Annotated in this window: 40 protein-coding genes, 3 tRNA genes and 11 pseudogenes (2 of these 54 cut by a window edge); 29 read left to right on the top strand and 25 right to left on the bottom strand. The window is 73.0% G+C overall.

Features of this window, described 5'->3' with window-relative positions; all coding sequences use genetic code 11:
• Together ACEXOX_RS19070 and ACEXOX_RS19065 are read left to right on the top strand one after the other, a co-directional pair.
• Positions 1-759, top strand: partial view of a fumarylacetoacetate hydrolase family protein gene (locus ACEXOX_RS19070; protein ID WP_406522068.1) — the 3' portion only. The gene continues 99 nt to the left of window position 1, outside the view; the window shows 759 of its 858 coding nt (coding positions 100-858); its start codon lies beyond the left edge, outside the window; the stop codon is at positions 757-759.
• A gap of 291 nt (positions 760-1050) precedes the next feature.
• A complete protein-coding gene (locus ACEXOX_RS19065) occupies positions 1051-2931 on the top strand; it encodes a choice-of-anchor A family protein (protein WP_406522067.1) in 1881 nt (626 codons plus the stop codon).
• 8 nt (positions 2932-2939) lie between these two features.
• Here the strand turns inward: ACEXOX_RS19065 and ACEXOX_RS19060 are convergent, their stop codons facing one another.
• Both ACEXOX_RS19060 and ACEXOX_RS19055 read right to left on the bottom strand, forming a co-directional pair.
• Positions 2940-3485: a heme-degrading domain-containing protein gene (locus ACEXOX_RS19060; protein ID WP_406522065.1), complete on the bottom strand. Its 546-nt coding sequence runs from the start codon at positions 3483-3485 to the stop codon at positions 2940-2942.
• Entirely contained in the window at positions 3482-4579 is a 1098-nt protein-coding gene (locus ACEXOX_RS19055; protein ID WP_406522063.1) for a Gfo/Idh/MocA family oxidoreductase, read from the bottom strand. The genes ACEXOX_RS19060 and ACEXOX_RS19055 overlap by 4 nt, the downstream gene beginning before the upstream one ends.
• A gap of 261 nt (positions 4580-4840) precedes the next feature.
• Here ACEXOX_RS19055 and ACEXOX_RS19050 point away from each other — a divergent pair, with 261 nt between their 5' ends.
• From ACEXOX_RS19050 to ACEXOX_RS19040, 3 genes are all read left to right on the top strand, one after another.
• Positions 4841-5950 (top strand): ROK family protein, encoded by a 1110-nt coding sequence (locus tag ACEXOX_RS19050; protein WP_406526393.1) that lies wholly within the window; start codon positions 4841-4843, stop codon positions 5948-5950.
• 252 nt (positions 5951-6202) lie between these two features.
• Positions 6203-6511, top strand: a complete 309-nt coding sequence (locus tag ACEXOX_RS19045) for a hypothetical protein (RefSeq protein ID WP_406522061.1) — start codon at positions 6203-6205, stop codon at positions 6509-6511.
• Between the two features lie 41 nt (positions 6512-6552).
• A complete protein-coding gene (locus ACEXOX_RS19040) occupies positions 6553-7311 on the top strand; it encodes a GntR family transcriptional regulator (protein WP_406522059.1) in 759 nt (252 codons plus the stop codon).
• 142 nt (positions 7312-7453) lie between these two features.
• Here ACEXOX_RS19040 and ACEXOX_RS19035 read toward each other — a convergent pair whose 3' ends face one another.
• Positions 7454-9190 carry a DUF2079 domain-containing protein gene (locus ACEXOX_RS19035; RefSeq protein ID WP_406522057.1) on the bottom strand — a complete coding sequence of 579 codons (1737 nt, stop codon included), beginning with the start codon at positions 9188-9190 and terminating at the stop codon, positions 7454-7456.
• 366 nt (positions 9191-9556) lie between these two features.
• On the opposite strand from ACEXOX_RS19035, the gene ACEXOX_RS19030 reads away from it, so the two are divergent.
• From ACEXOX_RS19030 to ACEXOX_RS18980, 11 genes and pseudogenes are all read left to right on the top strand, one after another.
• Positions 9557-10678 carry a TIGR03364 family FAD-dependent oxidoreductase gene (locus ACEXOX_RS19030; protein WP_406522056.1) on the top strand — a complete coding sequence of 374 codons (1122 nt, stop codon included), beginning with the start codon at positions 9557-9559 and terminating at the stop codon, positions 10676-10678.
• 5 nt (positions 10679-10683) lie between these two features.
• Positions 10684-11430, top strand: coding sequence for a phosphonatase-like hydrolase (locus ACEXOX_RS19025; protein WP_406522054.1), 747 nt, complete (start codon positions 10684-10686; stop codon positions 11428-11430).
• Entirely contained in the window at positions 11427-12581 is a 1155-nt protein-coding gene (locus ACEXOX_RS19020) for an ABC transporter ATP-binding protein (RefSeq protein ID WP_406522052.1), read from the top strand. The genes ACEXOX_RS19025 and ACEXOX_RS19020 overlap by 4 nt, the downstream gene beginning before the upstream one ends.
• Positions 12582-12758: 177 nt before the next feature.
• On the top strand, positions 12759-13607 hold the full coding sequence (locus tag ACEXOX_RS19015; RefSeq protein WP_406526392.1) for a 2-aminoethylphosphonate ABC transporter permease subunit: 849 nt from the start codon (positions 12759-12761) through the stop codon (positions 13605-13607).
• Positions 13594-14391: an ABC transporter permease gene (locus ACEXOX_RS19010; RefSeq protein WP_406522050.1), complete on the top strand. Its 798-nt coding sequence runs from the start codon at positions 13594-13596 to the stop codon at positions 14389-14391. The genes ACEXOX_RS19015 and ACEXOX_RS19010 overlap by 14 nt, the downstream gene beginning before the upstream one ends.
• An 82-nt stretch (positions 14392-14473) precedes the next feature.
• Positions 14474-15531: pseudogene (locus ACEXOX_RS19005) on the top strand (2-aminoethylphosphonate ABC transporter substrate-binding protein).
• Positions 15532-15753: 222 nt separating this feature from the next.
• Positions 15754-16533, top strand: a complete 780-nt coding sequence (locus tag ACEXOX_RS19000; protein WP_406522048.1) for an HAD-IIA family hydrolase — start codon at positions 15754-15756, stop codon at positions 16531-16533.
• 200 nt (positions 16534-16733) lie between these two features.
• Complete coding sequence (locus ACEXOX_RS18995; protein ID WP_406522046.1) at positions 16734-17492, top strand: hypothetical protein; 759 nt, start codon at positions 16734-16736, stop codon at positions 17490-17492.
• Positions 17482-17772, top strand: a complete 291-nt coding sequence (locus ACEXOX_RS18990; protein ID WP_406522044.1) for a hypothetical protein — start codon at positions 17482-17484, stop codon at positions 17770-17772. Before ACEXOX_RS18995 ends, ACEXOX_RS18990 begins: the two co-directional genes overlap by 11 nt.
• Entirely contained in the window at positions 17769-18194 is a 426-nt protein-coding gene (locus ACEXOX_RS18985; RefSeq protein ID WP_406522042.1) for a sortase domain-bontaining protein, read from the top strand. Before ACEXOX_RS18990 ends, ACEXOX_RS18985 begins: the two co-directional genes overlap by 4 nt.
• A 598-nt stretch (positions 18195-18792) precedes the next feature.
• Positions 18793-19668 (top strand): glycoside hydrolase family 6 protein, encoded by an 876-nt coding sequence (locus ACEXOX_RS18980; protein ID WP_406522040.1) that lies wholly within the window; start codon positions 18793-18795, stop codon positions 19666-19668.
• A gap of 64 nt (positions 19669-19732) precedes the next feature.
• On the opposite strand, the gene ACEXOX_RS18975 is transcribed toward ACEXOX_RS18980, so the two are convergent.
• From ACEXOX_RS18975 to ACEXOX_RS18960, 4 genes and pseudogenes are all read right to left on the bottom strand, one after another.
• Positions 19733-21706 (bottom strand): galactose oxidase-like domain-containing protein, encoded by a 1974-nt coding sequence (locus tag ACEXOX_RS18975; protein ID WP_406522038.1) that lies wholly within the window; start codon positions 21704-21706, stop codon positions 19733-19735.
• Positions 21703-23758: pseudogene (locus ACEXOX_RS18970) on the bottom strand (glycosyltransferase family 2 protein). Before ACEXOX_RS18970 ends, ACEXOX_RS18975 begins: the two are co-directional and overlap by 4 nt.
• Positions 23759-24109: 351 nt before the next feature.
• Positions 24110-24789 (bottom strand): annotated as a pseudogene (locus tag ACEXOX_RS18965) (FadR/GntR family transcriptional regulator).
• A 144-nt stretch (positions 24790-24933) separates the two neighbouring features.
• Positions 24934-25007: transfer RNA gene (locus tag ACEXOX_RS18960), tRNA-Lys, on the bottom strand.
• Between the two features lie 331 nt (positions 25008-25338).
• On the opposite strand from ACEXOX_RS18960, the gene ACEXOX_RS18955 reads away from it, so the two are divergent.
• The 6 genes and pseudogenes from ACEXOX_RS18955 (at position 25339) to ACEXOX_RS18930 (ending at position 32107) form a co-directional block, all read left to right on the top strand.
• A complete protein-coding gene (locus ACEXOX_RS18955; RefSeq protein ID WP_406522036.1) occupies positions 25339-26721 on the top strand; it encodes a peptidoglycan-binding protein in 1383 nt (460 codons plus the stop codon).
• A 266-nt stretch (positions 26722-26987) separates the two neighbouring features.
• The gene (locus ACEXOX_RS18950; protein WP_406522035.1) at positions 26988-28244 is read left to right on the top strand and encodes an SPFH domain-containing protein; all 1257 of its coding nucleotides are present in this window, start codon (positions 26988-26990) and stop codon (positions 28242-28244) included.
• Positions 28245-28268: 24 nt separating this feature from the next.
• Positions 28269-29222, top strand: a complete 954-nt coding sequence (locus tag ACEXOX_RS18945) for a C40 family peptidase (RefSeq protein WP_406522033.1) — start codon at positions 28269-28271, stop codon at positions 29220-29222.
• Between the two features lie 297 nt (positions 29223-29519).
• The gene (locus ACEXOX_RS18940; RefSeq protein WP_406522031.1) at positions 29520-30551 is read left to right on the top strand and encodes a hypothetical protein; all 1032 of its coding nucleotides are present in this window, start codon (positions 29520-29522) and stop codon (positions 30549-30551) included.
• Positions 30552-30720: 169 nt separating this feature from the next.
• Positions 30721-31313 (top strand): annotated as a pseudogene (locus ACEXOX_RS18935) (lytic polysaccharide monooxygenase).
• Positions 31314-31519: 206 nt separating this feature from the next.
• Positions 31520-32107 carry a lytic polysaccharide monooxygenase gene (locus ACEXOX_RS18930; protein ID WP_406522029.1) on the top strand — a complete coding sequence of 196 codons (588 nt, stop codon included), beginning with the start codon at positions 31520-31522 and terminating at the stop codon, positions 32105-32107.
• Between the two features lie 91 nt (positions 32108-32198).
• On the opposite strand, the gene ACEXOX_RS18925 is transcribed toward ACEXOX_RS18930, so the two are convergent.
• From ACEXOX_RS18925 to ehuB, 6 genes are all read right to left on the bottom strand, one after another.
• Positions 32199-32272 (bottom strand) — tRNA-Lys (locus ACEXOX_RS18925).
• A gap of 109 nt (positions 32273-32381) precedes the next feature.
• Positions 32382-33140: an IclR family transcriptional regulator gene (locus ACEXOX_RS18920; RefSeq protein ID WP_406522027.1), complete on the bottom strand. Its 759-nt coding sequence runs from the start codon at positions 33138-33140 to the stop codon at positions 32382-32384.
• A 299-nt stretch (positions 33141-33439) separates the two neighbouring features.
• Positions 33440-34273, bottom strand: a complete 834-nt coding sequence (gene ehuA / locus ACEXOX_RS18915; RefSeq protein ID WP_406522025.1) for an ectoine/hydroxyectoine ABC transporter ATP-binding protein EhuA — start codon at positions 34271-34273, stop codon at positions 33440-33442.
• Positions 34263-34916 carry an ectoine/hydroxyectoine ABC transporter permease subunit EhuD gene (gene ehuD, locus ACEXOX_RS18910; RefSeq protein WP_406522024.1) on the bottom strand — a complete coding sequence of 218 codons (654 nt, stop codon included), beginning with the start codon at positions 34914-34916 and terminating at the stop codon, positions 34263-34265. Before ehuD ends, ehuA begins: the two co-directional genes overlap by 11 nt.
• Entirely contained in the window at positions 34913-35644 is a 732-nt protein-coding gene (gene ehuC, locus ACEXOX_RS18905) for an ectoine/hydroxyectoine ABC transporter permease subunit EhuC (protein ID WP_406522023.1), read from the bottom strand. The genes ehuD and ehuC overlap by 4 nt, the downstream gene beginning before the upstream one ends.
• Positions 35641-36570, bottom strand: a complete 930-nt coding sequence (gene ehuB, locus ACEXOX_RS18900) for an ectoine/hydroxyectoine ABC transporter substrate-binding protein EhuB (protein WP_406522021.1) — start codon at positions 36568-36570, stop codon at positions 35641-35643. Before ehuB ends, ehuC begins: the two co-directional genes overlap by 4 nt.
• Before the next feature lie 268 nt (positions 36571-36838).
• Here ehuB and ACEXOX_RS18895 point away from each other — a divergent pair, with 268 nt between their 5' ends.
• Positions 36839-37339 (top strand): DUF3830 family protein, encoded by a 501-nt coding sequence (locus ACEXOX_RS18895; RefSeq protein ID WP_406522019.1) that lies wholly within the window; start codon positions 36839-36841, stop codon positions 37337-37339.
• Here the strand turns inward: ACEXOX_RS18895 and ACEXOX_RS18890 are convergent.
• The gene (locus ACEXOX_RS18890) at positions 37320-38738 is read right to left on the bottom strand and encodes an amidase (RefSeq protein WP_406522017.1); all 1419 of its coding nucleotides are present in this window, start codon (positions 38736-38738) and stop codon (positions 37320-37322) included. The genes ACEXOX_RS18895 and ACEXOX_RS18890 overlap by 20 nt on opposite strands.
• A 44-nt stretch (positions 38739-38782) precedes the next feature.
• A pseudogene (locus ACEXOX_RS18885) lies at positions 38783-39747 on the bottom strand (D-2-hydroxyacid dehydrogenase).
• A 209-nt stretch (positions 39748-39956) separates the two neighbouring features.
• Between ACEXOX_RS18885 and ACEXOX_RS18880 the strand changes: the two are divergent.
• The 3 genes from ACEXOX_RS18880 (at position 39957) to ACEXOX_RS18870 (ending at position 43045) form a co-directional block, all read left to right on the top strand.
• Complete coding sequence (locus ACEXOX_RS18880) at positions 39957-40883, top strand: decarboxylase (protein ID WP_406522016.1); 927 nt, start codon at positions 39957-39959, stop codon at positions 40881-40883.
• A 138-nt stretch (positions 40884-41021) separates the two neighbouring features.
• Positions 41022-41762, top strand: a complete 741-nt coding sequence (locus ACEXOX_RS18875) for a decarboxylase (RefSeq protein WP_406522015.1) — start codon at positions 41022-41024, stop codon at positions 41760-41762.
• A gap of 101 nt (positions 41763-41863) precedes the next feature.
• On the top strand, positions 41864-43045 hold the full coding sequence (locus tag ACEXOX_RS18870; RefSeq protein WP_406522013.1) for an LLM class flavin-dependent oxidoreductase: 1182 nt from the start codon (positions 41864-41866) through the stop codon (positions 43043-43045).
• Positions 43046-43260: 215 nt separating this feature from the next.
• Here ACEXOX_RS18870 and ACEXOX_RS18865 read toward each other — a convergent pair whose 3' ends face one another.
• On the bottom strand, positions 43261-45276 hold the full coding sequence (locus ACEXOX_RS18865; protein ID WP_406522011.1) for an EAL domain-containing protein: 2016 nt from the start codon (positions 45274-45276) through the stop codon (positions 43261-43263).
• A 291-nt stretch (positions 45277-45567) separates the two neighbouring features.
• Between ACEXOX_RS18865 and ACEXOX_RS18860 the strand changes: the two are divergent.
• Positions 45568-46819 (top strand): annotated as a pseudogene (locus tag ACEXOX_RS18860) (M6 family metalloprotease domain-containing protein).
• Between the two features lie 84 nt (positions 46820-46903).
• Here ACEXOX_RS18860 and ACEXOX_RS18855 read toward each other — a convergent pair.
• The 8 genes and pseudogenes from ACEXOX_RS18855 to ACEXOX_RS18820 all read right to left on the bottom strand — a co-directional run bounded on the left by ACEXOX_RS18855 (position 46904) and on the right by ACEXOX_RS18820 (position 54333).
• Positions 46904-46977: transfer RNA gene (locus ACEXOX_RS18855), tRNA-Lys, on the bottom strand.
• A gap of 141 nt (positions 46978-47118) precedes the next feature.
• A pseudogene (locus ACEXOX_RS18850) lies at positions 47119-47301 on the bottom strand (hypothetical protein); the annotation flags it as partial.
• A gap of 151 nt (positions 47302-47452) precedes the next feature.
• Positions 47453-47870, bottom strand: a pseudogene (locus ACEXOX_RS18845) (hypothetical protein); the annotation flags it as partial.
• Positions 47871-48217: 347 nt separating this feature from the next.
• Positions 48218-48604: a hypothetical protein gene (locus ACEXOX_RS18840; RefSeq protein ID WP_406522009.1), complete on the bottom strand. Its 387-nt coding sequence runs from the start codon at positions 48602-48604 to the stop codon at positions 48218-48220.
• A gap of 379 nt (positions 48605-48983) precedes the next feature.
• Positions 48984-50396 (bottom strand): AAA domain-containing protein, encoded by a 1413-nt coding sequence (locus ACEXOX_RS18835; RefSeq protein ID WP_406526391.1) that lies wholly within the window; start codon positions 50394-50396, stop codon positions 48984-48986.
• Positions 50397-50422: 26 nt separating this feature from the next.
• Positions 50423-51976, bottom strand: coding sequence for a hypothetical protein (locus tag ACEXOX_RS18830; protein WP_406522007.1), 1554 nt, complete (start codon positions 51974-51976; stop codon positions 50423-50425).
• Positions 51967-53360 (bottom strand): annotated as a pseudogene (locus tag ACEXOX_RS18825) (hypothetical protein). The gene ACEXOX_RS18830 and the pseudogene ACEXOX_RS18825 overlap by 10 nt, the downstream one beginning before the upstream one ends.
• Positions 53260-54333, bottom strand: a complete 1074-nt coding sequence (locus ACEXOX_RS18820) for a phosphatase PAP2 family protein (protein ID WP_406522006.1) — start codon at positions 54331-54333, stop codon at positions 53260-53262. Before ACEXOX_RS18820 ends, ACEXOX_RS18825 begins: the two are co-directional and overlap by 101 nt.
• 317 nt (positions 54334-54650) lie before the next feature.
• On the opposite strand from ACEXOX_RS18820, the pseudogene ACEXOX_RS18815 reads away from it, so the two are divergent.
• Positions 54651-55243, top strand: a pseudogene (locus ACEXOX_RS18815) (histidine phosphatase family protein).
• Between the two features lie 184 nt (positions 55244-55427).
• Here ACEXOX_RS18815 and ACEXOX_RS18810 read toward each other — a convergent pair.
• Positions 55428-57057: pseudogene (locus ACEXOX_RS18810) on the bottom strand (tetratricopeptide repeat protein).
• A 371-nt stretch (positions 57058-57428) separates the two neighbouring features.
• On the opposite strand from ACEXOX_RS18810, the gene ACEXOX_RS18805 reads away from it, so the two are divergent.
• Positions 57429-57671 carry the 5' portion of a hypothetical protein gene (locus ACEXOX_RS18805; RefSeq protein WP_406522004.1) on the top strand. It continues 177 nt past the right edge of the window, so only the first 243 of its 420 coding nucleotides appear in the window; it begins with the start codon at positions 57429-57431; the stop codon falls past the right edge of the window.

Below are 57671 nucleotides of genomic sequence, written 5' to 3'. Positions count from 1 at the left end.
GACGGGGAACTGCTCGGGGACAGCCCGGCCCTCGCCCGGATAGGGGCGGCGGCCGCCGCCGGTGTACTGCCGCGCCTGGACCCGGCCGGTCTGCGCACCGGGCCGCCGGTCGCCCGGATCGGCAAGATCGTGTGCATCGGGCTGAACTACCACGATCACGCGCGCGAGACCGGTGCCGCCGTGCCGGCCGAGCCGATCGTCTTCATGAAGGCACCGGACACGGTCGTCGGGCCCGACGACACGGTGCTGGTGCCGCGCGGCAGCGTGAAGACGGACTGGGAGGCCGAACTGGCCGTCGTCATCGGCCGTACCGCGCGCTACCTGGAGACCGACGACGAAGCCCGCGCCGCCGTCGCCGGGTACACGATCGCGCACGACGTCTCCGAACGGGAGTTCCAGATCGAGCGCGGCGGCCAGTGGGACAAGGGCAAGAACTGCGAGACGTTCAATCCGCTGGGGCCGTGGCTGGTGACGGCGGACGAGGTGCCCGATCCGCAGGCGCTGGGCGTACGGCTGTGGGTCAACGGCACGCTACGGCAGGACGGCACGACCGCCGAACAGATCTTTCCGGTGGCCGAAGTGGTCCGTTACGTGAGCCGGTTCATGACCCTGCACCCGGGCGACGTCATCAACACCGGCACCCCGGCGGGCGTGGCGATGGGCTGCCCGGAGCCCAAGCCGTATCTGCGGGCCGGTGATGTGGTGGAGCTGGAGATCGACGGTCTGGGGCGGCAGCGGCAGGAGCTGAAGGGGGCCTGACGGCTGCTCAGGTCACCGAGGCGGGCCCTCGGGTGCACGGGATGGGCCTTCGGGTGCGCGGCTCGGGTGCGCGGGGCGGCCACTCGGGCGCGCGCTCGGGTGCTTGGGCACTCGGGCGCGCGGGCTCGTCCCGGAGGGGCGCCCGGTGGCCGGCTGTCGGCTGGACAGGGGGACTCGCCGTACGGGTGCGCGAACGGTCCCGCTGCCCGGCCACTCCACGCACATAGTTCCCATATGCCTGCAAAAAAGACAAAACGGTCCCATGTAATGGGGGCCGCCGCCCTGGGAGCCGTGGCCGCCGTGCTCCTCGGCCTGTTCGCGGCGTTCGGCTTCGCGGCCCCGCTGCCCGGCGGGCTCGGCCCGTGCCGGGGGAGCCAGTGCCCGCCCTCGTACGCCGATCCGAACAACGGACCGGTGGCCGGACGGGACGAGAACCTCAACATCTTCGTCGGCGGGGACTTCCGCGTCGGCGGCTCGGCCGCCGAGGCCGAAGGCAAGATCGTCACCCTCGGCGGCTTCCAGATGAACAAGACCGGCGGCTCCAGCGTCTACAACGTCGGCGTCGTCGGCGTCGGCTCCCGGGTGCCCCCGCCCAACGGCTCCGACTTCCTGACCGTGGGCGGTGACGTCACCATCGCCCCCGGCCAGCGGCTGCTCGCCGAGGAAGGCGGCACCCACGGCGTCGTCGCGTACGAAGGCAGGCTGACCGGCACCGTGATCCCCCAGTCGGACCAGCGGCCCGGCGCCGCCGATCCGTACCGCGCACTGGTGCCCGACCTCACGGCGAGCAGCCAGTGCTACGCCCGGACCGGCGACGGGCAGCGGCCCGCGACCGGCACCGCCGTCAACCAGGGCTACTCGACGGTCTTCACCGGCGACGGCACCTCCGCCCTCCAGGTCTTCAACGTCGACTTCGACCTGGTGGGCCGCAACGGCGGCGCCCAGGGCATCACCTTCCAGAACATCCCGGCCGGCGCGACCGTGCTGGTCAACATGGTCGGCGACGCCCGCGCCATCAACACCTACATCGGCCACGACCTCCAGCCGCCCGGCATCCGCGAGCGGCTGCTGTGGAACTTCCCGGACGCGAACACGGTGGAGTTCAAGGGCGGCGCGCAGTTCCAGGGGAGCGTGCTGGTCGGCAAGCAGGGCAGTACGACGACGGTCTCGGTGCCGGGCATGAACGGCCGCCTCTACACGGTCGGTTCGCTGGTGCACACCTCGACGTCCGGCGCGGAGTTGCACAACTACCCGTTCAACGGGGACCTGCCGGACTGCCGCGCACTGAGCCCGAGCCCGACACCGACGCAGACGCCGACACCGTCGCCGAGTCCAACGGAGCCGAGCCCGTCCCCGACGGAGCCGAGCCCGTCGCCGACCGACCCGAGCCCGTCTCCCACGGACCCGTCACCGTCGCCGACGGACGAGCCGTCACCGTCGCCGACGGACGAGCCGTCACCGTCGCCGACGGACGAGCCGTCACCGTCGCCTACGGACGAGCCGTCACCCACGGACGAGCCGTCAGCGTCTCCCACGGACGAGCCGTCGCCGTCGCCGACCGACGAGCCGTCACCCACACCGACGGACCCGAGCCCGTCGCCGACCGACCCGAGCCCGTCACCTACGGACGAGCCGTCGCCGACACCTACCGACGAGCCGTCACCCACACCGACGGGCCCGAGCCCGTCACCGACCGAGCCGACTCCGACCCCAACCCCCACCGAACCGACCCCGTCCCCGACGCCCACCCCCACCGAACCGACCCCGTCACCCACGGAGCCGACCCGCCCGCCGTCGCCGACTCCCCCGGAGCCGACCCCGGAGCCGACCGAGCCGACCGCACCTCCGTCACCGACCACCCCCACCCCGGAGCCCACCGAACCCACCCCGGAGCCCACCGAGCCGACTCCGGAGCCCACCGAACCGACCACCCCACCGTCACCGACCACCCCCACCCCGACGCCAACCCTCACCCCCACCCCTACCCCCACAAACTCCTCCTCCACCGGCCCAGTACCCGCCCCGGGACCGACGGATGACGACGACCAGCTGGCGCACAGCGGCAGCAGCACCTTCCAGGACCCGCTGTTCATCGGTGCGGCAGCGGCCGCCGTCGTCAGCGGTGCGGTGCTCGTACTGATCATCCGCACGCGCCGCCGCTCCGGCAGCTGACCTCCGGGTCAGCCCGTCGGCTGCTGCTCGATGTAGCGCCCCAGGGCGTCGACCACCAGCGCGTGGTCGTCGCCCTGGGGGAGGCCGGAGACCGCGACCGTGCCGACGACTCCGGTGCCGCGCAGCCGTACGGGGAAGGCGCCGCCGTGCGCGGCGTAGCGGTCCGGGTCGAGGCGGGACGATTCTTCGAACGTCCGGCCCTTGGCGCGGAAACGGGCGCCGACGAGGTACGAGGACTCCGCGTACCGCTCGACGACGCGCCGCTTGCGCTCGATCCACGCGTCGTTGTCGGCCGACGTGCCCGGCAGCGCGCAGTGGAACAGCTGCTGCGCACCGCGCCGGATGTCCACCGTCACGGCCGCGCCGCGCTCGCGCGCCAGGTCCGCCAGCAGGCAGCCGAGCCGCCAGGCGTCCTCGTTGCCGAAGCGCTCCAGGACCAGGCGGCGCTCCTGCTCCTCCAGTTCGCGTACCTGGTGGCGGGCCGCTTCACGCTCGTCCAGACCGTTCAGCACCCCGGTGCCACCTGTGCCGTTCACCTGCGTCGTGCTGCTCATGCCGTCTCCTCGATCCGGATCGAGCGGCCCTCGGCCGCCGATGTCTTCGCCGCTTCCAGGACGCGCAGCGCGGCCGCCGCTTCCCTGGCGCTCACCGGCGGCTCGCCCCCGGTGCGCAGTGCTTCCGCGACGGCGGCGTAGTACGCGGGGTAGTCGCCGGACAGGGTCGGTACGGGGTCGCCGCCGCCGGTGAGCGGGGACTCCCCGGCGCCGATCCGGCCCCACGCCGACTCCGGCTCCGTACCCCAGCCGTCCGGGTCGTCGCCAGGGCGACGTCCCTCGCGCAGTGCCGCTTCCTGCGGGTCCAGGCCGTACTTCACATAGCCCGCGCGGCTGCCCAGCACCCGGAAGCGCGGGCCGAGCTGGGCGGTGGTCGCGCTGACCCACAGGTGCGAGCGGACGCCGCCGGCGTGGGTGAGGGCGAGGAACGTGTCGTCGTCGGCCTCCGCGCCCGGGCGGCGTACGTCGGACTCGGCGTAGACCAGGGTGACCGGCCCGAACAGGGCGAGCGCCTGGTCGGCGACGTGGCTGCCCAGGTCGTACAGCAGCCCGCCGATCTCCGCCGGATCGCCGGACTCGCGCCAGCCGCCCTTCGGCTTCGGCCGCCAGCGTTCGAAGCGCGACTCGAAGCGCTGCACCTCGCCGAGTGCGCCCTCGGTGACCAGCTTGCGCACCGTACGGAAGTCGTTGTCCCAGCGGCGGTTCTGGAAGACGGAGAGCAGCAGGCCGCGCTCCTCGGCGAGGCCGGCCAGCCGGTCGGCCTCGGCGGCGGTCCCGGCGAGCGGCTTGTCGACGACGACGGGCAGCCCGGCGCGCAGGGCGGCTTCGGCGAGTGCCACGTGCGTCTTGTTGGGGGACGCGATGACGACGAGGTCCAGTTCGCCGGCGCGGGCCAGCACCTCGTCGGGGGTGGCGACCGTACGGACCTGCGGGTGTTCGGCGCGTGCCTGGTCCTGCCGGTCCGGGTTGCCGGTGGAGACGGTGTCCAGCACCAGGCCGTCGGTGGCGGCGATCAGCGGGGCGTGGAAGACCGAGCCGGCCAGGCCGTAGCCGATGAGGCCGACGCGGAGGGGTGTGCCGGGGGAGTCGTTCATGCCGTCCACTTAAGCAACGCTGTTGCCAAAGTGCAAGCAATGCGGACAATGGACGGGTGACCAGCAACGACCCCGAGGAACGTGTCGCCGCACCGGCCCCTGCGCCACCGGGTGTCGCCGCCCCGCCCTCCACCCCGTCCTCCGCGCAGTCCCCCGCACCCCCTTCGCGCCCGCCTCTGCATCGGCCCCTGCCCCGGCCCCCACCCCCGCCTCCACCCCGGCCCTTCCCCCTCCTCCGCGCCGCCCGGCGGCGGAGCCGGTCTGCCCGCCCTGCGCGGCCACAACACCGCTCTGGTCCTGGGCCTGCTGCGGTCGGCGGGACCGGCGGGTGTCAGCAGGCTGGAGCTGGCCGCGCACACCGGTCTGACCCCGCAGGCCGTCAGCAAGATCACCGCCCGGCTGCGGGCCGACGGTCTGGCGGCCGAGGCGGGCCGGCGCGCCTCCACCGGCGGCAAGCCGCGTACGGTGCTGTGCCTGGTGCCCGAGGCCCGGTACGCGATCGGCCTGCACCTGGACCGCGACGAGCTGACCGCCGTCCTCACCGACCTCGCGGGCCGCACCGTCGCGGAGCGCACCGCCCCGCTCGACTTCGGCGCGGGCGCGCCCGCCGTGCTCGACACGGTCGCCGCCCAGCTCGCGGCGCTGCCGGACGAGGCCCGCTCGCCCCGCGTACTGGGCGTCGGCGCCGCCTGCCCGGGGCCGCTGGACCACACGGCCGGAGTACTGCGCCGGGTCACCGGCTTCCCGGACTGGGACGGCTTCCCGCTGCGCGCCGCCCTCGCCGAACGGCTCGGCCTCCCCGTCGTCCTCGACAAGGACACCAACGCCGCCGCGCTCGGCCTCGCCCAGCGCGAACCGGGCGGCCGGGGCTCGTTCGGCTACCTCCACCTCGGTACGGGCCTGGGCGCCGGCCTGGTGCTCGGCGGCGCGCTGTACCGGGGGGCCAGGACCGGCGCGGGGGAGTTCGGCCACCAGGTGCTGCAACTGGACGGCCCGCGCTGCGGCTGCGGCAAGCGCGGCTGCGTCGAGGCCCTGTGCCTCGACAGGGCGGCGCGCGGCGTGCCCGCCGAGGCGGCGCGCATCCTGGGCACCGCCGCGGCCAACCTCGTGGAACTCCTCGACATCGACCGGGTCCTGCTCGGTGGCCGTACGGTGCTGGCGCGTCCCGATACGTACGTACGCGGCGTGGCCGAAGCCCTCGCCGAACAGGCCCGCGTGCGCGGTGACGGCCGTACGTCCGCGATCCCCGTCGCGCTGGCCGAGGGCGGCGCGCGGGCGGTCGCGGACGGCGCGGCGCACCTCGTCCTGGCCCCGCTCTTCGGCGCGCCGGGCACACCGTTCGGCGCCGGGACGGCCGCCGGACTGCGCTGAACGCGCGGCATTCGGGCGATCGGTGCGCCGCACCGGGGCGTCGGTGCCCCGGCGGCGGGCCCGCATGGCAGGGTCCGGAACCGACCGGTCATACGAGCGGCCTGGTGTGGTCCCCGTCGCCTGAGCTGATCGAGCAGGAGCGTCCGTCATGCCCGTGCGTCCGCCCCGCGCACTGCCGCGCGCCACTCTTCCACCGCCCGCGCTGCGCACCACCCTCCCGACTGCCTTGCTGCGCGCCCCCTTTCGACGGTCTTGCTGTCCGCCGTCCTCCTGACCGTGCCCCTTCCGGCCGTCAGCCCACCGGCCCACGCCACGCCACCGGCCCACGCCGTGACGGTCGCCGTCCCCGCGGCCGCCCCCGCCCCCGCAACACGGACCGACCCCCCAGCCCTCACCCCTGTCTCCGTCCCCGCCTCCGTTCCCGGCCCCGCGCCCGGCCCCCCACCCCACCTCGCCGACACCGGCTCCCCAGGAGTGACCCGCATCGGAGCCGCCGCCCTGGTGTTCCTCTCCGCCGGCGCGCTCCTCGTGGCGGCGGCCCGCCGCCTCCGCCGACGCTGAACCCGTCGATCCCCCTCCGGGAAGGGTGCGAGGATCGGCCGGTGGACTACCCGAACGGCCAGGAACCTGGCGCACCGATCCGCTCCGGCATCCCCGAGCACGGACGCATCCCCAAGTACTACGCGGCGAAGGTCCGGATCGAAGCGCTCCTCGCCGAGCTGGGCGAGGGCGAGGCGCTGCCCGCCGAACGCGACCTGGCCCTGCGCTTCGAGGTCTCCCGGGAAACCCTGCGCCTGGCGCTGCGCGAACTCCACCTGGAGGGACGGCTGCGACGCCTCGGCCGCGGCACGGTCGTGGCGGGCCCCAAGCTGGAGCAGCCGCTGTCCCTGGCGAGCTACACCGAGGGCGTACGGAAACAGGGCCGGCGTCCGGGCCGTCACCTGGTCGGCCTCGACCGTTTCCCCGCTCCGACGAAACTGGCCGGGGAACTGGGCCTGCAAGTGGGCGACCCCGTTTGGCATTTGGAACGCGTACTGCTCGCGGACGAGGAACGGGTCGGTCTGGAGAGCACGTACGTCTCCGTGGCACGCGTACCGCGCCTGGACACGGAGTTCGCACCCGACTCCTCCTTTTACGCCTACCTCCACGAACACCTGGGCATCGGCTTCGGCACCGCGGACGAACGCCTGGAAACCGTACTGGCCACCCCACGCGAGGCCCTGCTGATCGGCACGCCGGGCGCCCTCCCGATGCTGCTGATCCACCGCCTCTCCCGCGACACCCGGGGCGTACCGCTGGAGCGGGTGCGGTCCCTCTACCGGGGCGACCGGTTCTCGTTCACGACCCACTTGGGCGGCTGATCGCAGCCGGACGCCTGCCCGGATTCCCACCCGGCACCTGACCGGATGACGGCCTCGAATCGCCCTGCCGCCCCTTCGACGGGGACTGTCTGACACTCGCCCGCACGCCAGCCGGTCGCCGTGGCTGACCGTCTCGTCCGCCTCAGCCGCGGAAGATGCTCATTCCCGTTCGCGGTGCCGTTCCTTCTGGAGCCGGATTGCTTTCGGGGCCGGCGGCAGGGCCTTCCGGGGTGATCGGGAACTCGGCTTCGCGGCGCAACAGCATCACCTGGTCGCGCTCCCAGACCCGGCGGTATCCGTGCTCCAGCAGAAAACCGGAGTACTGCCGCTCCTGGGAAACGGACGTGAAGGGAAACGAAACGACGCCGAACTGGAGCAGTACGTAATCCGCGCCTCGCGGAACGGTGTCCGCCAGCACCACGGGGCCACGGGCGGTCAAGTGCGGCGCGATGATGTTGTCCACCTCCGCGGAAGCCCCGTCGGGAATCATCCCGGCAGCTTCGCGCAGCGCGCGAGTGGGGGAGTCGGGTGTCCAGTAGCCGGGGTGGGGAAGCACGAACAGGCCGAAAGGGACAGCGATGACCAGGGTCAGAAGGCCGGCGCCCGGCCCCCACCACCGTACGGCCCAGCTCGGTCTGCGATTTCCACGGCCTCTGGGATTTCCACGGATCCCACGGATTCCACCGCTTCTGCGATTTCCGTGACTGCCCGTGCGGCTCCGACGGTGGAGCCTTCCCGACACTTCCACGCCGGCCGTGAGCAGGATCGGCCAGAGGAAGGCGTCGTAGTGGTACATCACGGTCCAGTGGTTCGACGTCTCGGACAGGACGCGCTCTGCCACCAGAGGCAGCGCGCACCACACCGTCGCCGAACCCAGCGGCAGGAACAGCAAGGTGCCGAACAGCCACATGATCAGCGTGATCTTCACCGGCGGAGCGGTGGCCACTCCGAACAGAACCCAGGGTTCCGTCACGGCCTTCAGCAGGGCGGCACCAAAATCGGGGCCCAGTTGGTGGTAGCTCCAGTAGAACCCCGGCGCTCCTCCCATCATCGGAAGCAGCCACTTGATGGTCACGATGGTGGCCGCGGGGCCCAGGACGAACAGGGCCGCCCCTGTTGCGACACCTGCCCGGCTCTTCACGCCGCCGCGTCGGCTGCGGTGTGCCAGTACCGCGCCGTAGACACCGACCACCAGGCCCAGGTCTTCCTTGGTGCAGCACAGCAATCCGGCGTACACCAGAACAGCTCCGTAGCGCCGGCGCATTCCTCGTTCCAGCAGAAGCAGCAGCAGGGGAACGGCGAATGCGACCTCGTGGAAACCGCGGCGGGACGCCGCCATCAGAGGCCACCCCAGCGCGTACGCCGCACCGGCGACATTCGCGGCCCGGGCGACGACGGGCGGCGGTGCGCTCTGGAAACAGCTCTCCGCGATACGTCGGACCACGGGGACTCCGGCGGCGAAGAGCGCTGCTTGGGCGATCAGGAGTACACGCGGGTCGTCCCAGATCCAGTAGAGGGGAGCGAGGAGTGCCAGCACGGGGGAGAAGTGGTCTCCCAGCACGGAGAAGTCCGCCGGGAAACCATGATGCGTGCTCTTCAGTTCCGATCGGGGTAATCGGAAACCGGAGTAGTTCCGGATGGCTTGATCGAAGATTCCCAGGTCGAATCCGCCCAGCTTCCCCGCACTCCACTGCTGCAGGCCCAGAGCCAAGGAGATGGAGAAGCAGAGGGCGACCCACAGGCGGGTGCGGTGGACCGAAAGGAAACCCGCGACTCTTTCGGCGCATCTGCCGAATGGCGTGCGTGAAGGTGGCGGGGGAGCTGTGGGCCCGGCGCGGCGGCCACCTTTTAGTGCTGTTGTGTGATGAGTCGTCGGCACGCCTGTTTCCCTCGATCGGCAGGAGGAAGCCGATCGCTTGCGCCCGATGCCCGTAGTGGCCGCAGTCAGCGCACGGGTGTATCAGCGAGACCTAGCAAACAGCAACCACGGTGACGGAAGTAATGTCTATCGCAATTGTCCTTTCGAGTGCTCGCTCACGGAAAGGAACACGCCACGGGGCGGGCGCGACCGGCCGCATGCGGCTGTCCGCGAGCGAAGCCGGAGCGGGGAGATGGTGCCGCCACCGGCACGGGCACCGCTAAGTCACGAAAAGATAACGGGTCTAGGCCAAGTTTGAGTCCCCGTTCACCCCGGCGCCGTCTCCCGGTCCGCCCCGGGTCACCCGCCCCCGCGAGCGTTCCCGGCATGCGAGTCATAGTTGTCGGAGCCGGGGTGCTGGGGACCATGCACGCCTGGGAAGCGGTCGGGCGCGGTCACGAGGTCGTGCACATCGAGCGGGAGGCCGAGGCGCGTGGGGCCTCGGTGCGGAATTTCGGGCTGGTCTGGGTCGGTGGGCGGGCCGGTGGGGCGGAGCTGGAGACGGCGCTGCGGGCACGGGAGTTGTGGGAGGGGATCGGGGCGCGGGTGCCCGGGCTCGGGTTCCGGGCGAACGGTTCGCTGACCGTCGTACGGGACGAGGCGGAGCGGGCCGTCGCGGATGCTGCCATGCGCCGCGCGGATGCCGCGGTCCGGGGTTTCAAGCTGCTCGACGCCGAGGAGGCCCGGGCCGTGAACCCTGCCCTGCGGGGCGAGTTCGCCGGGGCGTTGTGGTGCGAGCGGGATGCCGCTGTGGAACCCCGTACCGCCCAGCGCGCGCTGCGCGAGGCGCTGATGGCGTCCGGGCGTTACACCTACATGGGCGGCCGCGAGGTGCGCGACGTCGTCGGTGAACGGGCCGTACGAGATGACCACGGTGACCTGCACGAAGGGGACACCGTCGTGCTCTGCACCGGCGCCTGGCTCGGTGGTCTGGTGCGGGAGCTGGCGCCCGGCCTGCCGGTGCGCCGCGTCCGGCTCCAGATGATGCAGACCGCGCCGCTCGGCGAGGCCCTGACCACATCGGTCGCGGATGCGGACAGTTTCCGCTACTACCCGGCCTACGGGGGGACCGAGTTGGACGAGTGGGCGGCGGCGCGGCCGCAGGCGCCCGTCGCCGCCGAGCACCGGATGCAGCTGCTGATGGTGCAGCGCGCGGACGGCGGACTGACCATCGGCGACACACACGAGTACGACACGCCGTTCGGCTTCGACGTCGTCGAGGACCCGTACGAGCACCTGACCACAGTGGTCGAGGGGCTGCTCGGGCGCCCGCTGCCCGCCGTGCGCCGCCGTTGGGCCGGGGTCTACGCGCAGTGCACGGACACCTCGCGCGTCGTGCACCGGCAGCGGGTACGCGACGGCGTCTGGCTGGTCACCGGGCCCGGTGGGCGGGGGATGACCTGTTCCCCGGCGCTGGCCGAAGAGACCGCGAACGAGATCGGGTGGTGAAGGTGATGACGGTCGACAACGCGGAGCGGGAGCGGATCTCGCTGGTCGTGCTCGACATGGCGGGGACGACGGTGGCCGACGGCGGGCTGGTCGAGCAGGCGTTCAGCGCGGCGGCCGGGCGGCTCGGTGTCGTACCGGGCAGCGCCGAGCACGAGAAGCACCTGGCGTACGTGCGCGCCACCATGGGCGAGTCGAAGATCTCCGTCTTCCGGCACCTGTTCGGCGACGAGGAGCGGGCGCGGCGCGCCAACAGCGCCTTCGAGGAGGCGTACGGGGAACTGGTCGCCGGCGGGCGGATCGCGCCCGTGCCCGGCGCCCGGGAGGCCGTCGAGGCCCTTCAGGCCGCTGGCCGCACGGTCGTACTGACCACCGGCTTCGCGCGGGTCACCCAGGACGCCGTCCTGGACGCGCTGGGCTGGCGGGACCTGGTGACGCTGACCCTGTGCCCCGCCGACGCGGGCGGGCGCGGGCGGCCGTACCCGGACATGGTGCTGGCCGCGCTGCTGCGGACCGGCGCCGCCGACTCCGTGCGGCAGATCGCGGTCGCCGGTGACACCTCGTACGACATGCGCTCCGGCCGCCGGGCGGGTGCATCGGTCGTGGCCGGGGTCCTGACCGGCGCCCATGACGAAGAGGCGCTGCGCGGCGCGGGCGCCACGCACGTCCTCGGTTCGGTGGCCGAACTCCCCGCCCTGATCGAGGGCGGGGGAGAGCGGCGTAGTGGCGGGCGGCGGGCGGAGCGTCCCGTATGAGTACCGTCAGCGACAGCCGCGAGGGCGCCCCCGCGGGGCATGCGGCCCCCGTCGCCCGCGCCGCCCCCACCCCCGCACCGTCCGGCATCCGCTTCGACCACGTCTCCGTCGCGTACGGCGGGAACGTCGTCCTGGACGACTTCGACCTGACCGTCGAACCGGGCGAGGTGATGGCCCTGCTCGGCCCGTCCGGCTCCGGCAAGACCACCGCGCTGCGGGCGGTCGCCGGATTCGTCCGGCCCGGTGCGGGGCGGGTGCTGATCGGCGGCCGGGACGTGACCGGGCTGCCGCCCCACCGGCGCGGCATCGGCATGGTCGTCCAGCAGTACGCCCTCTTCCCGCACCTGCGCGTCGAGGACAACGTCGCCTTCGGCCTCAAGGCCCGCCGCGGGCGCACCGGTTCGCGCGCCGAGACCGCCGCGCGCGTGGCCGAGGCGCTGGAGATGACCGGCATGGCCGCGTACGCGCGGCGCTATCCGCGTGAGCTGTCCGGCGGGCAGCAGCAGCGCGTCGCCATCGCGCGGGCGCTGGCCATCCGGCCCGGGGTGCTGCTCCTGGACGAGCCGCTGTCCGCCCTCGACGCCCGGCTGCGCTCCGGCATGCTCACCGAACTGGCCAGCCTGCACCGCGAATTGCCGGACGTGTCGATCCTGTACGTCACCCACGACCAGGTGGAGGCGCTGACGCTGGCGGACCGGATCGCCGTCATGGACCGGGCGCGGCTGCGCGACTGCGGCACACCGCAGGACCTCTACCGGCGCCCGCGCACCGGGTTCACCGCCTCCTTCGTCGGCAACGCCAACCTGCTGCCGGTGACGGCCGGTCTGCACGGCACGGCGGACTTCGCGGGGACGCGGCTGGCCGTCACGCCCGCCGACGGCGCGGCACCCGGCGCGTCGGCCACGCTCTGCGTGCGCCCGCACCTCGTCGGCCTCGGTGAGGGGCCCAACGCGCTGCACGGACGGGTCACCGAGGTGCAGTGGCGCGGCGCGACCCACCGGGTGTACGCGGACGTGGCCGGGCACCGCGTCATGGCGGACGTACGGGAGCTGCGCGCGACCCCGGAGCCCGGCGCCGAGGTCGTCCTGCACTTCGCCGCCGAGGACGCGGTGCTGCTGCCGGCCGGGGCGGGGAGCGCCGCCGATGAGTAGGCCGGAGAACCTCGCGCTGCCACTCGGCGCGAAAACGGACGCGAAAACGGACGCGGAAACAAGCGCGGAAACGGGTGTGGAAACAAGCGCGGAAACGGATGAGGGAACGAGCGTGGAAACGGGTGCGGGAAGCCGGGGCGCGGTCGGCCGAGCCGCCGCGCGCACCTCCCCCGTCCTCTGGTCCCTCCCCCGCTCGCCGCGCTCGCCCTCGTCTTCCTCTATCCGCTCGCCCTGGTCGTGCGGCAGTCCTTCCTGGGCGAGGAGGGCGGCCCGCCGTCCACCGCCCCGTACGCACAGGTCTTCGCGGAGGCGTCCTTCCGGGACGCGCTCGGGAACACCGTGCTGATCGCCGTCGGCGCCACCGCCGGCTGTCTGCTGCTCGGCTTCGCCCTCGCGCTGGTGATCGCGTTCGTACCGTTTCCGGGCAGCCGGGCACTGAGCCGTTTCATCGACGTCTTCCTCGCCTTCCCGTCCTTCCTGATCACCCTCGCCCTGCTCTTCCTGTACGGCACGGCCGGGCTCGCCAACGGACTGTGGACGGACGCCACCGGCGCCGCGGACGGGCCCTTCGCCTTCCTGCACACCCCGTGGGGCGTGCTCCTCGCCGAGATCACGTACTTCACGCCGTTCGTGATGCGCCCGCTCCTCGCGGCGTTCTCCCAGGTGGAGACCGGGCAGTTGGAGGCCGCGGCCTCGCTCGGTGCCCGGCCGGCCCGGATCGTACGGAAGGTGGTCTGGCCCGAGGCGCTGCCCTCGCTGGCGGCGGGCGGCGCGCTCGTCCTCGTGCTGACGCTCAACGAGTTCGGGATCGTGCTGTTCACCGGGGCCAAGGACGTGGTGACCCTGCCCGTGCTCGTCTACACCAAGGCCATTCTCGACGGCGACTACACGGGCGCGTGCGTCGTCGCCGTCGTCAACATCGTGCTGTCCGTCGCCCTTTACGCCCTGTACCGGGCCGTGGCCGCGCGGGCGGGCGGGGCGCGGACACCGACAGTGGGAGGTGCCGGCCGCCGTGCTCGTGCATAGCAAAGGGGCCCGACGGGCCGTCTGGGCCGTGTTCTTCGTCCTCTTCCTGCCGCTCTTCGCGCTGCCGCTGCTGGTGGTCGTCGCGGCGTCCTTCGCGAGCAGTTGGAGTGGGGCGCTGCCGTCCGGCCCGACGACGGCGCACTACCAGGACGTCGCGCGCGGCGACTCGCTGGAGGCGCTGGTCACCAGCCTGGTCACGGCCGTCGCCGCGAGCCTGCTGGCGCTCACGGCCGGGACCTGGGCCGCGCTGGCCGCCCAGCGCCTGCGGCCGCGCGCCCGCCGCGTCCTCGACGGCCTGTTCGTGCTGCCGGTCGCGGTGCCGTCGGTCGTCGTGGGCCTGTCGCTGCTGGTCGCCTTCTCGCAGCCGCCGCTGCTCCTGAACGGCACCCCGCAGATCGTGGTCGTCGCGCACACGGTCCTGGTCACCGCCTTCGCGTACCAGTCCGTGACGGCCGCGCTGGCCCGCCTGGACCCGGCGTACGAGCAGAGCGCCGCCAGCCTCGGCGCGCGCCCGGCCCATGTCCTGTGGCGTGTCAGACTGCCGCTGCTGCTGCCGTCCCTGACCGCCGCCGCGGGCCTGTGCTTCGCCCTGTCCATGGGCGAGCTGAGCGCCACGATGATGATCTACCCGCCGGACTGGACGCCGCTGCCGGTGCGGATCTTCGCCACCACCGACCGGGGCGCCCTGTTCGCCGGTGCCGCGCTCGCGGTGGCGCTGATGGCCGCCACCCTGCTCGTCCTGCTGGCCGTCTCCCGTATCCGTACCAAAGCCTCGTACCGCTGACGGGCGGGCCCCGGCTCGCCCCTCGGTCCCCGGCCCGATCACCCGCCGCCTCACCTGCCATCTCAAGGAGCCACGACACGTCATGCGCAGCCCCCTCAAGCCGACCGCCGCCGTCTGCGCCGCCCTGGTCCTCGGCGCCGCCCTGACCGGCTGCGGCGACGTGTCCCGCGCCGACGCCCGCGAGATCACTGTCTACAGCGCCGACGGCCTGCGCGGTGAGCGGGGCGACGGTTTCTACGACCGGGTCTTCAAGGACTACGAGAAGAAGACCGGCATCAAGGTCAACCTGGTCGAGAGCGGCTCCGGCGCCGCCGTGCAGCGGCTGGTCCGGGAGAAGGCCAACACCAAGGCGGACATCGTCGTGACGCTGCCGCCGTTCATCCAGCAGGCCGCCGGCAAGGGGCTGCTGGAGCCGTACCGCCCCAAGGGCTCCGAGCAGGTCGCCGCCGCGGACAAGGACCCGGACGGCAGGTGGACCGCCGTCGTCAACAACTACTTCTGCTTCATCTACAACAAGCAGCAGCTCCGGCAGCCGCCCCGCACCTGGCAGGACCTGACGGCCGCCCGCTTCAAGAACAAGCTCCAGTACTCCACGCCGGGCGTCGCCGGGGACGGTACGGCTGTCGTCGTCCAGGCCCTGCACGACTTCGGCGGGCAGGGCCCCGCCATGGAGTTCCTGAAGAAACTCCAGGCCAACAACGTCGGCCCGTCCTCCTCCACCGGGCAGCTCGCCCCCAAGACCGACAAGGGCGAACTCCTCGTCGCCAACGGCGACGTACAGATGAACTACGCCAACATGAAGTCGATGCCGAACCAGGGCATCTTCTTCCCCGCCGCCAAGCCCGGCGCCCGCCCGTCCACCTTCGCGCTCCCGTACGCGGCCGGGCTGGTCAAGAACGCCCCGCACGCGGCGCAGGCGAAGAAGTTCCTGGACCATCTGCTCTCCCCGAGGTGCAGAAGCAGGTCTCCGTGGTCGGCGGCGGCTTCGCGGCCCGTACGGACATCCGGCCCACCGACCGCAACGCCACCGAACTCGCCAGAATCATGGACGGTGTCGACATCTTCCGCCCGGACTGGAACGACATCGACAAGAACCTGTCCACCTACCTCGACGCCTGGAAGACGGCCACGGGCAGCTGACCGACGGCCCGGCCCCGGGCGCGGCCCGTCAGCGGTCCGGCCTGCGGCCCGGCCCGCGAACCGCTCGGCGGGGCCGAGATCGCGGCGGCTGACTTAGGGTGGGGGCGTCGGCCATACGTACGAGACGCAGGTCACCCACCGGGGTGCGCGGCGCGTACGGGACCCGCGACGGCGCGGGTACGGCCGGCACCCCTGGCAGACACGCACGGCGGGAGACCGGCAGTGGCAGAGCGCAAGCCGATCGAGTCATGGCTGACCGACATGGACGGGGTCCTGATGCACGAGGGCATCCCGGTGCCCGGTGCGGACGCCTTCATCAAGCGGCTGCGCGAATCGGGCAAGCCGTTCCTCGTTCTGACCAACAACTCCATCTACACCCCGCGCGACCTGCACGCCCGGCTGAACCGGATCGGCCTGGACGTGCCCTGGGAGTCCATCTGGACCTCCGCGCTGGCCACCGCCCAGTTCCTGGACGAGCAGCGGCCGTCCGGCACCGCGTACGTCATCGGCGAGGCGGGCCTGACCACCGCGCTGCACGACATCGGGTACGTCCTCACCGACCACGAGCCGGACTACGTGGTGCTCGGCGAGACCCGTACGTACAGCTTCGAGGCGCTCACCAAGGCCATCCGGCTGATCAACAACGGCGCCCGGTTCATCGCCACCAACCCGGACGAGACCGGCCCCTCGGCGGACGGCGCGCTGCCCGCCACCGGCTCGGTGGCCGCGCTGATCACCAAGGCGACGGGCGTCGAGCCGTACTTCGTCGGCAAGCCCAACCCGCTGATGATGCGGCACGGCCTGAACGTCATCGGCGCGCACAGCGAGACCTCCGCGATGATCGGCGACCGGATGGACACCGATGTGCTGGCCGGTCTGGAGGCGGGCATGGAGACGTTCCTGGTGCTGACCGGGCTGACCGGCAGGGGCGACATCGAACGCCACCCGTTCCGGCCGTCGCGGGTCGTCGACTCCATCGCCGACCTCGTCGAGCTGGTGTGACCGGGGCGCGGCCGGGCGCCTGAGCCCGGCCGCGGCCTGTCCGTTCCCGGCTCTCGGCGCCTGAGCCCGCCGCGGCGCGTCCGTCCCCGGTTCTCGGCGCCCGAGCCGGCCCGCGCCACCCGTACGGCGCAGCCGCGGCCCCGCCCGGGATGCGGAACCGGGCCGCCGGGCGGACCTTCGGAAGTGTTCGGAGGTTCACCATGCGCACACCGGGATTGACTCTCTGTGCCGCCCTGGCGGTGGCGGTGCTGTCTCCGGGGCCCGCGCTCGCGTCCGCGGCCCGGGCACCGGGCGCCGCGGCGGGCACCGTCGCGATCACGCCGTCCGCCCTCCCGCCGGGCGCCGAGGCGGCCCTTCAGGTCAGCGGCTGCGCGGGCCGGACGGGCCGCGCCACCTCGGCCGCTTTCGTCGACGCCGTACCGCTGGCGGGGGTCGCCGCCGGACTGGTGGGCGACGCCCGGGTGCGCTCGACGGCCGACCCCGGCACGTACGCCGTCTCCGTCCACTGCGACGGCGAGGACGCGCGCGCCGCGGGCTCCTTCGAGGTCGTCCCGGCATCCGCGGACAACGGCGACGGCACGGGGCCGGAGACGTATCCGTATACGGGCATGCATACGGACACGGACACAGGTACAGGTACAGATACGGCAGCGGACACCGGCGCAGATACCGACACGGCCGAACCACCGGCGTCCCCCTCCGCCCCCGTACGGGCAGGCGGCGGCTGGACCGCGACACACCCGCAGCCGTACCCGCGCCCCCGATTCCACCCCCACCCGGCCGCCGCGCACACCACCCTCGCCCGGACCGCCCCCGTACGGACCGCCGCGTCCTACGAGGGCGACGGCGCCTACGCGGTGGGCCTGGTCCTGGCCGGCGGCGCGGTCCTCGCGCTCACCGGACAGGCGCTGCGGATGCGGCGCCGCCGCAAGGGATCGGGCGACGGCGATGCGGGCTGACGACCACCCGGTGGCGGACCGCCGCCCTCCGCACCCTCCCGGCCGCGGCCGGATGGCCGTCGGTGTGGCCTGGGCGGTGCTGCTGCTGGGACTGTGGCTGTGGGGCCGGGACCTGACGGACGACGGGGATCTGCCGAAGGCGCCGACCACCGGCGACGTCGCGGCCGCCGGCCGCCCGATCGGACAGGAACTGCCCGCGGCCCACGCCCCCTGGCCACCTCCCCGGGCGGCCGCCCCACCGAGATCACGGTCGGCGCGCTGGGCGTACGGGCGGGTGTGACGGAGACCGACCTGGACGCCACCGGCGCCGTCGACACCCCGTCGTACCGCACGCCCGGGCTCGTCGGCTGGTACGCGAAGGGGCCGCAGCCGGGCACGGCGGGCGCGGCGGTGCTGGCGGGGCACGTCGACACGGCCGGTGGCCGCGCGGTCTTCCACCGCCTGGGCAGCCTCAAGCCGGGACAGCCGGTGGACGTCCGCAGGGAGGACGGCAGCACCGCGCGGTTCACCGTCGAGGACGTCAAGATCTACGACCGCCGGAACTTCGCACCCCGCAAGGTCTACGGCGCGCACCTGCCGGGCCGCGCGGAACTGCGCCTGATCACCTGCGCCGGCACCTTCGACAGCGAGCGGGACGCCTACAGTGCCAACGTCGTCGTGCACGCGTACCTCTCGAAGGTCACGCCCGCGCCGACGGGTTGAGAGGCCGCGTAGGGCCGGGCCTGGGACCCCGGACCGACCGGTCCCGGCCGGCGGCTCGCTCCCCCTGAACCGCCGACCGGCCGGTCCTCGACCGCCGGGATTCAGGACTGCGGGAATTTCCCTGCCGCCGGCGGGAGGTGCGTGGGCGCCTGTACGCAGGCGCGTGCACGTACCCGGCCAGGGGCTGGGGCCAGGAAAACCAACAGGAAGTTCACACTGCAGTTCACTGTAGGACGACTGCGCTGCGCCGCCTAGGGGGCGTCGGCGACCGGTACCGGCCGCCCGGCCGTTTCCGGCCCGGTGGTACGGGCGTAACAGGTTGTCCACAGGCCGGCCTGTGGTTGAGGGGCATGTGCCAGGATGGATTCGACCGGTCATGTCCCGTGCTCCGAGGGGGAGTGGATGTACGGCAATGTTCGGGGATCCGGGGGCGGCCCCCGGGTGAGCGCCGTACCGCGCGCCGGCGCGGTGTGTCCGGCACGGTATCGGCGTTGGGGGCGTTGCTGCTGGTGTCGGGGTGTTTCTCGTCGTCCGGCGACGGTGACGGCGAGGGGAGGGGAAGGCCGGGGCCAAACCCGGACAGCAGCCCAAGGCCACGGTGCCCTACTGGGTCAACCCGGAAGGCAAGGCGGCGCGGCAGGCCGCCGCGTACGCCAAGGACGACAAGTCCGACGACGCCCGGCAGATCGACAAGATAGCCACCCGGCCGGTGGCCGAGTGGATAGGCGTCGAGGACCCGCAGGGCGAGGCCCGCGGCTTCACGGAAGCGGCGGCCAAGGCCGGCCGCGAGGCGCTGCTCGTCCTCTACAACATCCCGCACCGCGACTGCGGCAGCTATTCCAAGGGCGGCGCGGCGGACGGCAACGCCTACCGCGCGTGGCTGGACGGCGTGCTCAAGGGCATCGGGGACCGCGCCACGACGGTCGTCCTGGAGCCGGACGCCCTGCCGCACATCGAGGACCGGTGCACGCCCGAGCAGTTCCACGAGGAGCGCTACGCCCTGCTGACGGAGGCCGTCGGCAAGCTCAAGGCGCTGCCGCACACCAAGGTCTACCTGGACGCGGGCAACCCGCACTGGATCAAGGACCCGGGCCGTATGGTCGAACCCCTCGAGCGGGCCGGCATCGACCAGGCCGACGGCTTCGCGCTCAACATCTCCAACTTCCAGACCACCGAGGAGAACCGGAAGTACGGCGAGCGGCTCTCCTCGATGGTCGGCGGCAAGCACTTCGTCATCGACACCAGCCGCAACGGCAACGGCCCCGCCCCCGGCGGCGACGACCCGGAGAACTGGTGCAACCCGCCCGGCCGCGCCCTCGGCACGGCACCGACGGTCCGGACCGGCGACCCGCTCGTGGACGCCTACCTGTGGATCAAGCGTCCCGGCGAGTCCGACGGCACGTGCAAGGGCGGTCCCAAGGCCGGTGACTGGTGGCCGGAGTACGCTCTGCAACTGGCCCGCAATACGAAGTAGCCGTCAGTGAACGGCGGTGCAGGGCGCCTCGGAATCCCGCGGCACCCCGCACGCCGTCACCGGCTCAGTTCAGGCCCAGCCCCTTCAGCTCGGCCTTCGACGCCGTCGGCACCTTCACCCAGACCGCCTTGGACGGGGTCCCCTGGTCGTCCACGGCGTTGAGCATGTACCAGCCGGGCGGCACCAGCGTCGGATCCTTCGGCAGGGTCACCGTGACACCGCCCTTGGCCGCCTTGAAGTCCAGCGCGATCGACCGCTGTTCGATGTTGGTGACGTGGGTGAACGATCCCGGCCGGACGAGTCGCATCTTCTTGATCGAGGACGCGTGCTTGGTCCGGTACGTGGCCTGTCCGCCCAGCCCGACCGTCTTCGGCCCGGTGTCGGTCAGCTCCGGCCGCGAGTCCCGGTAGAGGTACGGCGGCGTCCAGATGTCGATCTGCTGCTGGAAGACGCCGGGCTTGGTGTTGTCCTTGTCGGCGAAGAGCGAGTCGGAGCCGAACGTCATCACCCGTCCGTCCGGCAGCAGCAGCGCCCCGGAGTGGTAGTTGCGCCCCACCAGCGGATCGGCCACCGCCCGCGAGGTGTTGGCCTTCGGGTCGTACAGCTCCGCGCTGAGGACGTTGCTGTCGCCGCGCCCCCGGTAGTCGCCGGAGCCGTTGGTCGTGAGCACCGTGTCGTCGGGCAGGATCACACTGCTCGGATAGCGCGCCTTCGCGTACAGCGGCGGGCCGTCCTTGAAGCGCGGCTTGTCGGCGTGCAGGTCCACCAGCCGGGTCTTGTCGGTGGCCTTGGGGTCCTCGCCGACCCCGCCGCCGCCCAGCACCATGTACCGCTGGTCCTGCGCGGGCGGCAGCAGGACGGACATCGAGGTTTCCAGGACGTCCGGGTCGCTCATCCCGGGGAGGGTCTGGAACTTGTTGGTCTTCAGGTCCCAGATGCCGGGTGTGCGCCCGATGTTGTCGGGACCGTACCCGGCGTTGGACCCGGTGTAGAGCAGCCGGCCCTTGTCGGTGAGGAAGAGGGCGGGATAGGTCGGGAAGAAGCGCTGCTTGGGCAGGTAGGTCCACTTCTTCGTCTTCGGGTCGTAGATCTCCTGCTTGCCGGGGACGACCTGGCCGATCTCGTCCAGCCCGGAGGTGGACAGCACCTTGCCGTCCTCCAGGCTGGTCAGGGTCGGGTACCAGCGCGCCTCGTTCATCGGGTCGACCGGGAGGTAGCGCTCGGCGACCGGGTCGAACTCGAACGAGTCCTTGATCCCCTGGAAGTCCTTCTTGTCGAAGGACAGTTTCTGCGCGATGCCGTAGAAGTTACGGGCCTCGGCGCCGGTCAGACCGTGGATGCGGTAGTTGTCCTGGGCGCCGGTGGAGTGCTCGCGGCCCTCCTTGAGCGCCTCCACGTAGACGCGGGCCTCGCTGTGGGTGACGGTGACCTTGCCGGTCCGCGGGTCCGTCGTCTTCTTGGCGCGCGGGACCACGACCGGGTCCTTGGACGCGAAGGTCTTGCCGTTCTGCTTGCCGGTGAACAGCGTCCCGGCGGGGAACGTCTTCGGCGCGTCCGGGTTCTCGTTGTAGACGATCATGAGCCCGCCGGCCTTCTTCACGTCGCCGCCGAGCTTCTCGTATCGCTGCGTACCGCCGGCCACCAGCAGCTTGCCGTCCGGCAGCTGGGTGTGTCCCGCGCAGAAGAGGTCCTTCGGGGTGGGGATGTTCTTGAAGGTGTTCTTCACCGGGTCCCACAGGACCGTACGGAAGGACTTGGCCGCGAAGTTCTTGGCGTTGTTCCCCGACCCGGCGACCAGCAGCACCTTGCCGGTGTGCAGCAGCGCGGCGTGAATCGTGTTGATCTTGTACTCGGGCGGTACGTCCACCACGTCCCAGTGGCCGTTCGCCGCCTTGTACTCGGGCTGATTGATCTTGTACTCGTGGTACTTCTCCGAGACGAACCCGAACAGGGCCGGACCGTTCATCCCCGCCAGCGCGAGCACCACGGCCGCGCCGATCGCCACTCTGCGGGTGCGCCGGCTCGGACGGTATTTCATGTGTGACGTCCCCCAAGAGCGATCTGCGCGGTCTGGTCGGCGGTGGACGCGCGACGGCCCCGGCCGCCCGGGTCACCGTGCTGCCCGGCCCGGCCGCCCGGTGGCGCGGCGCCCGATGACGAGGAACCCGGCGCCGCGGCTTCCGGCCCCGGCACGACACGGCCGGAGCCGGTGCTCTCGTCCGCCGCCCAGCTGGGCTGCCGCCGCGGATGCGGCGCCTGCTGCGCCCCGCCGCCGTCCGCCGAGGGGTCACCCCGCGACTTCCTGCGCCGGTCCTGCCGGATGCCCCAGCGCCAGGCGAAGACGGGCGCCGCCGTGATCAGCAGCGCCAGCGTGGCCCAGGTGATCATCGCCGGGTGGCTGTGCCCGAAGGAGAATGAGGCGCCCAGCGAGCCTCCAAAGACCAGGATGAAGAACAGGTGCACCCGGAACGTGCCGAAGAGGGTGTCCGGGCTGGAGGAGTCACCCTTCGGCGTCACCACGAACTTGCTCTTGCGGCGCAGCGCCGCGTCGAACAGCGAGCGGGCGTAGATCGGCGCGGAGAGCGCGGACATCACCATGCCGGCCACGCCGCCGGAGCCCTCCGGCTCGTGCGGCGAGACGTTGTGCCGGCGGTTCCACACGTACAGCCCGATCTGGAGCGCCGAGGCGTTGCCGTACAGCATCATCCACACCGCCGGGTCGATCTGGACGCCCGAGGCGCCCAGGCCCAGGAACAGCGCGCAACTGAGCGCCGCCAGAATCCAGTTCATGGCGGACATCGGGTAGAAGATGACCATCATGGTGTAGTTGAAGAACTTGCCCGGCGGCAGCGTGAAGGGCGCCTTCCAGAACTGCTTGAGGATCGTCTCGTACGTACCGCGCGACCAGCGCAGTTGCTGGGTGAAGAAGTCCGTCCAGGCGGTGGGGCCCTCGCCGACCGCGAGCACGTCGGGCGTGTAGACCGAGCGCCACTTCCGGCCGGTGTCCGGGTTGCGGTGCCGGTGCATCTCGAAGCCGGTCGCCATGTCCTCGGTGATCGAGTCGTACAGGCCGCCGATCTGCTGGAGGGCGCTGATGCGTACGGCGTTGGAGGTGCCGACGAACATGGGCGCGCCGTAGCGGTTGCCGGCCCGCTGGATCAGCGCGTGGAAGAGGAACTGCTGCGACTCCGCGGCCTTGGTGACGAAGGTGTCGTAATTGCCGTACACCTGCGGGCCGATGACGAAGCCGACGTCCGGGTCGCGGAAGAAGCCGAGCATCCGCTCCAGGTAGTTGGGCAGCGGTACGTGGTCGGTGTCGACGGAGGCGAAGTAGTCGTAGGCGTCACCGTGCGCCTGGAGCCAGGCGTTGTAGTTGCCGTGCTTCGTCTTGGCGCGGTGCGGCCCTTCTTCTGGTTCCACTGCGGGATGCCCTTGCGGGTGAAGTGGTGGACGCCCAGGCGCTCGCAGACCGCTTTGACGTCCGGGTCGTCGCCCTCGTCGAGGAGCCAGACGTGCAGCAGGCCGCGGTGGCGGATCTTGACGGCTGCCTCCAGCGTCCTGGTCACCATCTCCAGCGGCTCTTTGCCGGGTACGAAGGAGGTGAGGAAGGCGACGCGGGTGCCGTGTTCGGGAACGACCGGGATGGGGTCGCGGGCCACCAGGGTGGCGTGGGCGTTGGACAGCACGTTCATACATCGGAAGAACTCGATCAGCCCGATCGAGACCAGCATGACGATGTCCAGCACCGGCAGGAAGTCGTGCGCGGGGTGGTCGCGTTCGGTCCAGTGGGCCGGCTGCATCAGCCAGGCGAGCAGACCGAGCGAGAGCAGGGGGCGGCGCCGAGCAGTAACGCCGCGCGTATTCGGTGCGGTTCGTCCGCCAGCAGGCTGCGGTAGCGCACCTTGTAGGGCTGGTCGGGGCCGGGCTGGGTGAGCGGTCCGGCGAGGCGGCTGTAGTGCTCGTAGTCGTAGCGCGGCAGCGGCTTGCGCTGCGGTCTGCGTGGCCAGTGCTGGCGCGGCACGCGCAGGCGCGTCGTCGCGGACGGGTCGTACTGGTGCTCCTGCCGGGCGCCGGTATGCGGCGACGTCATGAGTCCATCCCCCGGCACGCATGCTGGCTGCGTGCCCGTCTTCTCAAGGCCCGCGTCTCCGGTCCCCCTCGACCGACCCGGGCGCAAGTGGTGTCGGCCGCCTACGCCTACGACGTAGGACGGCCGCCTTCCGGTTGCATGATGTCCGCTCCGACTCGCGTCCCGTGCGGCGGGGGCCCCACTCCCCCACTCATCGCAACCGGTGTGTTGGCCAACATGAGCGTGCACAGGCTCAGTTGGGCTCCAGTATCCCGTCAGGGTCTCGAAGCTCATATCTTGATCGCAAGGGTGAAACGAGGAGTTTACCGGACATGCGAGTGCATTGATGGACGGTTCAGGCCGGAGGGGGCATTACTTCTGACCCGAACTGCGCAGCCGCAGACGGATGTTGTCGAAATGGCTGCGTACGGCCTGCTCGGCCCGCCGCGCGTCACCGTCGCGTACGGCGGCGAGGATCTCCGCGTGCTGGCGGTGGGTGACCCGCGGGTCGGCCCCCAGCCCGGCCAGGTCCGTCCGTACGCGGTGGAACGCTTCCCAGAACGCGTCCAGCACCTCGCTCAGCAGCCGGTTGTCCAGCCCCCGGTAGAGCGCGGCGTGGAAGGCCCGGTCGGTGTCGGCCCGCACCGCCCCCGCCGCGGCCTCGTCCGCCATCCGCCCGACCAGCTCGTCCAGCTCCGCGAGCGCGGCCTTCGGCACCTGGCCCGCCAGCCGCGCGATCAGCCCGGTCTCCACGGCCTCGCGCAGCTCCAGCAGCTGGAGCAGGCTGTCCTCGCCCCGGTAGTGGCCGGCCACCGTGCGGAAGGCCAGCCCCTCGGTCATCGGGGCCATCGACATCGGCCCGACGTAGGTGCCGAAGCCGTGCCGGATCTCCACGATGCCCATCGCCTGCAACGCCTTGAGCGCCTCGCGGACGGAGTTCCGGCTGACCCCGAGCAGCTCCATCAGGTCCGTCTCGGTGGGCAGCGGCGCCCCGGGGCCAGCCGCCGGTCGATGATGAGCTTCTTGATCCGCTCCTGGATGTCGCGCGCCATTGTGCGACTCTGCACCTCGATCACCGTTTTGACCAGCGATGCACCGGCCCGGCGCCGGGAAAACCGGGGAGCGGGCCGGCGGCCGGGGTGGCCGCCGGGAAAGCACCGAGGCCCCTCGCAGCTGCGAGAGGCCTCGGTGTGACGTGCGCCGCCAGGGACTCGAACCCCGGACCCGCTGATTAAGAGTCAGCTGCTCTAACCAACTGAGCTAGCGGCGCGCGCTGACGTGGAAAACTTTACACGAACTCCAGGGGTGCTCCCGACCACCTGCCCGGCCGCCCGGGCCCGCCGAATGTGTGACCTGTGCCACCCGTTTTTGCGGCCGTCCGGGGAGTGTTGGCGCCGCGCCGGATTCCGCGGTCCGGCAGGGCGAAAGTCCCGTGATCTCGGGACCTTCGTCGAGCCGGGTGACCGTTTTGGTCTGTGAGTATGCTTTCGTAATGGATGATCATCAGTTGCCCCGTCAACATGCGATATCTCCTACCAGTTGAGAAGCTGTGGCAGGTGCGAAGGCGAACGGGAACGGGACGAGCCTGGAGGGGAACGGAAATGGCAGAGCCGGGATTCGTGGAATTCGACCCCGCGGGCGGCTGCCCGTGCGGCGGCTGTGCCCAGGAGCGGCGCGCACTCCAGCACGCGCTCGCGGTCCGGGACGGCGGACACCCCGCCGCGCACGGCGCCCGCCGCGCGCTGGTCCTGATGGCGACCGCCGGAACGGTCCTGAGCAGCGGCGTTTCCGGATCCGGGGCGGCCGCGGCGATCGGTGCCGAAGCCGGTACGGGCACCCCGGCCGGCCGCGAGCGGACCCTGCTCGCCCCCGCCGTGGCGCACGGCCCCGGCCGCCTCCGGAGCGCCCGGCCGGGCGGCCCGGCGCTCTCCCTGACCTCCGGCGCGACCCCGCAAGGCCAGGTCAGCGGGCTGTACGGGGGAACGGGCAGCGGTCGCGGGCGCGCCGTGGCGGCCTCCGCGCCCCGGCCCCTCACCCGGGACCAGATCATCGCGCGGGCCCAGCGCTGGGTCAGCGCCCAGGTCCCGTACAACATGAGCCGCTACTGGTCGGACGGATACCGCCAGGACTGCTCAGGATTCATCTCGATGGCCTGGAACCTCGGCCGCAATCAGTGGACCGGAAGCCTGGCCCAGTACGGCACCCGTATAACAAAGAGCGAACTGCGGCCCGGCGACATGCTGCTCTTCCACAACCCGGGGAATCCCGGTGCCGGGTCCCACGCCACCATTTTCGGCGGCTGGGCCGATTCCTCCCGCACGCGCTACATCGCGTACGAGCAGACCCGGCCCCACACGGTGAAACGGTCCACGCCGTACGCCTATTGGAGCAATTCCGCGGGGTACGTCGCCTATCGCTACCGCGGTCTCGCCGAGGGCGGCGATCCCGGCGGTGACCCGGGCAGCGGAACCTCGGCGTTTCCCGGCGCGGGGAAATTCGGGCCGGGCGCCGACAACGCGTACGTCACCCGGCTGGGCCGGATGCTGGTGGAACGCGGCGGCGGCCGGTTCTACACGTCCGGCCCGGGCCCGCGCTGGAGCGAGTCGGACCGCCGGGCCACCGGGGCGTTCCAGCGCGCCCAGGGCTGGACCGGCGCGGAGGCGGACGGCATCCCGGGCCCGGCGACCTGGTCGTACCTGGTCAACGGGGTGGGCCGGGACATCGGCAGCTCCGGCGGCGGGGGCACCACGGCGTTCCCCGGCCAGGGCTGGTTCCGGCCCGGCCAGTCCAGCGAATACGTCACCAGCCTCGGAAAACGGCTGGTGAGCAGGGGTTTCGGCAAGTACTACAGCTCCGGCCCCGGGCCCCGGTGGACGGAGGCGGACCGCCGCAACGTCGAGGCGTTCCAGCGGGCCCAGGGCTGGACCGGCCGGGACGCCGACGGCTACCCCGGCCCCGAGACATGGCGGCGACTCTTCCGATGACGGAGCGCACGATGGCGACGAAGACCGAGACAGCGGACACCGGGAACGACGCGGCGGGGGAGCCGGGGGCGGAGCACGGGCCGGGGAAGGGGACCGCACCCGGGGCGGCAGCCGCCCCGGCTGACGGTGCCTCAGAGGCGAGGGAGGGCGGCGGGGCTGAGGGCCCCTCAGGCGGCGGCGCCCCGGTGGCAGGAGCTCCGGCCACCGCCGCGCCGCCCCCTTGGTCCGCTCGTCTGCGGCCCGCCGGGCACAGCGACAGCATCCCCATGGACATGCTCTTCCGCGCCGAGCCGGACACCGGCACCGGGGCCGCCGAGGCGGACACCACCGAGCAGCCGCGGGTGGCGCCCCCGCCGACGGGCCGGGAACCCGCCCGCATCACCCCCGCCGACGCCGCCGTGGCCGGTATCGCCGCCGCGACCGACCTCCTGGACACCGCGGAACGCGCCGTCCTCGACGGCGCACTCGGGGTGGCCGCCGCGGGCAGCCGGTCCGGCACGGACGACGCGTCCGCCACCCGCGGCGGCCGGGACGCGGACACCGGCACGGCCGCGGGCGGCAGACCCTCGGGGTTCCGCGAACTCCGCGGGACCGCCGTACGCCACGCCACCGAAGAGGACTCCGGCCCCGCCGAGCGGCGCGGCTTCTCCCTGTCCGGCTGGCTGGCCCTGTTCGCCGGCCTGCTGGCGGTCGCCTGCTCCGTGGCGTTCCTGTGGTGGCGGGGCATGCTGCCCGCGTCGGTCGTCCGCGCCCTGGGCCTGGAGATCACCGTCCGGCCCGCCCCCCACCTGTGGGAATGGGCCCTGGCCGGTCTCGGCGCGGTGGCGGCGGTGTACGCCTTCGGCGGGCTGGCCCGCGGACGGGTCGGCAGCGCCTGGGTGCTCACCCTCTTCGGACGCTACCGCGGCAGCGTGCGCCGGACCGGACTGGTGTGGATCAACCCGCTGGTGCTGCGCCGCCGGGTCGACGTACGGCTGCGGCACTGGCGCAGCGAGGCGATGCCGGCGGTCGACGCCGAGGGCATCCAGCTGCGGGTCGTGGTGCTCGTCGTATGGCGGGTCAGGGACACCGCACGGGCCCTGCTCACCGTCCGCGACCACACCGCCTACCTGCGGGAACAGGTGGAGTCGGGGATGGCGCGGGTGCTGTCGCAGCTCCCGGCGGACGCGTTCCACGAGGAGGTGCCGACGCTGCGCGACGCCCAGGCGGTCGGCGAGGCCCTCACCGAGGTGCTCTCCGCCGACTGCCGACCGGTCGGCATCGAGGTCTTCTCCGTCCAGCCCACCCGCATCGAGTACGCGCCCGAGGTGGCGGCGGCCATGCAGCGACGGCAGATCGCGGCGATCGACGCCAAGCACCGCGACAGCGTGCTGACCTCGGTCGTGGACGCGGTCGACGACACCGTTAACCGGCTGACCAGCAGAGGGCTGGTGGAGCTGGACGACTACGAACGAAAAGCCCTGGTCAAGGACCTGACCGTGGCTTTCTACACGGCGCGCGGCAGCGCCGCCGGCAAGAGCTGACACAGCGGAGAGGCAGGCAGTGGGATGCGGACACCGGTGTTCTTCGAGGTCGTCGGGGCCGACTGCGGATGCGCCTTCTGCAGCGGGGCCGCGGTCGAGTCCGCGGCGCGCCACGGCGGCAGCCGGGCGCGGTGCACGGTGCGGGGCGCGGTCGCGGCGGCGGTGGGCGCGGTGACGCTCGTCGGCGCGGCGGCGGGTGCCGAACCGGCGCCGCGCCACGCGGGCTGGGACGGTACGAAGTACTGGTACCGGGACGCCACCGGCTGGTGGCGGTGGACCAGCCACTACGCGAAGTACGCCCGGCACGCCGGCGGCCAGGGCGACAGGCCGGCCACGGCCCGGGCCGCGTCCGCCGCGCCCTCCACGAGCGGTACGGGCGCGCGCGGCCACAACCCCGACCCCACCTTCCGGGGCCGGTCCGGCTGGGACGCCGTCGACCGGGTGTACTGGTACCAGCAGGGCGGCAGCTGGTGGTGGACCAGCCACCGGGACCGCTACGAGGCCCGTACCGGCAAGCCGGGCGGCCCGGGCGACGACGCGCCCGACGGCAGCGGCGGCGACGCCGGATCCGACGGCTCCCCGAACAGCGGGACCGGCAAGGGCACCCCCGTCCGGTACGGCACCGAGACCGCCATCCGATGGGCGATGGCACAGCTCGGGAAGCCCTACGCGTGGGGCGGCAACGGCCCGTCCGCGTTCGACTGCTCCGGCCTGGTCCAGCAGGCGTACCAGCGCGCGGGCATCTCGCTGCCCCGGGTCGCCGACGCGCAGTACCGCGCCGCCGAACCGATCACACGGTCCCAGCTGCGCCGCGGTGACCTGGTCTTCTGGTCGACCAACGGCTCCTCGTCCGGCGTCCACCACGTGGCGATCTACCTCGGCGGCGGCCAGTACCTGGAGGCACCGCGGTCCGGCCGGTCGGTCCGGATCTCGTCCTTCGCCGCCTACCGCCCCACCTTGTACGGGCGGGTCGGCTGACCACGCGGCCGTCCACCCGCCGCCCGCTGCCGCGCGGGCCCGCTCTCGCAGAAAGGCCGACCGTCATGGCGCCGACAGCGCCCACCCCCTTCAGGCCCCGCTCGGCGAACCGTCCGCAGGTCCGGACCCCGCGATATCCGGCTCGGTGCCACCGGGCTCCGTCCTGTCCGGCTCGGCGCCACCGGGCTCCGCCCTGTCCGCCTCGGCTCCCCCGGGGGGACGACCGGCGGGACGCCCGCCGGGGCACCCGACCCGGGAGCGCACGGCTTCCTCCCCGAACGGCCGCCCGTACGGACCATGGCCGGCACCTGGGCGCGGCTGAGCGAGCTGGCCGGCGCGGCCGCCACCGCGCCGGACACGGACACCGCCCGCGGCCTGGTCGCCCGGGCGGGGCGGGACGGCGAACTGACGGCGCTGCGCCAGCGCGTCTCGCGGCTGTCACCGCGCAACGCCGACGCCGCGTCCCTGCGGGTGGCGGTGATCGTGGCGGCCTGCGGCTGGAGCGCCCTGGACCCGGTCGCCCCCGCCTCCTCGCGCACCGCCGACGCCGCCTTCCTCGACCTGTGGGTGGCCGTCGCGCACCGCGTCGACCACCAGCAGTTCGTGGCGCTCCCCACGCTGGCCCTCCAGAACTGGGCACCCGAACGCAAGCCGCGCCGCCGTCTGCCCATCGACCAGCTCGCCCGTACGGAGGCACTGGTCCCGATCGTGCGCTGGTCGCCGAAGGGGCAGCCGCTGGGCCGGCTGGACCGGCTGATGCTGGCCACCACCCGGCTGGAGGCACACGGTATCTGGCTGTTGCGGCTGGCCGGGACGCTCGCCGGACGTGCCCCCGGGGACGTGTCCACCGGTACGGCGCTGCGCCGTCTGATCCGTATCCTGCACGCGCTGCGCGCTCAGCTGTGGAGCGAGGCGGCGGAGCTGCGGGCGGCCCCGGCTTCGGCACGGCAGGGCGCGGTGCTGGGCGCGCTCGCGGAGCAGGGGGCGCTGGAGCCGCCGGTGTTCCTGGCGGCCGACGCGGTGCTCGGTACGGGCGGGCGCCGGTCGGGGGAGGGCGGCCGGCACCAGTCGCGCCGCCATCTGCCGGCCGGACAGCGCGCCTGGCTGACCGCTCTGGACCGGCACTGCGCGCCCGTACGCACCCTCGCGCACCGCGGCGGCCCGGACGCGGCGGTCTACCGCGAGGCGCAGGAATCGCTGATCGCGCTGCGGCGTACGTACGTGAGGCTGGTGCACTGCGCCGCGCACCCGGGCGGGTTCCGGGCCGGGGCTCCGGGCGGGTCTTCGGCCGCGTCTCCGGGCGGGGAGCGGCTGAGCACCGTGGCGTGATGCCGCGGGAGGTGTTGGGGCGGCCGTACGGAAACGGCAACCGGCCGTCCGCTGGTTATTGGTCTGGACATGTCCATGCAGCGTCACTACGCTTCCTTTTGGTCTAGACCGCACGACGCGCGCACGTCAGCAGCTCATGGAACACCCCCTCGTTCTTCAGGAGCACCACATGCGTAAGAAGCTCAGCGCTGCCGTGGTCGGTCTCGGCATCGCCGGAGTGTCCCTGTTCGCCACGGGCAGCGCTTCCAGCCACGGCTACAGCGACGCACCCCCAGCCGCCAGGCGCTCTGCGCCAAGGGCACCGTCAAGAACTGCGGCGCGATCCAGTACGAGCCGCAGAGCGTCGAGGGCCCCAAGGGCTTCCCGGCCGCCGGTCCCGCCGACGGGAAGATATGTTCCGGCGGCAACACCGGCTTCAAGGAACTGGACGACCCGCGCGGCGGCAAGTGGCCCGCCACCAACCTCAAGGGCGGCCAGGGCTACACCTTCCAGTGGCGCCTGACGGCCCGGCACGCCACCACCGACTTCCGGTACTACATCACCAAGGACGGCTACGACCCGAGCAAGCCGCTCACCCGGGCGGACCTCGAACGCGAGCCGTTCGTGACGGTGCCGATGGGCGGACGGCAGCCGGCCGCCACCGTGCAGCACCAGGGCACGGTGCCCACCCAGAAGTCCGGCCACCACATCATCCTGGGCGTCTGGAACATCGCCGACACCGGTAACGCGTTCTACGCCTGCTCCGACGTCAACCTGTCGTAACCGGCGCCGGAGCCGTGACGGGCCTCCCTGTCCTTCCTCCGGGGAGGCCCCCTCCGGCCGCACGCCCCCGCTCCCTCGCGCGGCCTCGCTCGGATCCGCCGGCCCGCCGCCCCTAGGCAGCACCGACCGGCGGGAATATTCTGCTGGTTGGTCTGGACCGCAGTGCACTCGGCTCGCAGGAACCCCCCTCATTCCGGGAGCGAAGCATGCGCAAACGGATCAGCGCGGCCGTCGTCGGACTGGGCGTCATCGGTGCGACGGTCCTCTCGGCCGGCGGCGCCGGCAGCCACGGCTACACCGACGCCCCCGTCAGCAGACAGAAACTGTGTGCCAACGGCACGGTGAAGAACTGCGGCGCCATCCAGTGGGAGCCGCAGAGCGTCGAAGGCCCCAAGGGCTTCCCGAACGGCGGACCCGCCGACGGCAGAATCTGCTCCGGCGGCAACAGCCGCTTCAAGGAGCTGGACGACCCGCGCGCCGGCCAGTGGCCCGCGACCAAGGTCAGCGCGGGCTCGTACACCTTCCGCTGGCGCTTCACCGCCCCGCACCGCACCACGGACTTCCGCTACTACATCACCAAGAACGGCTGGAACCCCAGCCGCCCCCTGACCCGGGCGGACCTGGAACCGGCCCCGTTCCTGACCGTCCCCTACAACGGTCAGCAGCCGCCGACCACGTACTCGCACCCGGGCACGCTGCCCGGCGGGAAGAGTGGAAAACACCTGATCGTCGGCGTCTGGACGATCGCGGACACCGGTAACGCGTTCTACGCCTGCTCGGACGTCGAGTACTGAGCGGAAGGACGGAGTGGTACCGGGTGGAAGAACGTACGGAAAAACACGAGTGGGCCTCTCGAAGCTGTGCTCCGAGAGGCCCACTCCCAGGTGCGCCGCCAGGGACTCGAACCCCGGACCCGCTGATTAAGAGTCAGCTGCTCTAACCAACTGAGCTAGCGGCGCGCGCTGACAAAAGAAATACTACCTGGTCCGCGGGGGTGCTTCCGACCACCGCCCGACCACCGCCCTGCCGGGCCCCCGCCGAGCCCCTCCGGGCCCCGGCGCCCCGGGATCAGAGCGTCAGCGACAGCAGCACCGGAGCCGCCCGCCGGTTCAGCGCGTCGGCGGCCTGCCGCAGCCGGTGGGCGTGCTCCAGCGGGAGCGACAGGGCCAGACAGCCGACCGTGGAGCCCGCCGTGATCGGTACGGCCGCGCAGACCGTGCCCACCGCGTACTCCTGGAGGTCCAGCATCGGTACGGTCGGCGGCTGGCTGTCCAGCTTGTGGAAGAGCACCTTCTCGTTGGTGATCGTCCGGGAGGTGAGGCGGGCGGTCTTGTGCCGGGAGAGGTGGTCCATCCGGCCGTCGTGGTCCAGCTGCGCCAGCAGGCACTTGCCGACCGCGCTGGCATGTGCCGTCCGGCGGAATTCCGCCCATTCGTTGACCTTGGGGGCCCGCGGTCCGTCGGCGTAGTGCAGGATCCTGACCTCGCCGTCGATGTAGCGGCTGATGTAGACCGCCGCGCCCACCGAGTCGCGCAGCTCGACGAGGGTGCGCTGGAGCTTGTCGCGCAGCGCTTCCTCGTGGCCGCCACCCGAGCCGAGCAGGACCAGGGACTCGCCGACGACGTACGCGCCGTCGGCGACCTGCGCGACATAGCCCTCACGGCGCAGCATCGCCAGCATGTGGGCGAGGTGCCCGGTCGGCAGACCGGTCTCGCGGGCGATCTGGACGTCCGACACCCCGCGGGCGTGCCGGGCGACGGTTTCGAGTACGCGCAGGGCGTACTGCACCGAGTGGAAGGGCGCGGTCGGCTCGGGTTTCAGCGCCACGGTGTCCCCCTAGCAGGTTGTGACCGTTTGCGTCGCTGCCGTCGCCGGCGGTCACGACCGTCGAACATTACCGGCCGTTCCCGGGCAGCGGGGCACGTACCACGATAGCGGCCAAAGGCTCCCGCCGGAGGGGGTCTTGACCGAAAAGGGGGATGGCCACGCACCTGTACTGGGGTGTGGTCCTCCGGCATATGCCCAGGTCATTCCGGACCGTGGCGCAGCCCGGCTACGCCGTCCGGCGGGGCGCCCGGAACGCGGCCGCGGCCGCTCCCGGACGCCGCGCGGGACGGACCGTGCCGTCAGAGGACCGCGCTCAGGAACTCCCGGGTGCGGTCGTTCTCCGGTTCGCTGAAGATCTTCTCCGGTGTCCCGAACTCGATCACCCGTCCCTGGTCGAACATCATCACGCAGTCCGAGATGTCCCGCGCGAAGTTCATCTCGTGGGTCACGCAGAGCATGGTGATGTCGGTGGTGTGCGCGATGTCGCGCAGGACGTCCAGCACGCCGGCCACCAGCTCCGGGTCGAGCGCGCTGGTCACCTCGTCCAGCAGCAGCACCTGCGGCCGCATGGCCAGGGCGCGCGCTATGGCGACCCGCTGCTGCTGGCCGCCGGAGAGCTGCGACGGGTACTTGTCGATGTGCTGCGTCAGGCCCACCAGGTCCAGCAGCCCGCGGGCCCGCTCCTCGGCGGCGTCCTTGCCCAGGCCCAGTACGTGCACCGGCGCCTCGGTGATGTTGCGCAGCACCTTCATGTTGGGGAAGAGGTTGAACTGCTGGAAGACCATCCCGATGTTCTTGCGCACCTCCCGGCAGTGCTTCTCGCTCGCCGGTACGAGCTTGCCGTTCTTCTCCTCGTGCGTCAGATACGCGTCACCGACCTTGATCTTCCCTTCCTCCGGCTTCAGCAGCGTCATCAGCAGCCGCAGGATCGTGGTCTTGCCGGACCCGGACGGGCCTATCAGCGTCACGTGCTTGCCGGAGTAGACCGTCATGTCCAGCGAGTCCAGGACGGTGTGCGCGCCGAAGCGCTTGGTGACCCGGTCGAAACGGACCAGCTCGGGGCCGTCCTCCGCGGTGCCGACCGTGGGCGGCGCGGGCTGCGGCGGCTGCGTGGGGGTGCTGTCATCGGACAAGGCGACGCTCCAGGGCTCGCAGGAGAAGGGAGGTGGGGTACGAGATCACGATGAACAGGACGCCGACGACCGTGATCGGCTCCATGTAGTCGAAGGTGGTCGCGCTGATGCTGTTCGCCTGGAAGAGCAGCTCCGCGACGGTGATCGCGGCCAGCATCGGCGTGTCCTTGAACATCGCGATGACGTAGTTGCCGAGCGCCGGGACCACCCGGCGGAACGCCTGCGGCAGGATCACCGCGGTCCAGGTGCGCCGGCGCGGCAGGCTCAGCGCCGTCGCCGCCTCCCACTGGCCCTCCGGAACGCCGTCGATGCCCGCCCGGTAGACCTCGGCGGTGTACGTCGAGTAGTGCAGCCCGAGCCCGATGACGCCGGTGGTCAGCGGATTGAAGGTCAGGCCCCAGCCCGGCAGCACGAAGAAGAGGAAGAACAGCTGCACCAGCAGCGGCGTGTTGCGCACGAACTCCACGACGATGCTGACCGGCCATGTCACCCAGCGGCTGGGGGAGCGCAGTGCCAGGGCCCACACCAGGCCGAGCGCGAACGCCACCAGCGAGCCGAGCAGCGTCGCCTGCACGGTGATCCACAAGCCGTGGAGCAGGTCGGGCAGGATGTCGCCGACGTACTCCCAGGACCAGTTGTTCACGGCTTACCTCCGGGGGCGGTGGTCACCTGCGGGCCCGGCCCGCCGATCGGCAGCCGCCGGGAGAACCAGCCGGACTTCTCCGGCGCGCGGCCGATCGACGCCTTGGCCCGGCGCTCCAGCAGGCGCATGACCCGGGTCACCACGAACGCGATCACGAAGTAGAGGACCAGGATGATCCCGTAGACCTGGGCGCTCTGGCCGGTGGAGAGCCGGGCCAGCTTGGCCTGGAAGGTCAGCTCCCCGATCGACAGCAGCGAGGCCAGGGCGGTGCCCTTGAGCAGCTCGATCAGCAGGTTGTTGAACGGCGGCATCATCTCCGGCACGGCCTGCGGCAGGATGACCTTGCGCATCCGCTGCCAGGGCGTGAAGCTCAGCGCGATCGCCGCCTCACGCTGCGCGGGCGCCACCGCCTGGACGGAGCCGCGCACGACCTCGGAGCCGTACGCCCCGTAGGACAGGCCGAGCGCCAGGGTGCCCGCCCAGAGGCCGGCCAGCTGCCAGCCCAGCAGCGGCAGTGCGAAGAACAGCCAGAACATCAGGACCAGCGCCGAGGTGCCGCGGAAGAACTCCACGTAGACACCGGACAGGAAGCGCACGATCCACAGCCGGGACGTACGGGCCAGGCCGATGCCGAAGGCGACGGCGGCGGCCAGCACGGCGCTGTAGACCATGAGCTGGACGGTGATCCACACCCCTTCGAAGAACAGTTCCCACAAGGCTCCGGTCACCGGGCACAGAGCTCCTTCGCCGTGAGGTCGGTCATGAAGTCCTCGGTGAAGCCGAAGGGCCGGGCGATGCGCAGGAGTTCGCCGCTCTCCTTCAGCTTGTGCAGCTCGGCGTTGAAGGCGTCCCGCAGCTTCGTCTCGCCGATCCGGAAGCCGTAACCGCCGCCGTCCCGCTGGGGTTTGCCGCCCACCTCCGGCGTGAAGGGGCGGGTCATCTCCACCTTGGGGTGCTTGCCGGTCTTCAGCGCCTCCATCATGGTCAGCGCGGTGCCGGCGAAGCAGTCGATGCGGTCGGCCTCCAGAGCCTCCATGCCGGCGATCTGGTCGCCGTACGTCTGGATCCTCCCCTTGGCGACGCCGTTGCCGACCGCGTAGTCGATCTCCGCGTAGCCGATGCCGGTGCCCATCCGGAAGCCGCCCTCGGCCACGTCCCGGTACGAGGTGATCTTCTTCGGGTTGCCCTTCGGTACGAGGAATCCGTCCTTCGACTCGTAGTCCGGGTCGGAGAAGAGCACGGCCTGGCAGCGCGCCTTGTTGATGAACATGCCGGCCACGATCACGTCGTACTGGAAGGAGTGCAGGCCGGGCACGAGCGCCTGGAACTCGACCGGCACCGGCTCGAAGCGCTCCACTCCCAGCCGCTGGAAGATGGTCTTGGCCACGGCGGGCGCCTCGCCGGTCAGTTCGCCCTGGCTGTTGATCGACGCGTACGGCGGCTCGCTGGCGATGCCCATCCGTACGACTTTCCTGCTGCGAAGATCGTCGAGTAGGTGACCCCCGTCCGTAGCTCCGGTGATGTCGACCTGCGAGCAGCCGGCCGTCGCCCCCAGCGCCCCCGTCAAACCCAGCGCCGCCGCTCCTGCGAGCAGTGAGCGGCGGCGGAACCCTGATGCGGTGTTTCCTGAGCTGTTCCCCTGTGGTGGAGCCATGGGCGCGCGGCTACCCGAACTCGTTGAAAATATGCCAATCGTTTCCGGCCCTTGATGCAAGCGGTGCGGGGTCGTGGCGCATGTCGGTCATGCGTGCATACGACACCCGTTCGGGGGCGTCAATTCCGGTCCGGAGATGGCTGGTTGACGACGGTCGTCAGTGTCCGCGCGCCACGGGGAGGGCAGCGGTACCGCGTCCGGTGTTCCCGTGTGCATCGGGCCGCCCACTGGTCCACCATGGAGGCGCAAAGCACCGTAAGGAGGCAAAATGGTCGACCGTTTCATCGAAGTCTCCCTCGACAAGCGGGGCGTGAGCTGCACCGCCAAGCTGCTCGACGACCGCGCGCCGGTCACCTGCAAGGCCGTCTGGGACGCCCTGCCGCTCGGCGGCGACGTCTACCACGCCAAGTACGCCCGCAACGAGATCTACGCCCTCGTCCCGCCGTTCGCCCCGGAGGAACCCCCTCTGGAGAACCCGACCATCACGCCCATCCCCGGCGACCTGTGCTACTTCACCTTCAGCGACACCCAGTTGGGCACCGCCTCGTACGGCTACGAGAGCCAGGCCAAGCACCAGGGCCGCGCCACCGTCGTCGACCTCGCGCTGTTCTACGAACGCAACAACCTGCTGATCAACGGTGACGCGGGCTGGGTGCCGGGCATCGTGTGGGGCACGGTGGTGGACGGCCTGGACCGGATGGCCGACGCCTGTCAGGACCTGTGGCGCGCCGGCGCCCTGGGGGAAACCCTCAACTTCCGCCGGGCGTAGGCGGCGCGGGCACATCCCCTGTTGTGCAGAGGGCGTGCGCGGCGCGCAGCACCAGCGCGTCCGCGTGCCGCGCACCCACCAGCTGCACACCGATCGGCAGTCCGTCCCCGTCCACGCCGCACGGCACGGTCGCGGCGGGCTGCTGCGTCATGTTGAAGGGGTACGTGAACGGGGTCCAGCCCGTCCAGCGCGTGTGCCCGGACCCGGCCGGCACCTCGGCACCCGCCTCGAAGGCGGTGATCGGCTCGGTCGGCGTCACCAGCAGGTCGTACGTACTGTGGAAGCGGCCCATCGTCACGCCCATGGCCATCCGCACGTCCACCGCCGCCAGGTAGTCCAGTGCGCTGCGCCGCGCGCCCTCCGCGCAGATCTCCCGCAGCCCCGGATCGAGCAGCTCCCGCTGTGTGTGGCTCAGGTGCTGCACCACCCGCGCCGCGCCGCTGAACCACAGCGTGTGGAACTCCTCCACCGGGTCGGTGAGACCCGGGTCGGCCTCCTCGACGTGCGCGCCCAGCTCGGCGAGCCGGTCCGCCGCGCGCCGCACCGCGGCGGCGACCTCCGGCTGCACCGGCACGTCCCGGCCCAGCGAGGGGCTGTAGGCGACCCGCAGCCCGGCCACCGGCCGCGCCAGCTCCTCCCGGAACGACCCGGCCGGGGGCGCGAGCTGCGACCAGTCCCGCCAGTCGGCCCCGGTGATCACGTCCATCAGCAGGGCGGCGTCGGCCGCGTCCCGGGTCATCGGACCGACGTGCGCCAGCGTCCCGAACGGACTCGCCGGATACAGCGGCACCCGCCCGTACGTCGGCTTCAGCGCGAAGATCCCGCAGAAGGAACCCGGGATGCGCACCGACCCGCCGCCGTCCGTGCCCAGACTCAGCGGCCCGGCGCCGAGCGCGACGGCCGCCGCGCTGCCGCCGCTGGACCCGCCCGCCGTACGGGACGGGTCGTACGGATTGCCTGTCACCCCGTGCCGCGGACTGTCCGTGACGCCCTTCCACCCGAACTCGGGCGTGGTGGTCTTGCCCACGAACACCGCGCCGTGCTCGCGCAGCCGCGCCACCGACGGCGCGTCCGCGTCCCAGTCCGTGCCCTCCTCGCGCACCGTGCGCGAACCGCGCAGCGTCGGCACCCCACGGGTCAGCAGCAGGTCCTTGACCGTGGCCGGCACGCCGTCCACCAGCCCGGCGGGCCGCCCGGACCGCCACCGCTCCTCGGACTCCTTCGCCGCGGCCAGCGCCTCGTCCGCGTCGATACGGGTGAAGGCGTTCACCCGCTCCTGCGCCCACGTGGCCCGCTCGATCACCGCCCGCACCGCTTCGACCGGCGAGAACTCGCCCGCCGCGTACCCGGCGACCAGCCGCGCCGCCGAGCAGTCCGCCAGGTCCGTCACCTCAGCCATCCCGACCTCCGTCCACGAGCGTTCCCCTCCACGGTCCCGGAAGATCAGGGGCCCGGTACGTAACCCCGCCGCTTGTCCACCACATTGGTGAGCGGCTCGCCCGCCGCCCACCGGTCGAAGTTGTCCGCGAACTGCTCAGCCAGCGCGTCCCGCCAGCCCAGCGTGTCGCCGCTCATGTGCGGGGAGACGATCAGGTGCGGCACGTCCCACAGGACGCTGTCCGAGGTCAGCGGCTCGTGCTCGAAGACGTCCAGTGCCGCCGCCGCGATCCGCCACTCCCGCAGCGCCGCCACCAGGTCGTCCTCGACGACGAGCGGCCCGCGCGCCACGTTGATGAACCGGGCCCGCTGCCGCATCCGGCCGAACGCGGCCCGGTCGAACATGCCGCGCGTCTCCTCGGTCAGCGGCGCCGCGCACACCACCCAGTCGGCCGTGCCCAGCAGACCGTGCAGCGCGCCGCCCGCGTGCACCCGGCCGAAGTCGGAATCGTCCGTACGTTCCCGCCGCCCGACCAGATCCACCCTGACACCCAGTGCCAGCAAGGTCCGGCCGATGGCCCGGCCGATCGGCCCCGAGCCCACCACCACGGCGCGGCTGCCCGCCACCCGCAGTGTCTCCCGGTGCCGCCAGCGCCGCTGCCGCTGGAGTTCCCAACTGCCGTAGAAGTCCTTGGCCATGGCGATCACCAGGCCGGCCACGTACTCGGCGATCGGCTGCTCGAAGACGCCGCGCGCGTTGGTCACCAGGGTCGGGCCGGCGGCGAGCTCCGGGCACATCAGCCGGTCCACGCCCGCGCTCGCGGTGTGCACCCAAACGGGGCGCGGGCCGTCGCCGGGCCAGGCGTCGCGGACCGCGTCGGAGGTGAAGTCCCACGCCAACACCACGTCGGCGTGCGGCAGTCGGTCGGCGAAGGTCTTGTCGTCGGCGTAGACCAGCCGGGCCCGGCCGGCCAGCCGGTCCAGTGTGGGGGCGGGTCGGAACCGAGGACGAGGACGGTGCTTTCGGACATAGGCCAGAAACCGTTCTGAAACGTGAGCCCCTTTGAATGAAAGGAGGCGCCGACAGATGCCTGAGATGCGAGGATTGACCACGCTAAGAAGTCGTAACTACCGTGTCAACAACGGCTCTGTCCCGACGTCCCCGGCTCGTGCCGGTCGCACCACGAACCCCTGGCCAAAGACCTTGGCCTTACCAGCCCTTCGCTCTTCTGGGGGCAGCATGGACGTCTCATTCCTGGGGGGACCGAAGCCTCAGCTCGGTGTGGGTGTCGTCGCTCCGTTCGACTTCGCCCTGGACCGTGAGCTGTGGCGCTGGATCCCCGACGATGTGTCCCTCCACCTCACCCGGACCCCTTTCGTGCCCGTCGAGGTGAGCCTCGACCTGGCCCGCCTCGTCAGTGAACACGAAACCCTGCACTCCGCCGTCCAGGCGCTGTGCGCCGTCTCCCCGCAGGTCGTCTCCTACGCCTGCACCTCGGGCAGCTTCGTCGGCGGCGTGGCGGGCGAGCGCGCCATGTGCGCCGCCATGACCCGGGCGGGTGAGCTCCCGGCGCTCACCACCTCCGGCGCGCTCCTCGAAGCGCTGCGCGAGATCGGCGCGTGGCGGATCGCGGTCGTCACCCCCTACACCAAGTCCGTCACCGATTCCCTGGAGGAGTACCTGAAGGAAGCCGGTGTCACCGTCACCGGACGCGCCTACCTGGGCCTGACCCGGCACATCTGGAAAGTGTCGTACCGGGACGTCGTCGACATGGCCCGCCAGGCCGTCGTCGGCGCCGCGGACGCGCTGTTCATCAGCTGTACGAACCTGCCGACGTACGACGTCATCCCGCAGCTGGAGGCCGAACTGCGGATGCCGGTCCTGTCGGCCAACCAGGTCACGATGTGGGCCTCCCTGCGGGCCATCGGAGCCGAGGCCGTCGGCCCGTACCAGGCGCTGGTGGACCCCGTCGCCAGACGCGGACCGGCCTCCATGACCTCCTCCTGGGCCCCCGAGGAAGGGGCCGGGATACCGAGGCGGAGCGGCCGGTCCGAAGCGGCGTTCGCCGGGTCGGCGGTCCCGTCCTCCGAGGCGGAACCGGCCGACGGACTGGACGTACCGCCCTTTCATCCCCCGGAGGAGCCCGGCCCGCCGGCGCCGGTCTGACGCGTAGGGGCGGCGCCCGCCCGGCTGCCGTCCCCACCCCGCGTCCACCTACGCGCCCCGCGCACGTAGGCCCGGGGCGGCGCGCGCACCGCAGTACACACCCCCATACGCATCCCCCCACCCCGTCAGGAGACGTGCATGGCATCCACGGTCGGCTTCCTCTACCCCGGCCACTCCGCCGAGGACGACTACCCCCGGCTCGAAGCACTCCTCGGCAACGGACTGAGCCTGCCGCTCGTCCACACCGACATCGGCGAGGACGCCCACCGCGTCGACGCGCTGCTGGAGATGGGCTCCGCCGCCCGGCTCGCCGCCGGCGTCGCCGACCTCAAGAGCCGCGGCGCCGAGGCCGTCGTCTGGGCCTGCACCAGCGCCAGCTTCGTCTTCGGCTGGGACGGCGCCCACGCGCAGGTGCGCGAGCTGTCGGCCACCGCCGGGCTGCCCGCCTCCAGTACGTCCTTCGCCTTCGCGCACGCCGTACGGGCCCTGGGCGCCGAGCGCGTGGCCATCGCCGCGACCTATCCCGACGACGTCGCCGAGTGCTTCCGCGCCTTCCTGAAGTCCGCGGGTACGGAAGTCGTCTCGACCCGCGGCAGCGGGATCATCACCGCCGCCGAGGTCGGCACGTGGGGCCTGGAGGAGGTCCTGCTCCTTGCCCGTACGGGGGACCACCCCGACGCCGAGGTGGTGCTGCTCCCCGATACGGCCCTGCACACCGCCGGGCACCTCCCCGCCATCGAGGCGGAGCTGGGCAAGCCGGTGCTCACCGCCAACCAGGTCACCGCCTGGGAGGGGCTGCGGCTGCTGGAGCGCACGGTCGTCTGCCCGGCGCTGGGCACGCTGTTCGCGGGGGCGCCGGTGCCGTCCACGGCGGGGTAGCCACAGCGGAACCGCCCGCCCTCCTCGCCCGCCCGGGAATAACCGGAGAAGTGCTCCGGTTGTTCCCCGGGCAGACCAGCGACGCGAGGAGGGCCCGCACCGTGAGCGGCGACCACGACGAGATCCGGGACCACGACGGCAACGGGGCCGGTGCCGGCCACCGGGCCGATACCGGCAACCCGGCCGATGACGCCCGCGACGGCGACGGCATCCGGGGCACGGCCCTCGGCACCGCGCCCGTCCCCCTGTCCGTACTGGACCTGGTGACCGTGGGCGCCGGGCACACCGCCTCCGAGGCCGTACGGACCGCCGTCGGCATCGCCCGCACGGCCGAGCGCCGCGGCTTCCACCGCTACTGGGTCGCCGAGCACCACTCGATGCCCGGCGTGGCGTCCTCGTCGCCCGCGGTCCTGCTGGCGCACCTCGCCGCGCACACCGACCGCATCCGGCTCGGCTCCGGCGGCGTCATGCTGCCCAACCACGCGCCGCTGGTGATCGCCGAGCAGTTCGGCACCCTGGAGGCGATGGCCCCCGGCCGCGTCGACCTCGGCCTCGGCCGCGCGCCCGGCACCGACGGCGCCACCGCCGCGGCGCTGCGCCGTACGGAGCGGCTGCACGAGGGGGCCGACGAGTTTCCGCAGCAGCTCGCCGAGCTGACCCGCTTCCTGGACGACGACTTCCCCGACGGGCACCCGTACAGCCGTATCCACGCGGTGCCGGGACCGGTCCAGGCGACGTCCCCGGGCGGCGTCCAGTCGGCGCACCGGCCGCCGCTGTGGCTGCTCGGCTCCTCCGGGTTCAGCGCCCAGCTGGCGGGCCGCCTGGGCCTGCCGTTCGCCTTCGCCCACCATTTCTCGGCGGCGAACACCATCCCCGCGCTGGACCTGTACCGCGAGTCCTTCCGCCCCTCCGCTGTCCTCTCCGAGCCGTACGCGCTGATCGGCGTCGCCGCGCTGGCCGCCGAGGACGAGAAGGAGGCGTACCGCCAGATCCTCACCGGTGCGCTGTCCATGATCCGGCTGCGCACCGGGCGCCCCGGGCTGGTGCCCAGCCCCGAGGAGGCGGCGGCGTACGCGTTCAGCGGTATGGAGCGCGACTTCGTCGACAGTTGGCTGTCCAACATCATTCACGGCACGCCCGACGCGGTCCGCACCGGTCTGGACGACCTCGCCAAGCGCACCGGCGCCGACGAGCTGATGATCACGGCCAACGCGCACGGCGGCGACGTCCGGCTGCGGTCGTACGAGCTGATCGCGGACGCTTACGGGCTGCCGGGGGTGTGAGGGACGGGGGCCGGGGCATGACGGACGGGCTGCCGGGGGTGTGACGGGCGGGCCGCCGACGGCGTGGCGGGTGGGGCGCCGACGGCGCAGGAGTCCGGCCGGCACAGGGCGAGTGGGTGCATCGGAGCGGACGGGGGAGTGCGCCGGCCGGCCCGCTCCCTCCCGTACCTCGACGAGCGGGGGACCGGGCCGCGCCGCCCGCTCCCCGGGAGCCGCTACGCGCCGGTCTGCCGCCCCGCGCCGATCAGATCGCAGACCCGGTCCGCAGGCACCGGGCGGGAGTACAGCCAACCCTGCCCGGTGTCGCAGCCGATACGGCGCAACCGCTCCGCCTGTTCGGCGCTCTCCACGCACTCCGCGGTGACCGTCAGGCCCAGCCGGTGCGCGAGCGCGACCAGCGCCTCCACGATCGTCTCGTCCGCCGGGTTCGGGTGCTCCTGCGAGCGGAAACCCCGCACGAAGGAGCCGTCCAGCTTCAGTACGGACACCGGCAGCCGGCTGAGGTACGCCAGGTTCGAGTAGCCGGTGCCGAAGTCGTCGATGGCGATCCGTACGCCCATCTCGCTCAGCGCCTGAAGCGCCTGGAGCGGGCGCCCGGCCGAGCCCATCACGGCCGACTCGGTCAGCTCCAGCTGGAGCAGGGCGGGCGGCAGCCCGGTCTCGGCGAGGATGCCCGCCACGTCCGCGACCAGGTCGGAGTCCCACACCTGCCGTACGGCGACGTTCACGCTCACGAACAGCGGCTCGGCGCCGGGACGGGCCAGCTGCCAGGCGCGGGCCTGGTGGCAGGCGCGGGAGAGCACCCAGCGGCCCAGCTCGACGATCGAGCCGTTCTCCTCCGCCAATCCGATGAACCGATTCGGCGACAGTGTGCCGAACTGCGGATGCCGCCAGCGCACCAGCGCCTCCACGCCCTGCGCCCGCCCGTCGCCGAGCCCGACCAGCGGCTGGTACTCCAGCGTGAACTCGCCGCGGTCCACCGCGGGCCGCAGCGTGCTGGACAGCGCCTGGCGGGTCATCCGGTGCGCGTTGCGCTCGGGGTCGAAGAGCGTCCAGCGGGCCTTGCCGTCCTCCTTCGCCCAGTACAGCGTGGTGTCCGCGGCCTGCATCAGTCCGGTCGCCGTGGTGCCGGTCGCCGCGCGCTCCACGACGCCGATGCTCGCCGAGACCGACAGCCGCTGCCCCGCCAGGTCGAACGGCCGCTGGAGCGCGTCCAGGACGCGCTGTGCCAGTTCGGCGAGTTGTTCGGTACCGGCCGAGTCCTCCACCAGGAGGGCGAACTCGTCACCGCCCAGCCGCGCCACCAGGTGGCCGCTGCCGCCGCGTACCGCGCCGCGCTCGGCCAGGCTCTCGGCGCAGTGCGTCAGGCGCTGGGCCACCGCGCTCAGCAGCCGGTCGCCGACGCGGTGCCCGAGGGTGTCGTTGACGGCCTTGAAGCCGTCCAGGTCGAGGTAGCACAGGCCGACCCGGCCCGTACCGTGCTGCTCGAAGGCGGCCGACTCCAGCGCGCCCGCGAGCCGCTCGAAGAACAGCGCGCGGTTGGGCAGCCGGGTCACCGGGTCGTGCATCTGGAGGTGGCGCAGCCGGGCCAGCAGGTCGTGCCGGTCGCTGATGTCCGCCACGGACAGCAGGACGCAGTCCTCGTCCGGCAGCGGCTCGACCGTCACCTCGGCCCACAGGAACTGCCCGTCGGGATGTTTCAGCCGTCGGGTGCACCGCAACCGTTCGCTGTGGCCGCGCAGGACCTCCCGGTACGCGGCCCAGATGCGCGGGTCGGTGCCCAGCTCGGTCAGGTCGGCGGCGGTGGCCGCGACCAGGTCGTCCGGTGCCGCGCCGACCAGTTCGCCGAAGGCGGGGTTGGCGGCCAGGACGAGGCCGTCGCGGTTGAGCACGGCCAGCGGGGCGCGGGCGGCCCGGAAGGCGGCGCGGTAGTCGCGCAGCGAGGCCGCCGAGCCGTCGCCGGCGTCGGGTTCGCCGCGGATGCCGGCCCGCGGTTCGCCCGACGGGCCGGCCGGGCCGGAGGGGCCGGGCCGGGGGTGTCCGTCGGCCGTGGCGGGCCGGGTGGGGCCGTCGGCCGCGGTGGGGCCGTCGGTGGGTGCCGGGCCGGAGGCGTCGTCCGGGCCTCCGTTGGATGCATTGGTCGTTTCTTTACGCTCCGTCACCGCGGAGAGCGTCGTTCCGGGCGCGCGGCCCGTGCCGCCGGGGTATCCGCTCACTGCTCGCTCCCGCATGGCGCTTGTCTCGTGATGGAGGGGGAATCCGCGCTGGAAAGTGTGGCGATCATAGAGGCTGCCGCAAGGGGCTATCCAGCGACGTAACCGTGATCATCGGCACCCGTGGCGGAAGTTTGGCCATTTCCGTCCGGCTGTGTTCGTGCGTATCCGGTCAACGATCGATAGTGACTTTCCGTTACGGGATGGGGAGTTGGGCCGGTCACTCGTCTGGGGCCCCGGAACAGGACGGAATCCGGCAATTCCCCACAAGGTGGTGAGGGTGCTCCGAATCCGTACCGGGAGGTCGATGTGCCACGCGCCCAGCAACCTCCGGAGGTGGGCCGTCGCGTGCTGCGCCGGGTGGCCGCCGTGGCCACCGCCCTCAGTGCCGTCATAGCCACCTCCGTCATCGCGGGCCCCGCCACCGCGTCCGGGGAGCGCCGCCCTGTGCCCTGGCCCGTACCGACGCCCACCACTCCGAGGGCCTGGACACCTGGAACCGCGCCTACCCCCGCCCGGTCCGCACCCTTGACGCCGTCATGGTCTTCCTGTCCTTCCCCGATTCCGAGCCGGTCACCGCCCCCGCGAACTGGCCGCCGACTACTTCCCGGCCACCTCCCGCTTCTTCGAGCGCGCGTCCTACGGCCGCTTCACCCTGCGCCCCGACGTCCAGCGCCGCTGGGTGCGGATGCCGCAGACCTCCGGTACGTACGGCATACGCCGGGACTGGGACGCCGGCCGCCGCGGCGCCTACCTCCGCGACGCGGTCGCCGCCGCGGACGGCTCGGTGGACTTCAGCCGCTACGACGTCGTCTACCTCGTCGCCGACCCGGACGCGGCCGGCGTCGACTCCGACGCCACCAAGGTCGTCAACCTCGACCTGCCGCTGCGCGCCGACGACGCCGACCTCAGCCGGTTCGTCACCGTCTTCGAGCAGAGCCCGCCGGACCGCAACGTGCTCGCCCACGAGACCGGCCACGTATTCGACCTGCCGGACCTCTACCACCGGCCGCAGGACGGCAAGGGCGACTGGGACACGTACGTGGGCGACTGGGACCTCATGGGCAGCCAGTTCGGCCTCGCCCCCGACCCCTTCGGCTGGCACAAGTGGAAGGTCGGCTGGCTCGGCGGCCGCCAGGTGACGTGCGTCGCCCCCACCCGGGAGCGGCGGTCCTCCGTGCACACCCTGCGGCCGGTGTCCGCCCCGATGGGGCCGGGTGACGGGCGGAGGGCGCGGCTGCTGGTCGTCCGCACCGGCCCGCGCAGTGCGCTGGCCGTCGAGGCGCGCGGCGCGGTGGGCAACGATCACGAGATCTGCACCGAGGGCGTCCTGGTCTACCGCGTGCACAGCGAGACCGCGTCCGGGAGCGGCCCGGTGGAGGTGCTGGACGGGCACCCCGGTACCGAGGCGTGTTGGGGGACTTCCGTATTCCCCCAGCTCGCTGACGCGCCGCTCGGCGAAGGCGAAAGCCTGGACGACGCCCGGGACGGGGTGCGGGTGCAGGTGTACGGGCGGTCGTCCTCGGGGGACTGGACGGTCAAGGTGGAGCGGAGCGGCTGAGGGCGGGTGCCCGGGCCCGGCCGCTCGGCGGTTCTACGGCGTACGAAGAAGGCCCCCACCGAGGTGGGGGCCTTCTTCTGTCGGTGCGCCGCCAGGGACTCGAACCCCGGACCCGCTGATTAAGAGTCAGCTGCTCTAACCAACTGAGCTAGCGGCGCCTGCTGACGTGGAAAACATTAGCACCCTGATCGGGTGGCGCAAAAATCGATTCAGCGGAGCCCGCCCCGCACCGGGGTGCGCGGGGCGGGAAGCCCCGGGCGGGCCCGTGTTCCGGGGCTCCGGGGCGGTGGTGGCGCTGGTCACAGGGGTGGGGTGAGGCGTGGCGCCGTTCGGGTGGTGGCGGGCTCGGCAGGGGCGTCGGGCGGCGCGGTGGCGACGGTGGTGGCGCGCCGGGCGGCACGTATGCAGGCCCAGAGGAGGGCGCCCGGGCCGGGGAGCCAGGGGTGGCGTACGTCCGGGGCCACCAGCCAGCGGGAGGCGGTGAGGTCCTGAGCGCTGTGGCCGGATCGGGGGGCGGGGTCCGTTTGGGGTGCGCGGGGGGAGTGCGGGGAGTGAGGGGAGCGGGGAGTGAAGTCGGTGTGAGGCGGGTGGGGGTGTGGGGCGGGTCCGGCTGGGGTGGCTGGGGTGGCTGCTGCGGGAAGAGGGGCGGGACGGTCACCGCGTCGCCCGGCCCGTGGCAGAGCAGCGGCGGTACGGCGCCGGACCACTCCTCCCAGCCGAGCAGGGCGGGCAGCCGCCGGGCCGTGCCGGGCTCGGCGAACAGCAGGATGCGGCCGCGGTGGGTGGCGACGGGGCCGGACCCGGGCCCCACGGTCCATAAGCGGTCCACCAGGTCGCGTCCGAAGAGCGCGGGTGCGTTGATCACGTCGAAGACCGTGCCGCACGGCAGCGTGCTCGGCGCCTCCGGGCAGGACGCCCACCGGGCGTGCACGTTCTCGGGGCACGGGTCGGCGGAGGCGAGCCAGTCGGCGCCGGCGAGGGTGACGTACGCCGCGGTGTGGAACGCGGCGGGGGCGGGTCGGCGGGGGTACTCGGAGGGCCAGTCGCTCATGGGCCCTGGTCTACCGGTGGGAGGTGTTCCGTTTCTGCGGAATGGCCGAAATCGGGACAGGACGGGGCGGTGTGGGGTATGTTCCCGCGCCCGCATATGCCAGCGGCCCATGATCAATCTGCGTGATCATGGGCCGGGCCGATGCGGGACGCGCATCCAGCGCCGGTACGGGCCGATGTCGGCGGGCAGGGGCCGATGCGGGTGGGTGCGGGCCGACGCGGGTGGGGCGGGTCGGTGCGGAGATCCTTCAGGGGCCGATGCGGGCTGATGCGAGTGCGTTCAGGGGCCGACGCGGGTGATGCCGGACCGGGGTGATCGAACGGCGGATGCCGGAGCTGCCGAACCGTTCAGTCGGTGGCGTCCAGCCGGCTGCCGCCACCACTGCGCAGCAGGCCGCGGCCGAACTCGACCATCTTCGCCGCGTAGTCCTCGGTCCAGTCGGCGCGCTCCGCGATCACCGAGAGCGGCAGCCGGTCGAAGCGCCGGGGATCGGCGAGATGGGCCGCCGCCATCGCCTGGAACTCGGTGGCCCGGTCCGCAGCCGCGCGGAAGGCGAGCGTCAGCTCGGTGGAGCGGGTGAGCAGCTCCTTGGGGTCCTCGATGGACTCCAGGTCGAAGAAGTGCTCGGGGTCGGACGTGGCCTCCGGAGGCTCGAAGAGCAGCGGAGCCGGTTTCAGGCGCCGGGGCGCGGAGGCAGCTCCGCGCGGGTCGGAAGCCGGTTGCGGCTCGGACATGTACGTACCTCCTGGATCGTGTGCCGCGTTCCATTGTCCCGCGCCGCGCAAGTGCGCCTGGCGACGCGCCCCTACGGGGTTCGGCCGCCCGCCGGGGGCGGCACGCCGCATGCCGCGCGCCCCCGTTCCGCGCCCGCCCCGCCACCGTACGACCGCACGCGGCGCACACGGACACAAGTGCGCCGCGCCGACCGATACGCGCCCTCGCCCGCCCGCATGCGCGGCGGCACGCGATGCTGCGCGGGTCGGCCCGGCGTGGCCCGGCCGGGACCGGTCCGGCTGCCCCGGCCTGGTCCGTCCCGGCTGTCCGGTCCCGACCTGGTCCGTCCGGGCTGTTCCGGCTGTCCGGCCGCGCACCGGCTGTCTCCCGGCCGGCCGGTCACGGCCGCCACGCCACCCGGTGTTCGTTCAGATGGGCCAGGACCGCGTGGTTCGCCTCCCAGCCGTCCGGGAACTTGACCGTGACGCCCAGTTGGACGGGGTCCGCCGAGGGGTGTTCGTCCAGCAGTTCCGGTATGCCGGCCCGGCTGACCACGATGCAGGCGTGCCGGTGGCGCGAGGCCAGTACGCACAGCCGGCCGGTCTCCAGGTGGAAGGCGGTCGCGTCGGGGCGGCCGGAGAGCGGGTGCAGGAAGACCGTGACGTCGAACTCCCGGCCCTGGAGGCGGTTGGCGGTGTCCACCGCGACACCGCCGACGCCGAGCCCGGCCAGCGCGGCCCGTACCGCCGCGGCCTGGTCGCGGTGGGCCGTGCCGACCGCGATCCGGTCGGCGGTCAGCGGCGTCGGCTCGGGGCCGCGCTCGCTGGTCGCCGCGCCGCCCCGGTCGAGCAGCCGCCGCACCACCCGCGCGATGGCGTGCACCGCCTCCGGGTCCGTACGCGGCGTGTGGCGGGCGGGCAGTTCGAGCAGGCCCCAGCCGGACTCGGCGGCCTCGTCCAGCACGCGGTCCACCCCCGAGCCGTCGGACGGCACCCCGAAGGCGAGCCGCCGGTCGCCGTGGTCCGTGCCGCTGCGGAACGGCGTGTACGGGTAGAACGCGTCGGAGACCAGCCGTGCGGCGGAGGCTGGCAGCCGCCACGACACCGGCAGCCGGTGCTGCGGCAGGCCGGGGTTGTGCGCGAGCAGGGTGGTCACGGCGCTGGCCGACGGGTCGTAGGCGAGCCCGGCCCACTGCTCGGCGCCGACCACGCTGAACGGGTCCAACTGCCCCGGGTCACCCACGAACAGCGCCCGCTCGAACAGCCCGCCGACGGCGAGCAGCGCGTCCGAGCGCATCTGGTACGCCTCGTCCACGATGGCGTGCTGCCACGGCTCGTCGACCTTCGTGTACGCCCACTTGGCGGCTGTCGAGACGACGATGTCCAGCCCGGCCAGGTCGGCGACCTTCGACGACGTACGGACGGCGGGCAGCTCCGCCAGCGCGGGGTCGAACGCGCCCGGCTCACTGCTGTGCAACCGGCCCACCGGCAGCTCGGGGTCCTTCTCGGCGATGCGCAGCACCAGGTCGTCCACCTGGGCGTTGGTCTGCGCGACGATCATCAACGGGCGCCCGGCCGCGGCCAGTTCGCGAGCCGCCCGCACCACCAGGGTGGACTTGCCCGCGCCCGGCGGTGAGTCCACGACGACGCCGCGGTGCGTACCGTGCAGCGTGCTGTGCACGATCGCGTCGGTGGCCTCGGCCGCCGCCGCGCCCGGGTCGAAGGGCGTCGCGCCGGGGGCGGACGGCGCCGAGCCCGGGGCAGTGGGCGGAACGGTGTGCGGGGAGCCGTCCGGCCGCCGGGCGGCGGGCATGCCGGGGTGCGTGGGGCGGGCCTCGGTCACAGGAAGTCCTCCGCGGTGACGGGATCGGGCTGGTCCACGGGCAGTACGGCGGTGTCGGCCACGGGCGGCCCGCCGTGCGTCCACGGCGTGTCCTCGGGCTCGGGCAGCTCCGGGCCGCCGCGCGGCTGGTGCTCGAACAGGGTCCAGCACACCCGGTCGCCGGGCTCGGGCACCGACCCGGGCTCCGGGGTCTTGCCCCGCCCCATCCCACCGGTCAGCCGGACCACCAGCCCACCCGGTCCGTCCGCCGTGTACCCGACGAACTCGGCGGGCTGGGCCTTGCCGTCCGGCAGCGCGCGGTACAGCTTGCCGCCCTCGGTCAGCTGCGGCCGGTCGCCCGTCACCAGCGTCACCAGCGGGCGCGGCATCGGCCGCCTGCCCTCCGAATACGCCATCTCGACCCCGGTCACCTCGCCGGCCAGCGCCTCTCCGGCGAGCCGGCGGCCCGCCATGACCAGCGGGTCGTCCAGCGCCTCCTGCGCGTCCAGCTGGGCCTGGGCGGTCTCCCGGGAGGCGAGCTTGCGGGCGGCCGTGATGGCGTCGTCCCGCTTGGGCTGCGGCGGCTCACCGGCCCGCACCCGGTCGCGGTGGGCGGTGTACGACCAGCGGTCGCGTTTCCAGCGGTCGGCCACCCTGGAGCCTTCCGGCAGGGACCGCAGCAGGTCGATGCCGTGCCACACGGCGTCCCAGGCGGGGCGCAGCTGGCTCTCGACCAGCTCCCGGACCACGTCCTCGGCGCCGGGCAGGCCCGCGTCGTAACGGGCCATCGCCGGGGCGAGGCGCTTGTTGTCGAACGCCGGGTCCGTGGCCGGGCCGGCCGGCGGGCACAGTAGCTGGCCGTCCGCGTCCCGCGCCGTCTCCGCGCGCCGCGCGGTCGCCGCGCCGGGCTCGCCCCCGGGCGGGTCGATCCAGGCGAGCAGCGCGCCCAGGTGCTGGTCCTCCAGGTTGCTCTGGCCGGTCGCCCAGTGGCGGGCGAGCAGCCCGGTCATCGGCAGCAGCAGGCTCGCGCCCGGCACCCGGGCCCGCTCGCCGAAGTGGGTGAACCAGCGGCCCAGCAGCGGCACATGGGGAGGCGCCGGATGCGGGGTGTCCGGGTCCTGGTCGGCGGTCCGCCGGAACCGCATGGACCGGCCCAGCAGGCGCACGTACTCCACACCGGCCGCGCTCGGCACGATCACCTGCGGCGCGTCGGCGCACAGCTCGACCTCGACCGGGACCTTCTTGCCCGTCTCGGGGTCGGTCTCCTTGCGCTGCTCGGTCTCGACGGTGTCCGCGTACCCGTCCACGTACGGCAGGACGGTCTCGGCCAGCTCGGCGAGGAACGCGAACCGCAGGTCACGGTCGCGCGGCTGGGGTACGGCGAGCAGCTGCGGCTTCTCGCGGTCCGTGCCGACCAGCGCGCCCAGCGGGGCGCCCGCCTCGCCCGAGGTCGTCAGCGGGACGAACACCAGCGGCCGGGCGGACAGATGCCGGTGCCGGACCGTCGTCAGCGGCTGCGCGCGGCCCGCCGCCACCGCCTCCATCCTGGCGAGCACCTCGATCAACGACATGCGGGCACCCCCTCGGCTCCGCCGGCCCGTTCCCCGGACCGGTCCGCTGTCTCCCCGGGGCCGGCGGTTACGGTGCCACCTGCACCGGCACCCGCCAGCGCCTCGGCGCGCAGGGCCGCCGCCCGGCGCAGGGCTTCGGCGGCGGGCACGTCCGTATCCGTTGCCGCGTCTGCGCACGTTGCGGCGTCCGCGTCCGGGGCGCAGGCCGTCGCGACGCCCGCGCCCGCGGACCCGCCCGTCGCGTCGTCCGCCCCGCTCCCCGTACGCGCCGCCGCCAGGACCTCCTCGACCGTACGCAGCCCGCCCAGCTCACCGCGCACACCGCGGCCCAGCGACTCCACGGCGCCCGCGGCCCGCGCCTGCTCCCGGCAGTGGAACGCCAGCTCGCAGGCGGACAGGCACTCCGGCGCGTACGCCGCGTCCACGGCCTCGACCGCCTCGGCCAGCTCGGCGGCGGGCCGCGTCACCGTCCTCCCGTCGTCCGCGAGCCGGAGGTCGAAGGTGGTGCCGGGCGGGAGCTGCCCGGCGATCTCCTCGACCTTGGTGAGCCGCTGCAACTGACGCCTGGTCGTCGCCAGTTGTTTACGGATGTCCACGGCCTCGGCGGTGGGGAGGTTCGCGAAGTCCTTCGGGCAGACCAGCAGCACCCGGTCCCGGACCGTCACCGTACGGCCCGTGCTGGCGTGCACCTGGTCGGCCACCCGCTGGAGCGCGAGCACGTACACCGCGGCCTGCCGGGCCGCCGCGCCCACCTTGGCCGGGTCGGCGGAACCGTCGATCATCGGGAAGGACTTGATCTCCACGACCGTCCAGCCGCCGTCCGGATGCACCACGACCGCGTCCGGCTCCAGGTAGGCGGGCGAGCCGGCCACGTCCAGGGTGAGCAGCGGGTGGTCCAGCAGGGTCCAGCCGCCGACGGTGGTGGCCTCGCGCAGGGCCAGCGCCGTACGGGCCGCGCGCCCCTCGGGGCCCGCGGCGGACAGGTCGGGAACGGCGACCCGGCCGGGCTCGGGGCCTCCGCGCCGCCGCCCATGCGCTCGTACAGCAACATCATCAGGTCCGCGCCGCCGTCCGCCTTGACGCGGGCCTCGAAGGAGTTGCCCCGGGCCAGCGCGAACTGCGACTGCCCGAAGGCCGCGGGCGAGCCGAGGGCGCCCGCGAGCGCGGTCTTGTCGACCCCGGCGCCGTCCAGCAGCGCGCGGCGGCGGCAGCCGGGGTTGGCGGCCAGCGCGGCGAGCGCGCGGGCGTCCAGGGGCCGCGGCCGTACGCCGGGGCCGCGCAGCTCACCGAGCCGCTGTCGCAGCCCCGTCGTCGGCTGCGGCAGCGGAGGCGGCTCCGGCGGCCGGTCGGCCGCGGCGGGTCGGCTGTCGCGGAAAACGTTCACCCGCGGAAGTCTGGCATCCGCCACTGACATTCGCGGATTCCCCCGGCGTTCTGGCGGCCGGAAGATCGCGCACGGCACCCACGAGGGAGCCGATTCCCGCGCCCGCGAGCAGGCCGTTCTCCGCGCTTGTCACGGGGGTGAGCGCTGCTGCTACGGGGACGCCCGCGCCGGCCACCCGGCCGTCCGCGCCAGCCACCCGGCCGCCCGCCCGGAATCGCCCGCGCACCCCGTCCGCCAGCCGCAGCGCCGGGCGCGTCAGCAGCAGGCCCAGGCCCATCACGGCCGTACCGGCCAGCGCGTCGAGCAGGTAGTGGTTGGCGGTGCCCATCACCACCAGCACGATCAGCAGCGGGTACGCCACCCCCAGCGCCCGCGTCAGCCGCGACCGGCCGTGCCGCCACAGCACCACGCCGCACCACAGCGCCCACCCCACGTGGAGGCTGGGCATCGCCGCGAACTGGTTCGTCATGCCGCCGAGCCCGCGCGGCGCGCTCGCGTCCTCGCCCCACCACCCGTAGGACGAGAACTGCGCCATGGTGTCCGCGAACCCGCTGCCCGTCTCCAGCAGGCGGGGCGGCGCGGTCGGCAGCAGCGTGAAGCCGACCAGCCCGATGAGGGTGGCGGTCATCAGCCACGTACGGAGCGCCCGGTAGTGCGCGGGGCGCCGGTTCCACAGCCATACGAGGACCACCGGCGTGACCAGGTAGTGCAGCGAGGCGTACGCGAAGTCGGCGGGGACTCCGAGGGCGGGCGTGGCGGTGAAGAGACGATTCAGCGCGCGTTCCGGGTCGAGCCGCAGCAGTTCTTCCCACCGCAGGATCGTCTGTCCGTGCCCGGCGGCGGTGTGCGCGTCGCCGCGGGCCACGAGGCGGCCCGCGGAGTAGGCCGCGTACACGAGGGCGAGCAGTGGCAGTTCCGTCCACCACCGGAGCCGGCTGCCGGATGCCGCTGGGCGGCGCGCTACGGCGTCCATCCTGGTCGTTCTCCAACATGCGTGGCCCGTGGCGGATCGGTCGCGGGCCTGGTGCGAGGGGTGCGGCGCGGTGCGGCACCCGTCGGCGCGGAAAACGCCGACTCTCCACCGTACGCCGTATGGCGCGATACTCCCGGCGGGGAGGGCCCACCCCGGTGGTGCCGGGCGATGCGCGATGATGGAACGGACGGCCACCGCAACGAGGCGACGCGAGCCGGACCCCGGCCGGGCACCGGACGGGCGTCGAACGAGCAGCGACAGCCCCGCAGCGGGCTCCGAAGACGGAAGAGCCGAGCAATCGGCCAGAGGTATTCCCCATGGCACCGCGCATTCTGCTGGCCCGGCACGGGCAGACGGAGTGGTCCCTGTCCGGCAAGCACACCGGCCGTACGGACATTCCGCTCCTGGAGGAGGGCCGCCGCGGCGCCGAGCTGCTGGGGAAGCGGCTGCACCGCGCGCCCTGGGACGGCCTGCCGGACGTCGAGGTCCGCACCAGCCCCTGGTGCGCGCGAAGGAGACCTGCGAGCTGGCCGGCTTCGGCGACCGGGCCGAGGACTGGGACGCGCTGATGGAGGTCGACTACGGCGCGTACGAGGGCCTGACGCCGGCCGACATCAAGGCCGGGCGCCCGGACTGGCTCATCTGGCGCGACGGCGTCCCCGAGGGCGAGACGCTGGCCCAGGTCGCGGCGCGGGCCGACGAGGTCGTGGAGTGGGCGCGCTCGGCCGACCGGGACGTCCTGGTCTTCGCGCACGGCCACATCCTGCGCTCCCTGGGGGCCCGCTGGCTCGGCCTGGACGTCTCCTTCGCCGCCCGCATCCGCCTGGAGCCGACGTCCCTGTCCGTACTGGGCTGGGCGTACGGGGAGCCCGCCATCGAGCGCTGGAACGACACCGGCCACCTGGGCTGAACCCCGGCGCGGCGGGCCCGAAGGGCGGCGGCCCGCCGGAGCCCGGGCCCGCGCACGGCCGGAACCCCGGGCCCGTACCCGGCCGGGCCCCCAGGGTCGGACCCGGGGCCCTCCCGGGAGGGCCCCGCCCCCCGGGAGGACCCCGTCCCCCGGGAGGACCCCGTCCCCCGGGAGGGCCCCGCCCCTACCCCTGCCACCCGCCCCACGGCCGCCCCGCGCCCCCATCGCTCTGCTGCCCCGCCCGCGCACCGTACGCCGTCCGCCGCCCGCCCTTGCCGACCGTCGTCCGCACGGGCGGCCGGGTGGCGGCGTGCCGGTCCAGGAACGTGCCGACCTCGCCGCCCGCCTTCCCCGCGCCGTTCCGGTACGCCCGCAGCGCCCGTGCCGTCGAGTCCAGCATCGTGCGGATCCGGGCCGACCGGACGTCCTCCAGGAGGGCCAGCGCCCGCGTACCGGCCCTGGCGGCCTCCTCCGGTGCGCGGCTGAGTGCGAGATCACCGGCCAGCTCCGCGGTGAACAGGGCGATGTTCCGGGTGAAGTGCGGGTCCTGGAGCGCCACCGCCCGGCGTGCGTGCGTCGCCGCGCGCCCCTGATCGCCCAGTGCGGACCAGCACTGCGCCTCCAGGCCCGCCAGCTCGGCCTCCCCGTAGAAGGACATCCACTCGGGGTCGTCGTCGGACGGCCCCCTGGCGAGCAGCCGCTGCGCCCGTAGGAGTGCCTGCTCGCAACTCCTGCGGTCGCCCAGGCCCGCCCAGCCGCCCGCCTCGCGCAGCGCCAGGAGGGACAGCAGGCGCGCCGAGCCCAGGTTCTTCGCGGCCAGCTGGGCGGCCTGCGCGGCGCGTACGGCCTCCCGGGGCGGTCCGCGTCGCGCGCCAGGAAGGCGGTGTTGCAGAAGGCGTGTGCCTCCAGGGCCGCGTCACCGGCCACCCGGGCGGTGGCCAGCGCTTCGGCGTAGTGCGACCGGGCGTCGCCGAAGCGGCCCGAGTCGTGCGCCAGCCAGCCGACGGAGATGGCCAGCTCGCCCGCGCCCGCGTGCAGGCGGTCGCTGACGGAGCCGCGGTGCACCCCGGCGTCCAGCAGCTCGTACGCGGTGCGCAGCGGCTGCGCGGCACGCCGGTAGAGGCCCTCGCCGCCGTGCCGGTCGTCCAGCAGCCGGATCCGGCGCACCGCCTCCTCCACGGCCGCCGCCTCCGAGGCCCCGGCCCTTCCGGGGCCGCCCTCCGGGGAGGGGCGCGGTACGCGGGGCACCGCGTCCGGCAGGCCGGGACCGGCCGCGGCCTCCGGGACGAACGGTGGCAGGGCGGTGAGCCCCAGCGCGGCGGCCGGGCCGCCCGTGATGAACGCGCGACGCAGCACGTCGCTCTCCTTGCCGGTCTGGATGTCCGTGTCGCGGCGGCCGGGTCCGGCCCCGGGTCCTGCCGGGCGCCCGGCGGCCGGTCCGGCGCCTGTCCATGTGCCGGGGGCGCCCCGGCGCCGCCGCCCGCCTCCCTTTCGTCGTCCTCCCGGGCCGTCCGGGCCCGCCGCCCGCGCACCGTCTCGCGGGGCGCGAAGCCCATGTCCGCGAGGGTGAGCCCGGGGAACATGTGCCGGAACACCCGTTCGTAGGCGTAGTTCGGGCACCGGATCTCCCCGGCCTCGACGCGGCCCACGTAACGGGCGTCGCACGCGACCTGCTCCCCGATCTCGCGCGCGGCGCGGCGTACCGAGGCCGCGAACTCGCCCGGGGACAGCCGGCCGCGCAGCTGCCGGAAGGCGCGGTTGGGCTGGGCGGGAACGTGCTGGGACGACGCTGATCTCGCGGCTGGCGATGCCATGGCGGAGCCTCCGTGCCCTCTCCGTGGCGGTGCCGCGGCCTGGCGGTGCGGCGGGATGACGGTACTAGCTGTGACCGCGTCGACACGCTGGGTTTGGCTACAAAACGGATATCTCACACCTGATCCGCCATGAAGTGCCATTCTTTGGGGCGGCCTGCCGCCGTAGCCGTTGACGTGTCCGGACGTTGAACAGGAGGTAAAGGGAGCGGCGCGTGCAGAGGAGGGGTTTCCGTGCGGGAGACCGGTGTGGCCGACGTCAGGACCGCCGTCAACGGTGAGACGGGTGCCGGGGGGCGGCGCACGGCGGTGCCGGACGTGCCGGGCGCGCGACGCACCCCAACGGCCGCCCGGGCGGGCACGGTTCGCCGGGCGTGGACCGGCGCTGGCCCTCCGCCGACTGCGGGGTGCTCCCCGAGGCGCCGCGAACCTGCGACCTGGTGACGGTGCCGGCCCGCCAGGGCCTGGAGGCGGTCGACATCCTGCGGCTGCGGGCCGGTGTCGGCCCGGTCCTGCACGACGACGCCTGCGACACCCTGGGCTTCCTCGTGCCGCCGGGCACGGCCGACGGCTGGGACCTGCCGGGCAGCGCCTGTACGCAGACGTACGAGCGCGAG

It is taken from the genome of Streptomyces sp. Ac-502 (genome assembly GCF_045222935.1).
GTDB lineage: Bacteria > Actinomycetota > Actinomycetes > Streptomycetales > Streptomycetaceae > Streptomyces > Streptomyces monomycini.
Note: the sequence above shows the minus strand (reverse complement) of the source record. Positions and strands in the feature narration are given on the sequence as shown.

Bases quoted from the DNA above. Each gene is read 5' to 3' on its own strand.
- ACEXOX_RS19060 (WP_406522065.1), bottom strand. From the start codon at position 3,485: ATGAGCAGCACGACGCAGGTGAACGGCACAGGTGGCACCGGGGTGCTG.
- ACEXOX_RS19055 (WP_406522063.1), bottom strand. From the start codon at position 4,579: ATGAACGACTCCCCCGGCACACCCCTCCGCGTCGGCCTCATCGGCTAC.
- ACEXOX_RS19030 (WP_406522056.1), top strand. From the start codon at position 9,557: ATGCGAGTCATAGTTGTCGGAGCCGGGGTGCTGGGGACCATGCACGCC.
- ACEXOX_RS19025 (WP_406522054.1), top strand. From the start codon at position 10,684: ATGACGGTCGACAACGCGGAGCGGGAGCGGATCTCGCTGGTCGTGCTC.
- ACEXOX_RS19020 (WP_406522052.1), top strand. From the start codon at position 11,427: ATGAGTACCGTCAGCGACAGCCGCGAGGGCGCCCCCGCGGGGCATGCG.
- ACEXOX_RS18995 (WP_406522046.1), top strand. From the start codon at position 16,734: ATGCGCACACCGGGATTGACTCTCTGTGCCGCCCTGGCGGTGGCGGTG.
- ACEXOX_RS18990 (WP_406522044.1), top strand. From the start codon at position 17,482: ATGCGGGCTGACGACCACCCGGTGGCGGACCGCCGCCCTCCGCACCCT.
- ACEXOX_RS18975 (WP_406522038.1), bottom strand. From the start codon at position 21,706: ATGAAATACCGTCCGAGCCGGCGCACCCGCAGAGTGGCGATCGGCGCG.
- ACEXOX_RS18955 (WP_406522036.1), top strand. From the start codon at position 25,339: ATGGCAGAGCCGGGATTCGTGGAATTCGACCCCGCGGGCGGCTGCCCG.
- ACEXOX_RS18950 (WP_406522035.1), top strand. From the start codon at position 26,988: ATGGACATGCTCTTCCGCGCCGAGCCGGACACCGGCACCGGGGCCGCC.
- ACEXOX_RS18945 (WP_406522033.1), top strand. From the start codon at position 28,269: ATGCGGACACCGGTGTTCTTCGAGGTCGTCGGGGCCGACTGCGGATGC.
- ACEXOX_RS18940 (WP_406522031.1), top strand. From the start codon at position 29,520: ATGGCCGGCACCTGGGCGCGGCTGAGCGAGCTGGCCGGCGCGGCCGCC.
- ACEXOX_RS18930 (WP_406522029.1), top strand. From the start codon at position 31,520: ATGCGCAAACGGATCAGCGCGGCCGTCGTCGGACTGGGCGTCATCGGT.
- ehuB (WP_406522021.1), bottom strand. From the start codon at position 36,570: ATGGCTCCACCACAGGGGAACAGCTCAGGAAACACCGCATCAGGGTTC.
- ACEXOX_RS18895 (WP_406522019.1), top strand. From the start codon at position 36,839: ATGGTCGACCGTTTCATCGAAGTCTCCCTCGACAAGCGGGGCGTGAGC.
- ACEXOX_RS18890 (WP_406522017.1), bottom strand. From the start codon at position 38,738: ATGGCTGAGGTGACGGACCTGGCGGACTGCTCGGCGGCGCGGCTGGTC.
- ACEXOX_RS18880 (WP_406522016.1), top strand. From the start codon at position 39,957: ATGGACGTCTCATTCCTGGGGGGACCGAAGCCTCAGCTCGGTGTGGGT.
- ACEXOX_RS18875 (WP_406522015.1), top strand. From the start codon at position 41,022: ATGGCATCCACGGTCGGCTTCCTCTACCCCGGCCACTCCGCCGAGGAC.
- ACEXOX_RS18865 (WP_406522011.1), bottom strand. From the start codon at position 45,276: ATGCGGGAGCGAGCAGTGAGCGGATACCCCGGCGGCACGGGCCGCGCG.
- ACEXOX_RS18840 (WP_406522009.1), bottom strand. From the start codon at position 48,604: ATGTCCGAGCCGCAACCGGCTTCCGACCCGCGCGGAGCTGCCTCCGCG.
- ACEXOX_RS18835 (WP_406526391.1), bottom strand. From the start codon at position 50,396: ATGCCCGCCGCCCGGCGGCCGGACGGCTCCCCGCACACCGTTCCGCCC.
- ACEXOX_RS18830 (WP_406522007.1), bottom strand. From the start codon at position 51,976: ATGTCGTTGATCGAGGTGCTCGCCAGGATGGAGGCGGTGGCGGCGGGC.
- ACEXOX_RS18820 (WP_406522006.1), bottom strand. From the start codon at position 54,333: ATGGACGCCGTAGCGCGCCGCCCAGCGGCATCCGGCAGCCGGCTCCGG.